This window comes from Sphingopyxis sp. EU05-FHT14B03, assembly GCF_058790875.1.
Genome location: NZ_JBYTDC010000002.1, coordinates 1437650 through 1493171, shown reverse-complemented (window position 1 = coordinate 1493171; position 55522 = coordinate 1437650). Strand labels below are relative to the sequence as shown.

Annotated in this window: 57 protein-coding genes and 1 tRNA gene (1 of these 58 only partly in view); 21 read left to right on the top strand and 37 right to left on the bottom strand. The window is 63.2% G+C overall.

The window, feature by feature from the left end:
• The first annotated feature begins 957 nt into the window (after positions 1-957).
• Complete coding sequence (locus AC3WS4_RS16430; protein WP_492739187.1) at positions 958-1329, top strand: hypothetical protein; 372 nt, start codon at positions 958-960, stop codon at positions 1327-1329.
• A 525-nt stretch (positions 1330-1854) separates the two neighbouring features.
• A complete protein-coding gene (locus AC3WS4_RS16425; protein WP_492739188.1) occupies positions 1855-2118 on the top strand; it encodes a hypothetical protein in 264 nt (87 codons plus the stop codon).
• A 43-nt stretch (positions 2119-2161) separates the two neighbouring features.
• On the opposite strand, the gene AC3WS4_RS16420 is transcribed toward AC3WS4_RS16425, so the two are convergent.
• Positions 2162-2374 carry a hypothetical protein gene (locus AC3WS4_RS16420; RefSeq protein WP_492739189.1) on the bottom strand — a complete coding sequence of 71 codons (213 nt, stop codon included), beginning with the start codon at positions 2372-2374 and terminating at the stop codon, positions 2162-2164.
• Between the two features lie 294 nt (positions 2375-2668).
• Here AC3WS4_RS16420 and AC3WS4_RS16415 point away from each other — a divergent pair, with 294 nt between their 5' ends.
• Positions 2669-2884 carry a hypothetical protein gene (locus AC3WS4_RS16415; protein ID WP_492739190.1) on the top strand — a complete coding sequence of 72 codons (216 nt, stop codon included), beginning with the start codon at positions 2669-2671 and terminating at the stop codon, positions 2882-2884.
• A 410-nt stretch (positions 2885-3294) separates the two neighbouring features.
• Positions 3295-3753 (top strand): host attachment family protein, encoded by a 459-nt coding sequence (locus AC3WS4_RS16410; RefSeq protein WP_492742886.1) that lies wholly within the window; start codon positions 3295-3297, stop codon positions 3751-3753.
• A gap of 574 nt (positions 3754-4327) precedes the next feature.
• Here the strand turns inward: AC3WS4_RS16410 and AC3WS4_RS16405 are convergent.
• Positions 4328-6916: a hypothetical protein gene (locus AC3WS4_RS16405; RefSeq protein ID WP_492739192.1), complete on the bottom strand. Its 2589-nt coding sequence runs from the start codon at positions 6914-6916 to the stop codon at positions 4328-4330.
• Positions 6917-7705: 789 nt separating this feature from the next.
• Here AC3WS4_RS16405 and AC3WS4_RS16400 point away from each other — a divergent pair.
• Positions 7706-7999 carry a hypothetical protein gene (locus AC3WS4_RS16400; RefSeq protein WP_492739193.1) on the top strand — a complete coding sequence of 98 codons (294 nt, stop codon included), beginning with the start codon at positions 7706-7708 and terminating at the stop codon, positions 7997-7999.
• A gap of 322 nt (positions 8000-8321) precedes the next feature.
• Here AC3WS4_RS16400 and AC3WS4_RS16395 read toward each other — a convergent pair whose 3' ends face one another.
• Complete coding sequence (locus tag AC3WS4_RS16395) at positions 8322-9224, bottom strand: hypothetical protein (protein ID WP_492739194.1); 903 nt, start codon at positions 9222-9224, stop codon at positions 8322-8324.
• Positions 9225-9668: 444 nt separating this feature from the next.
• Here AC3WS4_RS16395 and AC3WS4_RS16390 point away from each other — a divergent pair, with 444 nt between their 5' ends.
• Entirely contained in the window at positions 9669-10595 is a 927-nt protein-coding gene (locus tag AC3WS4_RS16390) for a winged helix-turn-helix domain-containing protein (RefSeq protein ID WP_492739195.1), read from the top strand.
• Here AC3WS4_RS16390 and AC3WS4_RS16385 read toward each other — a convergent pair.
• From AC3WS4_RS16385 to AC3WS4_RS16375, 3 genes are read right to left on the bottom strand one after another with little or no spacing between them, the layout of a single operon-like run.
• Complete coding sequence (locus tag AC3WS4_RS16385; protein ID WP_492739196.1) at positions 10592-12463, bottom strand: 5'-methylthioadenosine/S-adenosylhomocysteine nucleosidase family protein; 1872 nt, start codon at positions 12461-12463, stop codon at positions 10592-10594. The two genes, AC3WS4_RS16390 and AC3WS4_RS16385, sit on opposite strands and share 4 nt — an antisense overlap.
• Position 12464: 1 nt before the next feature.
• Positions 12465-13013, bottom strand: a complete 549-nt coding sequence (locus AC3WS4_RS16380; RefSeq protein WP_492739197.1) for an AAA family ATPase — start codon at positions 13011-13013, stop codon at positions 12465-12467.
• The gene (locus AC3WS4_RS16375) at positions 13010-13891 is read right to left on the bottom strand and encodes an HD domain-containing protein (protein WP_492739198.1); all 882 of its coding nucleotides are present in this window, start codon (positions 13889-13891) and stop codon (positions 13010-13012) included. The genes AC3WS4_RS16380 and AC3WS4_RS16375 overlap by 4 nt, the downstream gene beginning before the upstream one ends.
• 255 nt (positions 13892-14146) lie before the next feature.
• Between AC3WS4_RS16375 and AC3WS4_RS16370 the strand changes: the two genes are divergently transcribed.
• The gene (locus AC3WS4_RS16370; RefSeq protein ID WP_492739199.1) at positions 14147-15127 is read left to right on the top strand and encodes a hypothetical protein; all 981 of its coding nucleotides are present in this window, start codon (positions 14147-14149) and stop codon (positions 15125-15127) included.
• A gap of 30 nt (positions 15128-15157) precedes the next feature.
• Here AC3WS4_RS16370 and AC3WS4_RS16365 read toward each other — a convergent pair whose 3' ends face one another.
• The 8 genes from AC3WS4_RS16365 to AC3WS4_RS16330 all read right to left on the bottom strand — a co-directional run bounded on the left by AC3WS4_RS16365 (position 15158) and on the right by AC3WS4_RS16330 (position 20903).
• The gene (locus tag AC3WS4_RS16365; protein ID WP_492739200.1) at positions 15158-17440 is read right to left on the bottom strand and encodes a bifunctional DNA primase/polymerase; all 2283 of its coding nucleotides are present in this window, start codon (positions 17438-17440) and stop codon (positions 15158-15160) included.
• Between the two features lie 112 nt (positions 17441-17552).
• The gene (locus AC3WS4_RS16360; protein WP_492739201.1) at positions 17553-17858 is read right to left on the bottom strand and encodes a hypothetical protein; all 306 of its coding nucleotides are present in this window, start codon (positions 17856-17858) and stop codon (positions 17553-17555) included.
• Positions 17859-18045: 187 nt separating this feature from the next.
• Positions 18046-18270, bottom strand: coding sequence for a hypothetical protein (locus tag AC3WS4_RS16355; protein ID WP_492739202.1), 225 nt, complete (start codon positions 18268-18270; stop codon positions 18046-18048).
• Between the two features lie 14 nt (positions 18271-18284).
• A complete protein-coding gene (locus AC3WS4_RS16350) occupies positions 18285-18530 on the bottom strand; it encodes a hypothetical protein (RefSeq protein WP_492739203.1) in 246 nt (81 codons plus the stop codon).
• Positions 18531-18562: 32 nt separating this feature from the next.
• Entirely contained in the window at positions 18563-18883 is a 321-nt protein-coding gene (locus AC3WS4_RS16345; RefSeq protein ID WP_492739204.1) for a hypothetical protein, read from the bottom strand.
• Between the two features lie 2 nt (positions 18884-18885).
• Positions 18886-19131, bottom strand: coding sequence for a hypothetical protein (locus tag AC3WS4_RS16340; RefSeq protein WP_492739205.1), 246 nt, complete (start codon positions 19129-19131; stop codon positions 18886-18888).
• A 3-nt stretch (positions 19132-19134) separates the two neighbouring features.
• Positions 19135-19782, bottom strand: a complete 648-nt coding sequence (locus tag AC3WS4_RS16335; protein ID WP_492739206.1) for a hypothetical protein — start codon at positions 19780-19782, stop codon at positions 19135-19137.
• Between the two features lie 317 nt (positions 19783-20099).
• Entirely contained in the window at positions 20100-20903 is an 804-nt protein-coding gene (locus AC3WS4_RS16330) for a hypothetical protein (RefSeq protein ID WP_492742884.1), read from the bottom strand.
• A 405-nt stretch (positions 20904-21308) separates the two neighbouring features.
• On the opposite strand from AC3WS4_RS16330, the gene AC3WS4_RS16325 reads away from it, so the two are divergent.
• Positions 21309-21482 carry a DUF1328 domain-containing protein gene (locus AC3WS4_RS16325; protein WP_082545186.1) on the top strand — a complete coding sequence of 58 codons (174 nt, stop codon included), beginning with the start codon at positions 21309-21311 and terminating at the stop codon, positions 21480-21482.
• Between the two features lie 155 nt (positions 21483-21637).
• On the opposite strand, the gene AC3WS4_RS16320 is transcribed toward AC3WS4_RS16325, so the two are convergent.
• Complete coding sequence (locus tag AC3WS4_RS16320) at positions 21638-23461, bottom strand: DUF885 domain-containing protein (RefSeq protein ID WP_492739208.1); 1824 nt, start codon at positions 23459-23461, stop codon at positions 21638-21640.
• Positions 23462-23682: 221 nt separating this feature from the next.
• Here AC3WS4_RS16320 and AC3WS4_RS16315 point away from each other — a divergent pair, with 221 nt between their 5' ends.
• The 3 genes from AC3WS4_RS16315 to AC3WS4_RS16305 all read left to right on the top strand — a co-directional run bounded on the left by AC3WS4_RS16315 (position 23683) and on the right by AC3WS4_RS16305 (position 26512).
• Entirely contained in the window at positions 23683-24303 is a 621-nt protein-coding gene (locus AC3WS4_RS16315; RefSeq protein WP_056350546.1) for an EF-hand domain-containing protein, read from the top strand.
• A 128-nt stretch (positions 24304-24431) separates the two neighbouring features.
• Entirely contained in the window at positions 24432-25166 is a 735-nt protein-coding gene (locus AC3WS4_RS16310; RefSeq protein WP_056350548.1) for a response regulator, read from the top strand.
• Positions 25163-26512 (top strand): ATP-binding protein, encoded by a 1350-nt coding sequence (locus AC3WS4_RS16305; protein WP_492739209.1) that lies wholly within the window; start codon positions 25163-25165, stop codon positions 26510-26512. The genes AC3WS4_RS16310 and AC3WS4_RS16305 overlap by 4 nt, the downstream gene beginning before the upstream one ends.
• A gap of 97 nt (positions 26513-26609) precedes the next feature.
• Here the strand turns inward: AC3WS4_RS16305 and AC3WS4_RS16300 are convergent, their stop codons facing one another.
• From AC3WS4_RS16300 to AC3WS4_RS16260, 9 genes are all read right to left on the bottom strand, one after another.
• Positions 26610-27410 carry an acyl-CoA thioesterase gene (locus AC3WS4_RS16300; protein WP_492739210.1) on the bottom strand — a complete coding sequence of 267 codons (801 nt, stop codon included), beginning with the start codon at positions 27408-27410 and terminating at the stop codon, positions 26610-26612.
• Positions 27411-27417: 7 nt separating this feature from the next.
• Positions 27418-28590, bottom strand: a complete 1173-nt coding sequence (locus AC3WS4_RS16295) for a saccharopine dehydrogenase family protein (protein WP_492739211.1) — start codon at positions 28588-28590, stop codon at positions 27418-27420.
• A gap of 73 nt (positions 28591-28663) precedes the next feature.
• Positions 28664-29176: a DoxX family protein gene (locus tag AC3WS4_RS16290; RefSeq protein ID WP_492739212.1), complete on the bottom strand. Its 513-nt coding sequence runs from the start codon at positions 29174-29176 to the stop codon at positions 28664-28666.
• 85 nt (positions 29177-29261) lie between these two features.
• On the bottom strand, positions 29262-29420 hold the full coding sequence (locus AC3WS4_RS16285) for a hypothetical protein (protein ID WP_492739213.1): 159 nt from the start codon (positions 29418-29420) through the stop codon (positions 29262-29264).
• A 53-nt stretch (positions 29421-29473) separates the two neighbouring features.
• Entirely contained in the window at positions 29474-31210 is a 1737-nt protein-coding gene (locus AC3WS4_RS16280) for a cellulase family glycosylhydrolase (RefSeq protein ID WP_492739214.1), read from the bottom strand.
• Positions 31211-31379: 169 nt separating this feature from the next.
• The gene (dcd, locus tag AC3WS4_RS16275; protein ID WP_056350559.1) at positions 31380-31934 is read right to left on the bottom strand and encodes a dCTP deaminase; all 555 of its coding nucleotides are present in this window, start codon (positions 31932-31934) and stop codon (positions 31380-31382) included.
• A gap of 39 nt (positions 31935-31973) precedes the next feature.
• Positions 31974-32429, bottom strand: coding sequence for a cytidine deaminase (locus tag AC3WS4_RS16270; RefSeq protein WP_492739215.1), 456 nt, complete (start codon positions 32427-32429; stop codon positions 31974-31976).
• Complete coding sequence (locus AC3WS4_RS16265) at positions 32426-33187, bottom strand: glycoside hydrolase family 25 protein (protein WP_492739216.1); 762 nt, start codon at positions 33185-33187, stop codon at positions 32426-32428. The genes AC3WS4_RS16270 and AC3WS4_RS16265 overlap by 4 nt, the downstream gene beginning before the upstream one ends.
• A 2-nt stretch (positions 33188-33189) precedes the next feature.
• A complete protein-coding gene (locus AC3WS4_RS16260; RefSeq protein ID WP_056350565.1) occupies positions 33190-33687 on the bottom strand; it encodes a UPF0262 family protein in 498 nt (165 codons plus the stop codon).
• 245 nt (positions 33688-33932) lie between these two features.
• Here AC3WS4_RS16260 and AC3WS4_RS16255 point away from each other — a divergent pair, with 245 nt between their 5' ends.
• Entirely contained in the window at positions 33933-35444 is a 1512-nt protein-coding gene (locus tag AC3WS4_RS16255; RefSeq protein WP_492739217.1) for a replicative DNA helicase, read from the top strand.
• Positions 35445-35494: 50 nt separating this feature from the next.
• On the opposite strand, the gene AC3WS4_RS16250 is transcribed toward AC3WS4_RS16255, so the two are convergent.
• The 7 genes from AC3WS4_RS16250 to astD all read right to left on the bottom strand — a co-directional run bounded on the left by AC3WS4_RS16250 (position 35495) and on the right by astD (position 41366).
• Entirely contained in the window at positions 35495-35785 is a 291-nt protein-coding gene (locus tag AC3WS4_RS16250) for a GIY-YIG nuclease family protein (protein WP_187141483.1), read from the bottom strand.
• A 59-nt stretch (positions 35786-35844) separates the two neighbouring features.
• A complete protein-coding gene (locus AC3WS4_RS16245; RefSeq protein WP_492739218.1) occupies positions 35845-36636 on the bottom strand; it encodes a phosphoadenylyl-sulfate reductase in 792 nt (263 codons plus the stop codon).
• The gene (locus tag AC3WS4_RS16240; protein WP_056350571.1) at positions 36629-37042 is read right to left on the bottom strand and encodes a DUF934 domain-containing protein; all 414 of its coding nucleotides are present in this window, start codon (positions 37040-37042) and stop codon (positions 36629-36631) included. Before AC3WS4_RS16240 ends, AC3WS4_RS16245 begins: the two co-directional genes overlap by 8 nt.
• Positions 37035-38666, bottom strand: a complete 1632-nt coding sequence (locus tag AC3WS4_RS16235) for a nitrite/sulfite reductase (protein ID WP_492739219.1) — start codon at positions 38664-38666, stop codon at positions 37035-37037. The genes AC3WS4_RS16240 and AC3WS4_RS16235 overlap by 8 nt, the downstream gene beginning before the upstream one ends.
• A 1-nt stretch (position 38667) precedes the next feature.
• Complete coding sequence (locus AC3WS4_RS16230) at positions 38668-38964, bottom strand: DUF2849 domain-containing protein (RefSeq protein ID WP_056350575.1); 297 nt, start codon at positions 38962-38964, stop codon at positions 38668-38670.
• A complete protein-coding gene (cobA, locus tag AC3WS4_RS16225) occupies positions 38961-39749 on the bottom strand; it encodes a uroporphyrinogen-III C-methyltransferase (protein WP_492739220.1) in 789 nt (262 codons plus the stop codon). Before cobA ends, AC3WS4_RS16230 begins: the two co-directional genes overlap by 4 nt.
• 171 nt (positions 39750-39920) lie before the next feature.
• On the bottom strand, positions 39921-41366 hold the full coding sequence (gene astD, locus AC3WS4_RS16220) for a succinylglutamate-semialdehyde dehydrogenase (protein WP_492739221.1): 1446 nt from the start codon (positions 41364-41366) through the stop codon (positions 39921-39923).
• 221 nt (positions 41367-41587) lie between these two features.
• Between astD and AC3WS4_RS16215 the strand changes: the two genes are divergently transcribed.
• The 4 genes from AC3WS4_RS16215 to AC3WS4_RS16200 all read left to right on the top strand — a co-directional run bounded on the left by AC3WS4_RS16215 (position 41588) and on the right by AC3WS4_RS16200 (position 45550).
• Positions 41588-42478: an alpha/beta fold hydrolase gene (locus tag AC3WS4_RS16215; protein WP_492739765.1), complete on the top strand. Its 891-nt coding sequence runs from the start codon at positions 41588-41590 to the stop codon at positions 42476-42478.
• Positions 42475-43623, top strand: a complete 1149-nt coding sequence (locus AC3WS4_RS16210; RefSeq protein ID WP_492739222.1) for a glycosyltransferase family 4 protein — start codon at positions 42475-42477, stop codon at positions 43621-43623. The genes AC3WS4_RS16215 and AC3WS4_RS16210 overlap by 4 nt, the downstream gene beginning before the upstream one ends.
• 99 nt (positions 43624-43722) lie before the next feature.
• A complete protein-coding gene (locus AC3WS4_RS16205) occupies positions 43723-45126 on the top strand; it encodes an NAD(P)H-dependent flavin oxidoreductase (protein ID WP_492739223.1) in 1404 nt (467 codons plus the stop codon).
• A gap of 19 nt (positions 45127-45145) precedes the next feature.
• Positions 45146-45550, top strand: a complete 405-nt coding sequence (locus AC3WS4_RS16200; RefSeq protein WP_492739224.1) for a hypothetical protein — start codon at positions 45146-45148, stop codon at positions 45548-45550.
• Between the two features lie 10 nt (positions 45551-45560).
• Here AC3WS4_RS16200 and AC3WS4_RS16195 read toward each other — a convergent pair whose 3' ends face one another.
• A complete protein-coding gene (locus AC3WS4_RS16195) occupies positions 45561-46559 on the bottom strand; it encodes a 2-hydroxyacid dehydrogenase (protein WP_492739225.1) in 999 nt (332 codons plus the stop codon).
• Between the two features lie 125 nt (positions 46560-46684).
• Here AC3WS4_RS16195 and AC3WS4_RS16190 point away from each other — a divergent pair, with 125 nt between their 5' ends.
• Entirely contained in the window at positions 46685-47143 is a 459-nt protein-coding gene (locus AC3WS4_RS16190; RefSeq protein WP_056350584.1) for an SH3 domain-containing protein, read from the top strand.
• 102 nt (positions 47144-47245) lie between these two features.
• Here AC3WS4_RS16190 and AC3WS4_RS16185 read toward each other — a convergent pair whose 3' ends face one another.
• From AC3WS4_RS16185 to AC3WS4_RS16170, 4 genes are all read right to left on the bottom strand, one after another.
• A complete protein-coding gene (locus tag AC3WS4_RS16185) occupies positions 47246-47641 on the bottom strand; it encodes a hypothetical protein (protein ID WP_492739226.1) in 396 nt (131 codons plus the stop codon).
• Positions 47642-47777: 136 nt separating this feature from the next.
• Complete coding sequence (locus tag AC3WS4_RS16180) at positions 47778-48254, bottom strand: hypothetical protein (protein ID WP_492739227.1); 477 nt, start codon at positions 48252-48254, stop codon at positions 47778-47780.
• Positions 48255-48445: 191 nt separating this feature from the next.
• Positions 48446-49633 (bottom strand): acetyl-CoA C-acyltransferase, encoded by a 1188-nt coding sequence (locus tag AC3WS4_RS16175; protein ID WP_492739228.1) that lies wholly within the window; start codon positions 49631-49633, stop codon positions 48446-48448.
• Between the two features lie 95 nt (positions 49634-49728).
• Positions 49729-50283, bottom strand: a complete 555-nt coding sequence (locus AC3WS4_RS16170) for a DUF2939 domain-containing protein (protein ID WP_492739229.1) — start codon at positions 50281-50283, stop codon at positions 49729-49731.
• Between the two features lie 200 nt (positions 50284-50483).
• Between AC3WS4_RS16170 and AC3WS4_RS16165 the strand changes: the two genes are divergently transcribed.
• Entirely contained in the window at positions 50484-51938 is a 1455-nt protein-coding gene (locus tag AC3WS4_RS16165; RefSeq protein ID WP_492739230.1) for a coniferyl aldehyde dehydrogenase, read from the top strand.
• Between the two features lie 132 nt (positions 51939-52070).
• Here the strand turns inward: AC3WS4_RS16165 and AC3WS4_RS16160 are convergent, their stop codons facing one another.
• Positions 52071-53168: an AI-2E family transporter gene (locus tag AC3WS4_RS16160; RefSeq protein WP_492739231.1), complete on the bottom strand. Its 1098-nt coding sequence runs from the start codon at positions 53166-53168 to the stop codon at positions 52071-52073.
• Between the two features lie 102 nt (positions 53169-53270).
• On the opposite strand from AC3WS4_RS16160, the gene AC3WS4_RS16155 reads away from it, so the two are divergent.
• From AC3WS4_RS16155 to AC3WS4_RS16145, 3 genes are all read left to right on the top strand, one after another.
• Positions 53271-53355: transfer RNA gene (locus AC3WS4_RS16155), tRNA-Leu, on the top strand.
• 317 nt (positions 53356-53672) lie between these two features.
• Positions 53673-54293, top strand: coding sequence for a PilZ domain-containing protein (locus AC3WS4_RS16150; RefSeq protein ID WP_492739232.1), 621 nt, complete (start codon positions 53673-53675; stop codon positions 54291-54293).
• A gap of 213 nt (positions 54294-54506) precedes the next feature.
• Positions 54507-55522 carry the 5' portion of a DUF885 domain-containing protein gene (locus AC3WS4_RS16145; protein WP_492739233.1) on the top strand. It continues 808 nt past the right edge of the window, so 1016 of the gene's 1824 nt are visible here — the first part of the coding sequence; it begins with the start codon at positions 54507-54509; the stop codon falls past the right edge of the window.

Sequence of the window (55522 nt, the reverse complement as noted above, 5' to 3'; positions counted from 1 at the left end):
AAATCCCCGGGATGAAGGGGTCCTTTTTGCACGCCGATCACCCCACGAAGGGGGTGCCTATTGCACGCTGATCCTCACGCATGTTCTCGTGGCAGCACGTGGATTCGCGAAACCGGCAACGGCGCTTCCACCAGACGCTCCAAGACGGCGCTCCAGAACGCGACCTCGCGCTCTGCTGCGCGACCCTGTGACCAAGAAATTTGACGTCGCACCATTTCTTGGGCGCGGTCCGGATGCTGCTCCGACAGAGTGTGCGCACACGCAATTACGGAATTTTCGGTTTGAGGAAGCATGCCTACTCTACCTGAACGGTCCATCAGCGAGTCCACAAATACCAACATCCGCTGTCGCAGAAAAGTGTCATTGCCCAAAAATAGGCGGCTCCGGAAACCCGCCGAGTGAGTGACGCAATCGCGAACACGTTGACGGTGAAAGTTGGCGCAGCGCTCAGTTGATGGCGGGCGGGAGGGTGCCTGAACCAACGGCGAGAATTAGACGGCTCGCCGGACCGAAATCGGGTGGGGCCAATTTCGATCCGGCGAAGCACTATATGCGTCTGGACCGCCATGTGACAGGTGAAGGGACCAGCCAGCACCCATCGGCTTTCCAACCGCATTAAACTTGCGAGAGCAAGGCTCCCACATGGTGGGCCATTGGGGATGTCCACCACGGCTGCACTTTGGCACCAGCCCGGGGCATCTAAAAGTAACAGTGAGTTACGTAACGGGTGTCACGTTTTGTTAAGAATTTGTTCACCGAGATCTAGCCTTTTCCGCGCTAAAATTCGTAACGAAATGAAGGGATATAGTCGAAGCTACTCATCCGTTGGGGTAACATGCAGGCGGCACGTTCAGCGCCGAACTGGCTATACCTCGCAGCGGCGGACCTTGCCCCGCTGGCCCGGTTGCGACCCAAAACACGACCGGGCCGCGAACGGGTCGGGCTTTGTGCCCTCCAATGCAACGCCGTGTCCGTTTACTTTCAGCCTATCGCTTTGGCGACGTGCAGGACGCTGTCGTCCGCCATTGCGAATGGGCGTCACTTCTGCTCATTTTGACTCTGACCGTTCGGGATAAGGGCGGCACTGACTCTTCCGAGGTGATCATGTTTGATGCAGATAAAACGATAGCTGGGCTTACGTCGCCTCAGAAGGCGCGATTGATCGAACTGTTGGAATCTGGAAACTCGCTCCCGTGGACCGAGGCCGATGACGAACTGAAAGCGCTCAAGCTTGTGCAGCCCGGACATCGACGCGTGGAAAACGCCACGCTGAACAATTGGGGCTGGACCGTAGCAATGCTGTTGCAGAGCGTTCCCGACAATCAGTAGCCAGGTTGGCCGGGACGATGGGACCAACCAATCATCCCGGCCCGACCACCTCTTCGTGGGGAGGGGTGGCCGTCGAAGCGTTTCGATGCTCGGAACCAAGCGATCAAAAATCACGTTGGCCACGTCTCCTGAATCACTGTGAGACGAGCAGGTCAGGAGACGGGCTTGCTGGCACTACGCGAAGCCTCTCGCATCGTTGCTGCGCCGCAAAAAGATAATCTGTGGGTCGTCAGGCAAACAAAAATGGCGACCCCGAAGGATCGCCAAAAGTTGAGCGGAGATGATGCCGCTTGGGTCGTTCGAATGCCCCCAATGCGTCGTTGCCATCGATGCAGGCAAGGTGCCCACGTAAAGGTGGCTGGGGAGCCGGGTCACTCCCACAGGACCCAGCTCAACCCGACGTGACGCCCTAGAGGCGAAGGCGTCCTAGAGATACGCTCGGGCGGGCCAAATGTTGCACCGGCGGGAATTATCGACGGACCAGGCGAACTGGGATAAATCCAGCACGAGCTAAGGAGGTAGCCCATGTCCCCAATCGTCGAAGCCGCGGCACGCGCGCTCTGCCGCCACGCAGGCAATCCCGAGAACGCCACGATGGACGGCAAGCCGCTGTGGCAATCCTATGTGCCAGAGGCCCGCGAGGTGCTGATCGCGATACGGGAAGCGACCGACGCAATGGCGGAGGTTGGTCGTGCCACGGCCTATGATCGCGTTGTTGATGTTGGCGAGGAGGACGCCAAGGCCATATACGCCGCGATGCTTGATGCTGCGCTGTGGGATGGCGCCTGACTTGCAACCCAAAAGACCGGCGCTGGCCATCCCGGCATGCGCGTCAGTCGAATTGCGGGTTCGCAGGTTCGGGTGTCAGCACCAAGCTCGCCGAGGCAGTATCTACAGCGTGCCCCTTCTCATCGGAGGTGGTCGCTTGGCTCTGTCTTTCGGCACTTATCGCCTTCGCCAGCCGGTCGTGATTGCAGGAGAAGAGTCCCAGTGCCATCATCAGGGCAGTGAGCGTCAAAATTGCATTCGCTCTCTTGGAAATCATTCCGCCTCCCATGGCTGAACCCCTCCGCCCACTTAAACGGGCTATCACAGTTCAAGAGGAATGGGTACAGAATCGGACGGCGGGTCTCACCCCCCGCTAGTCCGACTGCGTCCCAAGCATGGTCGGGCTGCGAGCGGGTCGGACTCTTCCCCCAAGGAAACCCCGACCCGCTCGCATACCGTCCGGCATGCAGGACACGGATCGCGAGAAACTGTTGCCCGCCCTGCCGGGACTGGGCATATTTGCTCTGACCCTCGGACACATGGGGGCATCCACTTTCCCGAGGTGCAAACCATGTTTGACCCTAACGAAACGCTGGCAACCCTGACGGTGGCTCAGAAGCTGAGGCTTATCGATCTGCTGCAATCCGGTAACTCGTTGCCATGGACCGAGACCGACGATGAGTTGAAGGCGCTCAAACTCGTTCAGCCCGGACATCGACGCGTGGAAAACGCCACGCTGAACAATTGGGGCTGGTCGGTGGCCATGAAGGCCGCGGCTCCTGAATAACCGGAATCCGTTCCGGAACACGGCCCTAGTCGCGACGTGGCAATATCGATTGGTTGCGAAAGGGTTGAGCGATATGGTGCAGCTCGTCCAGACGCTCCCTGACTGCACGCCAGAAAATGGCATCTTCCTCGTCGCCCTTCGCGAGGGCTGCCGATAACTCGCGCGCAGCATAGTCAGGAGAGGCATTGCCGTATCTCGCCTCAAGCGCGCGCCAATAGGCCCAAACGTCTCTCGGAGGTCGGGCTGTCATACGATCTCCCAACGCGAACGGATCCGGTCCGCCCGCGACTCGACTATAGCGCCAATCCGGACAAATGCGTAGTTATCGTGGTGGTGAAGTCTTCGACATGGCTACTCTCAAGAAACTTCCACATCATCCAGTGCGTTGCTCTTCAAGAAGGAGCTTGATGATGACACTCCCCAACAACGCACTCGTGCTGGTCGCAGATGGCCGCAAGGCACTGTTCCTGCGCAATCAGGGCGACGCAAGCCAGATCGACTTGCGCACGGCCTCCCATCAGGAGCGTGACGACCGCAAGAATAGCGACATTAAGACCGATGCCTCAGGGCAATCGCCAGCGCCCGCCGGCATCGGCCTAGCCGGCGGCACGATGGGCGAACCAGATTTCCACCAACAGGATGAAGATCGCTTTGTCCGGGACCTCGCCGACAAGATCAACGCCATGGCCCTGGCGGGCAAGTTTGATGCGCTGGTCGTAATTGCACCCGCGCGCACGATGGGCGAACTGCGCCCCCTTTGGCACCAGCAAACCGCTGCTCGCTTGATCGGAGAGCATGTGAAGGAAATGACCGGTAGGCCTCTGGCTGACATCGAGGCGTTGCTGGACCAAGGCGTACCGCCCGGCTGACGTGCCCTGTCGCACGCGGCATCGCGCCTGATCACCAAACGTTACCCTCAACAACTGGGGGTGGTCGGTGGCGATGAAGGCCGCGTCTCCTGAATCACCGTGAGACGAGCGGGTCAGGAGACGGGGTTGCACGCAATACGCGGCACATCCAGCATCGTTGCTGCACGGCAAAAAGATAACCCGCATGCACCGGTACAAAAATGGCGACCCCGCCGGATCGCCATAAGTTCAGAGGCGAACGAATCCGCCCCTTTGGTTGCAGAACCGTCTTACGCGCACATCGCTGCGATAGCTATTGATCGAGATTATATCGGTGATGAAAGTAGGGCGACGCCCTCGACCTAAAGGGGCGACGCGACGGTCATACCGCGTCGCCCCCGCAATGCCGCAGACGCGAACATTGCCCCCCACCAGTGACGAGAACCCCAGGGTCGCTTGGGAGTCCCATCCGGCCAAGTTGTGGTGCTGTAATTCCGCTGCTAACCGCGGCGAACCCCAAATTTGTTTAGGAGGTTAGCGGCGGGAGATACGCCTGGGTAGTCGTCGGAGGCCTCCGCGATCTAATCTCACGCCATCACGGATAGTGATTCCACGCCGTCGGGTCGAACGCATAGGCCTGACACTCCGCCCAAGTCGTCGGATGAACCGGCCATTTCTTCGGCTGGCCGACGACGTACTGGCGTGCGTTCCAGTCGTAATATTCCTGGATGCCCGCGCGACCGACAAGCAACGCCCCGTCGGTGAATTGCAGGGTACAGGCTGGATTGAGCCGGAAGTCACCGTTCGCCAGCCCTGCAACTCCGTTCAGGAACAGATCGGCCGCCTGCGCCGCATTGAGCACGACGCTATGCGTGTCGAAGCCGAGCGCCTGCCAGTTGGCGAAGGTGTAGGACGTCGAACCCTGACGCCAGCGGAGGTTCGTGTTCGCCTGCAGGTCGATATAGACGTTGTAATCGCAGGCCCCGGTGAAACCGACGGGGAGTTGAATCCACTGCACGAAGCTGCCGATATTCGCCAGATTGCGGATCAGGATATTGTTCTTGATCCCCTCGGACCCAGCGGTCGCGTCCATGCTTGCATTGACGAAATTCTGCCGCCCTTTTTGATAAATCGTGTTGTTGCTGACGTTCAATTTCTGTCGGGCTGAGCTGGTGAGCGTGATCGCCGTCAACCCAAGAACCTCATCGTGATTGTTGTAGACGCCGTTGTGGCGCATGATGACTTCCGCCTCGTCATTCGCCCAGGTGACACCGGTCGAGTTGCCGCCGCCAGTGAGCAGCGCGCCGCCGGCTGACCCCATGGTCGCATCAGGAATGAACAGGCCGTGGGTATTTTCGAAATGGACCCCTGACATGCTGCCGCCGCGGCCCGGCTGCACCGCGGTCCCACGCAGGTCCTTCAGGAAAAGCGCCCGGTAAATCTGCCGTATCGACTGCGCCCCTTTGACTGCCCCGCCGTTGTTCGCGATGAAGCCTTCGAGCAGTGTTTCGTCATAACGCGCTGTCGGGCTGCTGCCGCTGCTGTGGCTGAAGAAGAAACCGACGCCGGTCTTTCCGGGCGGCTGGATCTGCATGCATCGGCGCAGCGTCGCAGTCAGGCCGGCGGGGTCGTCGCGATACGCCGTGAAGGGGATGCAATCGAGGGCGCCCAAGGCGGTCGGATAGGCCTGCTGCCGGTTCGCGATGACTTCGGTGTTGTACGAAATCACGTCTTCCAGCAGCCCGCTTTCGAACACGCAGTCGTGCTTGCCGCCGTTCGCCAGCACCGCGCGGCGGAACAGGAAGTTCGTGCCGGCGTTGACGCTGCCCTGTGCTGACAGCGGCCCGACGCAGCTGATGCCGTCGATGGTGAGGTTGGGCAGACGGTCACGGCCGAAAACGCCCTGCGTCCGGCGGTTGTAGCGAAAATTCTTCGTGTTGGGATTGACGCTTCCCGCAGCGTGAACATAGATGAGCGTCGTCGCGCTGGCTTCCGCAAAGAAGGTCGCTTCCGGAATGAAATAGCTGTCGGGCGTGCTGTCGCAGAGCGCCTTGCTCGGGACGCGCGTCATCCAGCGATAGCCCGAACCCGGATCGCTCGGCGCCGTGTCTTCGAACAGGCTGTAATTGTCCTCGCCGCCCACGGTCTGATAATCGGCGGCCCGCCCGATCGTCTGCACCCAGACGTTGCCGCTATCCAGCGTCCAGGCCCCAACGGGGTCGGTGCAGTCGAACAGGGGCAGGCGGGTCTTGCCGCCTTTCGCGAAGGAGCAGACCGTGACGCCGGGCGTCCGCACAACATATTGCTCGGCCCAGCGGGAACCGTGCTCAAACCCCAGCACCTCACCCGGCTTCGCCACGCGGCCGAGCGTCGCCGTCAGCGTCGCAGCGCCGAGGTTCGCCGCCGCAGGGATCGTCAGCGTCGGCACGGCAGATCCGTCGGCATAATCGCCGCCGTCGATGGCTCGCGTCCATCCGTTCTGCGTCGCCTGAATGACCCCGCCCGACGAGACCAGCATCTCGACCGTCGCAGCGCGATAGGGCGTGCCACCGGCAACGCCGATTCGATAGGTGCCGGGTGTGCCGCCCGCATTCGTGCCGCCGACGGTGAGCGAGGTGATGCCGTAATCGAGGCTGGCGACCAGGCCGGCGACAGTGGACTTCGCGCGCGCCATGGCCCGGCCTGAATTGGCGTCGGAACCAGCCGTCGAAACGAAGCGCCCGATCGAGGCGGTGAGATTGGCGAGGCGGTCTTTTTCGACTTGCTGGTTGGCCTTGCGGATCGCGGTCAGTTCGGTACCGGTGAGGCCGGCCACTATGGTCGAGATGTTGTCGACGTTTGCAATTACCAGCGCGAGGTCGAGCGCGGCCAACTCGGCAATATCGGCCTCGCGAGCGGCCAAGCTCGTCACCGCGGCATCGATAGCCGCCACCTTCGAAATCTTTGACGCGGCGCCCAGGGCGAGGTCGTCCGTGATCGGCTCAAGCGATTCTGCGAGCTCGGCGGCGTTGCCAAATTCACCAAGTGCGTCTTGCGTGTCCTTCGCCAGCTTGGCGATCGAGGGCACTTCCCCGTTGTCAGTCGCCACGGTCGCGGTGTCGTTACCGTTCAGGAATTGATCGAGGCGGTCCATGTTGACCACGGCCTTCGTCGTCTTCGCCTGAAATTCTGCTGCAGTGGTCAATGGCCGTCTCCGAAAAAGTTAGAACGGCAATTCATCTATACTCGAGTCGGTTAGAAAGAAACGCAGGGTCAGAGAGGGTAATTTCTAATTGCCGCGAGCAGTCCCGAGAATTCCCAGCCGTGATGAGGAAATCTAATTAGGGCCGAATTGGTACTAATTCCGCGCCGCAGGTTTCCGCGGGTCTGCTGACCGGTATCAGTTTCCACGTATGCCCCCTGGGTTGATATGGAATCTTGCCGACAGCACGGCTCCGCGCCGCCCCCGGATCAGCTTGGGGCGGGCATAGTACCTTGACCAGTCTTCGGGCCGGGAAAGCGGCGCGTCCAAAGCGCGTCCAAAGCGCGTCCAATGCGCGTCCAGACGTTCGACAGCGAAAAACGGCGGATTTCTGCGGCTTGTCCAGAGAGTCCACATCGTCCACATGGTTTTATTGCTATAGAATATTCTCTGTCGGTCGGAGCGGTTGCCGGCAGCCCATGGCGGATGCGCAACCGCTTCTCACCTAAGCAATCTTCATTGGACTCTCTGGACTCTCTGGACATGGGGTAAAAAGAGAAGGGATTCAGCGGAATCTCATGTCCAATGAAACTGCGGAATGTCCAAAGAAGGCCGCCAGAGACCCAGACATGAAAACACAACCTAGAGTTGCGAATGATCGAAGTAATCAAGTAATAGTTGATATTAATCACAAGTTACTGTTGACATATTGAATATATTAGAAAATAGTGTTGACGAATCACTCGCAAGACATCAGTGTAGTATCACTGAAATGCCAAAGAGGAGGTTCGCATGTCGACACTTGAGCAAGTTAAAATGTCCCCCGCCGCCTGTCTTCCGTTCGTCATTGTTGACCAGGAGACGGGAAAGGTAACAAATTTCTGGAATGTTACCCCGTCGGGTGATTGGGGTGACGACTGTGAGGCCGGACGCGCGTTCGCCTATGATCTGATCGACCTCATCGCCGACACCGGGCTCCCCGGCATTCTGTCATGGGTCGCCAGCGCCATGCCGACCGGAGACGCGCGGACGGGTATCGAAACCGGTTTCTGGCACGTCATCGCAACGGCCGCAGCGCGCCACTGACATAAACTGAAATTTTGACGTTGAATTCGCGGCGGCGGGGTTAGTCCCTGTCGCCGTTTTTATGAGAATCGGGACTGTTGTGCTATGCTTGGCATAGTTCAAAGGGGCTCGAATATGTGGACTCTGATAGGCGCCGTCTTAGTTATCGCGATCGTCTCCAGCACCCGAGAGGGCCGCGCTGAAGCCCGCGGTAAGCTGGCGCGATACGAACCTTACATATGGGCGGTGAACCTGACGCTCATCGGGATTCTGGTGTTCCCCTGGTGACGCGCGGCCGATCATAATGAGACCCAGAGAGGGCGGCCGCGGTGCCGCCCTTTTTTTATTTTAGCGGGCAGGCGGCGCGAATTTTATCAAGGGCCGGCCTAGATCCTGAAAGATCAAAGTTCGCGCCTTGAGAACGTCCGATTGGGTTCAGGGGTCGCAATTCCAAAAATCGGCCCGACGACAGTGAATTGAATAAATCTCTAAATTCTTGTTTGTCCGCTGTGGAGCTGTCTAATGTTGCAATGGACTTAGTAGTGTTGTCGAGAGTCCAGAATTCTGAGTCCTCACGAAAACTTCCATCCACTGACCAGTCCATTCCGATGTTTGTCTGATTTTCCAATTTCTCAGGCCAGAGGAGACCTATTACAATATCTCCACTTTCTGGAAAGCAATGCACGAACACTCCGGCCTGCTCTTCATCTTTTGTTCCAATTGCCAAATAATTGAATGATTTCGACCTGGTGGCAACGAATGTACGTCGATTGTCCGTAAATTCTTCATCTACAGACCAATTCCCGCCGGTCAACTTTCTCCCATTTTCATTGATAAGGCATGACAACCTGACAGAATCGACAGCTCGCGCCGATCCGCTTAGATCGAACACATATTTCTCTCCGTGATGAATAACCGTCAGTGTTCTACCTGCCTTGGCAGCGCCTAAGAAGTTTTCCCCGAGCACATAGTTTGTAGTTGTTCCAGCGACCGAAGGCACCGCGTCCCGGCTGTCGATCTCCCATGCAAGCAATTCGTCCTCAACACCTGGCAGCACGGCCACGGCGCTCACTGTCACGCCGTCGCATTTCACGATGATCTTGGCAGCATCGTTTCGGTTTGCGCCCCGCGCGTAGGAAACATGAAGCTCACCCACTGCATCTTTGAGTGAAACCTCGCGCCATTCTGAAGCATTCGCCGCCCCCGCGACCAGCAACCCCGCCGCAATAATCCCGATCGCCCGCACGCCGGTTCTCCCTTTTTCGCGGTCGCACCTTAGCGGGTCGTCGGAGAAATACGCAGTCGAAAACCGACCCCGGAGAAATACGCAGTCGAAAACCGACCCCGGAGAAATACGCAGTCGAAAACCGACCCCGGAGAAATACGCAGTCGGCTTTGCGCCTGAAGTCAGGCATTCCGACCCGATCAACCCGAGCCCGCAAGCAGCCGTTTGATGACTCGGAGGCTGGGTTGGCATCGCGCCTCATTTCGACTGATCGACCGCCGCAATAGATGACGCTGAGGAGCGCGCTGCCCTCGCGACTTGGCAAGCGAATTGCAGCGTCGGTGCCCTTAATATTCGGTGCTGAAGGATGTCGGGATTATTTCATACGCCGGCCGCGGGCTTGCAGCGAGGTCGGTGTCAGCGTAGGCCTTAAATCTTCCCTGCGCGGAAATAGGTAATGCTTTAGTGGACAGCTATCTCGAAATGGCGCGCAGTGTGCTTCAAAGCGCGCGGCAGCCGCTCAGTGCCCGTCAAATTCTACGCACCGCAATGCAGATGCAGCTTGTCCCGCGCGATCTTTATGGCCGCACACAGCATAAGACGCTGCAGGCCCGCCTGGCGACCGACATCCTGAAGCATCGCTCGAAAAGCGAATTCTACCGCACCGGTCCGGGAAGGTTTTTTCTGCGGGTGCTTCAGTCCGATGCACAGCTCCCCGAGCGCTATCGCCAAGAATATCACGCACCGCTTCGGGCGGCCCAACTCGGTCGCTTTGACGTCGTCGCCTTTCCGCGCCTCGACCTTGCGAAACTCGCAGCAACGCTCGTCTCGCCGTTCCCCGTCACTAAGTTGCACTCGCTGCCGTGGCGCTTTGCGCGGCTCTATAATCTCCGGCGTGAACCGAAGCTCGTGCCGTTTCGTTTCCTCCTGCTGCTCGTCGCTGAAGACCGCCTCTTTCTCGACAATCAGCGCCCGGCGGTCGAAGAGGGCGATATTCATTCGCATTCCGTCATGGGCATCGAAGGCGTGGTAAAGCGCGACGATCTTTCCCTTTTTTCGCCTGACGATTTCGGATTGATGGACGCGGCTACCCGTACCCTCCTTGAGCACTTCGAGCTGCCGCACCATGTCCGCGCTTTGCTGGAAGACGATGCTCGATGGTCCGATCCGCTCGCGGTTATCGAGGAAGAAAGGGAAGGTCGTCGCGCTGACCTCGCCGTCTATCTCCGATTTCGATGCAGCGGTATTACCGAGATTACCGATGCTGTCGAAGCGCGCGCTAGCACCGGGTGGCTTGAGCTTCCAATTTCGATCAACAACCTCGAGCGGTTCGACAAGTGGTCACTGCGCCTTATCTCAGACGGAAGTTTGCGCGCGGCGATGCTCGGTTAATCGAACGATTTGAGGACATCGGTAAGGGATGCGGCGGCGAGGAGGCTGGCCAGCGTCTTCATGCCAACTTTGCGCCACTGATCGTCGGCCTTGGACGGATCGGCTTTATCCGAAACGACTCGCAGCATACTTACAGGAACTCGATTTTTGCGCGCGGCTGCGCAAATGCCGCCAGCCTCCATCTCGACGCCCATAAGCTTTCCGTCACCCCCGGTGCCTTTAAGGATTTGTTCGCGCCATTCATTGCTTGCAACCACTTCGTCTGCGCTGGCAATCGGCCCGTAATGCAGGGAGGGGCGCCGATCATCGGGCCAGTCGAACGCGAGTGCAGCATCGCTCCACGCTCTTTTATCGAAGGCATCTGACAGCAATTGGCGCTGCAGTTGGTCATGCATTTCGTAATCCTCGCGGCGGAAATTTGGCTTCGCACCGTCATCTTCGTCTACTACCTTACGGAGCGCCAAATCGACGACCTTGGTGACGACGATAATGTGTCCCGGCTTACTTCCATTCTCTTCAAAGCCACCGGCTAGGCCCACAATCAGGATGAGCTTCGGCGGTCGATTCCTCTTCGCGAGATAATCACTCATCGCCACCGCCGCCGCAACACGACCCATGTTCCTGGGGCAAATCACCGCCACGTCAACGCCATTGATTTTGCCGTAAGCCTCAGGCGTTCCATTGTGTTTCGTGAGACCGAGAACACTTGCAAGGACCGCAAGCTCCTCTTCAAGCGCAACGAACAGGACGAGTTCAGCTTCTTTCACCATAATCGGTTTCGTTTCTTTCTTATGACTTTGATTCTCGGCTGCGGGCGTGCCGCGGGTCTGAAGGCCATGTTCCCTGCTCAGCCGGCTGGCAAATTCGCCGAGCGCGCTTGCAAGCTCGTTCACCTCGATAGGGCTGACATCATAGAGAGCGAACCGTCGACCTTTTAAAGAAGCCCAGCTGTAGTTGAGAGTGGTCATCGTGCGAACGGTGTGAAAGATCATATTGGTATCGCCCGGCATCCGCTGGGCGAGCATCGCATATGCGTCGCAAAACGCGATGAAACCGGGTTGTTTTTTGAGTGCGACAATGAGATCGGCCGGAGCTTCGAATAATAAATCGCGCAGCTCAAAGAGATCAAGAAATAGCCCAAGCCGTTTGAAATTGTGAGCATGTTCTTCTACGGGCACACGGAAATCATGGATCACATGCGGGACACCCGAAAGTGCGCATAGATTGAATTCGTGGCAATATTGCCGGAAATAGACATGCTGCAGAGTGCTACGAAGCGCGCTGGACGCCGACTTGACGTCGTCGGGCAGTTCTGGTGCGATTGCCGCCCAAGTCAAAGCGATACCGCGCTCGTCGAGTAATAATGGAATCCTGGCGACGAGATCGACCTGAGGCGGTGTCAATATCGCCTTGGCCGGCTTCCAGAAGGTTCGGCCCGCCTCTGGCCCGCTTGTCCAATCCTTCAATATCCCGGCGGTGATGTGCGTCTTGCGTTGGATGATCCCCTGCGCAGTGTCTCCAAGAAAGCCAATGCGCGTGTCATTGTAGAGGCCGGAATAACGATCGCGCATCGGTTCATACCCGATCCGCTTCTTTTCTGCGAAGTCAGCCAGATTTTCTTCGCGCATTGGAAGCTGAATGAGGCTTTCGCTTAGGTAAGCGCGCTGGTTTTCCGCAAGTCCAAACGCGATTTCGTCCTCGACGATAAACCCTGGTGGCGCGACACATCTATCCTCACAGACGATTGCAGCAGCATTGAGCGCGCGCCGCATGAGGCTTGCATGCTTCTCCGGCGTCAACGATCGGTAGAGGTCGAAGACTTCGCGCGTGTCGCGGTTCAGAAAATGAAGGAAGATGTCGCGCCGCAAGTCAGGCCGGCGCCTCTATTATCGACAAGGCGGCTCGCAAAGCTTCGAGATCTTGGTCGTTGATAATCTCGTAATCAGCTTGTGCCGCGTCGAGTTCGTGCTCAGAGCGGTGAAGACCATCTGTCGCAAGGTCGAACACCTGCTTGCGCTCTGCTAGCCGCGTGACGCGTACCTCTTCGGGCGCTGAGATTCTGATAATGCTGCAACCATGCTCTTTTGCGAGCATGAGGTCGCTTTCGAAGCGCAGGGCATCGATTATGAATCCCTTTCCGCTTCCGCCCAGTTCGTCAGTCGTTGACTCAATCTCCCGAAGCGCCGCGCGAAGAAAAATACTTGGGTCGATTTGTGTCAGGGCATCGTCGAGGCGCTGGGTCGAGCTCTTGTCTTCGTTGCCAAACAGCAAAAATGCAATCTCACGGCAAATTTTCCCGGTCCTGATGTGAGTGATATCGAACCGCTCGGCGAGTATTTCCCCGGCACTGGATTTGCCAGATCCGCTCTTCCCTACGAGAGCGAACCGGACTGCCGCCGAGCCAAGGGGCGGCGTCATTGCTCGTCGGCGACCGCGAGCGCGCGCAAGGCCGGAGGAACGGTCTCCAATATCTCGTCGAGATGCACATTTCGCGCTCGGGCGATGCCCTCTAAAAGCCGAGTACAGAGCACCGCATGATGAACACGAAGTCGCGGAAAGTAGTCTAACGCCTTAGCGCTGTAGCGCAGGCTGAACGCAAGATGCTCGTCGGTCATCTTCCCCGCCTTCTTGACGAGAACGAAGCTCAAAGCTTGGAGCTTGTCGACCGCTTTGACAAACAATGCTTCTGCGGAACGCGCATTGATCGTCTCGAGGATAAGTGCATGCTGACGTTCGCGAGCTCCCCCACGCAACTGCGAAACATAACGTTCTAGAGCTGCAAGCTCGAGAGAGGTTTTGTGGGCTTGAGCACGACTATTAAAAGCGTGCGAATAGGTGCCTTGGCCATCCGAGCCAACGGGATCAAAATCGCCCGTAAAGAGCTCGAGCTTATCGTGCACGATCGCGAGCTCGAGTGCTCGCTGCGGATCGATCTCGGGAAAAACGGGCGCTAACAGCATCGTCGCATCGGCAACGTGCCAGCTATGGGCCGCAACATTTTCGAGTTTGAGGCCAGGTTCTGCCCTGTCAGCTTCAAGCGCGCTTTGCGACTCTTTGTCCCAGTGATGCTGGCCAATATAGCGCCGGATTGACTGAAGCCCCAAGGAGGTCAACATCGCCTCGACATCGCGCGCGGCGTCGTCCCAGCTCGGCAAATCTCTAGGTTCATTGGGGGAAGCTGGTATCATTTCTAGGCTTTGATCTCGCAACGCAGAAGCAGCGTCACCAGACATCTCACAATTGCTACCCGATGTCAGCGCCGAACTCGCCGTGCGGCATGTTCCGAAATTATCCATGGGTCGCCCTCCCCTTGGTGCAACAAGCAGATTGCAGGCAAGGAAGCAAACCGAAAATAAGCTCGTCGCTGTCGCCAGTCAGCGAGTTCCTCGCGACGCCTTCATCTGCCTATTTTGAACTAAAAGTCGACGAACTTGCAACGGCCAGATTGGTACGAAGGCTAGGCCGCTTGAGCAGAGGAACCAATCTGCATTCATTCGACTGGACATCCTGCTTCGGCTTGGCAAGCTAGGCGCATGTATGTGACGCCAGAAATGATGCTCGACAACGGACGGGTGAGAAAAGGGACGCTCGTCCGGGCACTTTCGCCTGTTGGAATTTACTGGCGCGGACGATTCTCGACTTCTGAAGCCCTATACTCGCCTGGCGAGAGCGTGGTCTACATCGCGACCCACTTCGACGAATCCCTTCATGAGGGTGACTATTACACCGAGTTTGACGATCCTACCCTTGAAGAGGTTCGCCTCTTGGCGGCGCTATCTTTGCCCATTGGATGGGACGGAGGCATCGTAACGCTCTACCCGTACTACCCTGAACTGCGTCTTCCTGCCTTCCTCGATTTGGCAGACCCGAAGGTAGACGAAGAGCTTCGTGCGAGACTGACAGAGGTCGAACCGGAACGCTCCGGGCTTTGGCACGCAGATCCTCCCCCTCCGCCGATATACGGCGGCCAAGCTTATGATTTTCGCAACGCCGAAACTCCAGTCGAACTGCAGACCCAAATCTTCTCGGAGATCAATTTGGATGACCATCTGCTGTTACGTGGCCTAAGCGCTTGGCTGAAAGCCGGTATGCTAAGGTACCATCGGCTGTTTACCGTTGAAGCTCTGTTCTCTATGTACGTTTCTCTGGATGCTTCATTCTCGCTGGTGTGTCGGGAACTTCGGAAGCGGGGAATTGCCAATCCAAGCGCCGTGGACGCTGGCCGTTTTCTCGATGAAGCAGAGGGCCGTGAGCCAGAAGGCATGCCCTATTTTGGTGATTTTTACTCCGATCGCATCCGTTTAATGCATCCGGAAAATCGGTTTGGAATTACCCCTTATCCGCCTGCAATGAATGGTGACTTGGTACATCTCAACAAAGCTCTTCGGGAGGTCTATCGCCTACTGCTGCTCGGAGAGATAATTGATCCCCATAACGACGTCCAACTCGCAAGTCCGGGGCATAGGGAAAAATCTCCAACGACGTATTTGGCCCAGATGTCGGCTTTTGCCGCTTCTCGACAGAAAAGCTGACTGGCCGCAATCGGCCACTTTAACCCCGCGTCATTCCCACTCCACCGACCCACGGACCCACCGTTCAAACTGCGACCGACACTCCGCGAGCGGCGGCAGCACATAAGCCCGGCTCCGATCGAACCGACCACCCAACCGACGATCCTCCACACTCGGCAGCATCTCGCGCAGCCGCCGGCCGAACAGCCGCTCATCAGCGATCTCGCCATCGTACCGGCGGCCCTTCATCCAATCGCTATATTGGTTCCGAAGCGCATCGCGACCGATGGTGCGCGGAGAGGTCGACCAGTCGTCCGAGGTGTCGAAATCTCCCGGCATGATTCCACGGTTAAGTTGGGAAAACCACCAAAGGTTGATATTTTTCAGACTCGAAATCTTCTGGTTGACCAGGCCTTCGGTGTCCGGAGCTTGGCGAACATTGAAGCCCGACAGATCATAAGATCGGAGGAAGTGGAGCAGTGCAGCCGGGCCTCTGCCATTCATTTCAGCACGGAGGTCGGAGAAATACCGATCGTCACCCTTCCGCTCGGACGACACCTCGAACACCGCCCAGCGGCGCTCGTCCGGGCTGGCCGGCACAACCCATTCGGCATTCGCGGAAATGAACAGCCGCAGCACGCTGGGCAGATTGATGCTGTCGATGCCCTTGTGTTCTATCTCGACGAAATCCGACGTAACGAGATATTTAAGCACGTCTTCAGCGTTATGGTCGCCAGCCCAGCTTCCTTCCTGAACATGAAGCATGAGCGCGTTTTCCAGGCGTTTGTTGAACTTCCCGACGATGTGATCGGACTGGGCTACCGTCGGCGCGTGCCGTCGGCCGATCATCCGCGCAACATAATCTGCGATCGTATCTTTGCCGGCGCCCTTGGGACCGCGGAGCACTAAGGCGACGCCGGGCTTCTGATCAGGATGCTGAACCATCTGCGCCAGCCAGCCTAAGATGTATGCCGCGTGTTCTTCATTCCCACGACAAATGACGCGACGGACATGGGACAGAAATAGCTCGCAGGATGCAGCAGCGTCCGGTGCGACAGCCCAGCCACGCCACAGATTGAGCTTACCCGCAGGACAACCGCCCGGGGCAAAGGTCACCCCATGTGGGTACGAACGGCGATCTGTATCTCTGAGCCATCGCATCGAGGCGGCTTCGAACTTCTGCTTACCCTTCGCGTCTTTGCCCGCTGAAACGAGGTCGTTCGCGTAAAAATAGTGGAGGTCGCGGACCTGCCCAAAATCAATGGAGCCGTCTGCGCCCTCGGTAGTGACCAATGTTTTGCCACGCACGATGACAATTGCATGGCGCCGGTTTAGGCGCTTGGTGACACCATTGACGAAAACGTCATCGACCGCGGCAGGCGCAAGCAGCGCCGAGAAATCGTCACCATCAATAGGATCGAGATCCTCCAGCGCATCGAGATCGGGCGCCCGGGGAAATCCGGCGATCGGCTTCTTCAGACCGGCCCTCCACCCGCTTTTGAACGTCCCGCGAAATTCCCGACGGCGGAGGCCGGCGGACTCCGCGGCCGCCCACAGTACGGTTTCAGCATCGCTCTCTGCAACGAAGCCACGCGCGGCCGCACCGCCGGCCCACATAGCGGCATCATTCAGCGCTGCGTTCCGCCCACCCTCCGACATCTCAGCGAGGTCGGAGGCCAAGCGTTCCAAATGGGCAGTTGCCCATTCTCGCTGCTCATCGGTCGCCGCGCCGATCACCGGCGGAATTTCAACCTCGGGTTCACGCGGAGGAATCAGGGCCTCGGGGAAATCGGGGAGGGGAGTCGTCCCCAACTCGGCGCCGTCGATCAGATAAACACCGCCGCCCTTGCGGGAGCCCGGCGCCATGATGAACCCGCCGGTGGTTTTCACGTCGATCCCGACGCCGATCCGCGAGGCAGAGTTCTTCAGCCGCGGGTCGTGCTTGAAATAGAGATGCCATCCGCCAGAAGGCGTTCGAACCCGAACAGGGGTGAGAGCCGCGAGGTCTGGGAAACCGAGCGCCGCCATTGAAGCGACGCCGTCCTTCCCGTTCTTGGTGTCGATGTCCAAGACCGTGAAGCCGCTGCGTTCGCCGGCGACTATACCCAGCCACGCATCCGAGTATCGAGCGAACCAGTCCTCGATAGTGGAGATGTCAGTTGTCGCCTTGCCGATGAAGTCGCGAATGGGCTTGGGTCCATCACCGTCACCCCAGTCGCGTATCGGGAAGCCGGGAACGCCACGATAGGCAAGACTTACCGCAACAGATTTGTTGTTGGCTGGCTCCAGAAGTGCGGAAAAATCGTCTTCGAAATTCAAAGATTGGAAGGTCATGGGGAGGCCTTTATTTGATTTTCGGCCTTCAAAGTGATAATAGAATATCGCTTGCTATTCTTTGAAGGCGAAACGGCGTCCGGAAGTCATGCTCCGGGCGCCGTTACGTTATTTAGGGTTGCGGCGACGTTCCGAATGGGAACAGCAGGTTTGGGATGACCTGCAGCTGCTGCCACAGGCTCCACGGCGTTCCGGCGGGCAGCACGAACACCGGGTCGTAGACATCTTTCTGCAGGCAGACTCTAAGTTCGATCTCTTTCGCCGCGGGTCGCCCGATGACCTCCGCAATCCTGTTACGGCATCGGATTTCCTGGAGCGCGACGTGCCCCGCAGGAGCAAGGTTCAGGCCACCACGCGCGCGCAGCTGGTCGCGCCGTTTCCGCCAGAACCGTATCCAGCCTTTCGTTTCATATTTCATCGGCAAAGCCTTTGGAGCAGTCGCGCGTCGAGCGGGGGTGCATATTCTGCGAGTTCGTTGCGATCCGGACGGGAGCGCATAGCGGCGGCAGCGAGACGTTCGGGGAACGACGGTTGTCGGCGGCTGGCGCTGCGGGCTTGTTGAAGCCGTTGGTGCAAAGCCTGCAGGTCAGTTAGGCGACGCCTCATCATTCACCTGCTACCGGCTCATCGGTGAAGCCCTTCAGACCCATCTCTTTGGCCAGTTCCAGAATGTCTTCGACTGAGTCCGCCAGAGTGACATCGTGAAACTGGCCAGTGGCCGGCGGCGCGTTGCCAGCATCTTCGAAGCCCTTCAGCCCAGCGCTGTGTGCCAGCGCCAGAAGTTCATCAGCGCTGTCTTCGTCACGTTTGGCCGGCGGTTGAGCGGTCATTCGGTTTGCCATGATCAATTCTCCTGGGCTGCGCGGTCGCGCTCTGCCAGCTCTGCGGCCGTCGGAAGCCGGGCGGCGCCCATGCCGATCAGTTCGGCGAGGCTGTGGGCGTCTGCTTCTTCGAAGAACTGACCGGAGAGAATGACGCGGCTGGATTTTTTGATGATCGCGTTGCCCGCTTTGTCATACAAGCCTGTGTGAACCTGCTCGGCGAGAGGATCGGCGAGGCGGATTTTGCAGATTGCGATTGCGGTGGTCATAATTCGAGTTCCTTTTATTGAATGGAGTCCGATCACTCGGCGGCGAGGACGCCGAGCCGGTCCAGCGTTGCGAGAACGTCGTCCTGTCCGCCGCCGCCCTCGGCAGCGGAGCCATCATGTTCCCCAGAAAGTGCGCCGAGCGACGCCAGCGAGGTCAGGATCTCATCCTGTTCGTCGGCGGGCGCCTTCGTCGGTGCGGCGGCAGGTGTGGCGCCGGGGCTGATTGCCCAGTTCGCTAAATTGCGCTGACGCACGAACCCGACGATTTCCGCCGTAACCGAGGCGTCGAAGCCGAGCTTGCGCATGCCTTCGAGGAGGCCGGCCGTTTGCGGTGCTGTGAGTTGCTTGCCCATGATCAGTTCTTCCCGCCCGTGGCATTATAGAGGGCCAGCTCGGCATCGGTCGGATGACGCACGGCGCCGCCGCTCAGCAGCTTGTCCAGTTCCGGGCCGTCATTGAATTCGAAGATCTGCCCAGGTTGGATCATCAGGCTCGACTTGTTCATGATCGCATTGCCGTCCTTGTTGAAGCGGCCCGAATGCACCCACTGGGCGGCGGGATCGCTGACGGCGATCATGTGGACTGCGGTAACAGTTGCCATGGTTCAGTTTCCTTTGATCTGATTGATGATGTCGGACGAAATCTCGCGCGCGGCCTCGAACAGCCGCTCCTCGGAAAGCTCGGACGGCAGAAGGCGCTCGGGGATGGCTTTGACCGTGTTGCGGAGAACCGTAATCCCGCTGAACGGAGGAGCCGCGCCCGGAGGGATCGCGTGCCGATCGCCGAGCAGAGCACCGCGCAGCTGGTCGCCGGCAATCAGCCGTGCGAACGTGGGCGCCAGTCCGGCAAGGGCCGAACGGACGGCTTCAACGCCGTCGCCTTGCACTTCGGCAGCGATGTTCAGGACCGCGGCGATGAACGGCATTTGGGGAAGTCTGGCCGCGTTGTCTGCTTCCGCCGCCCTGAGCTCCTGGATGCGGATGGCAGCATTTTTGGCTGCGGCTTCTTCGTCCAGTTTCGCGAGACGGTTATCACGTCGCGATCTCTTCGGGACGGCGTCTTCCCCGTCGATCAGTCGCAGGGCGTCGTCCTGCTCCTTCTCGCTGCGCAGCCGCTCGCGTTCAACTTGATCACGCTCGTTTGCGCTCCGCAGCGCCCGAAGCTTGACGCGTTCGTCGGTGGCGCGAGCCTGAGCAGCGGCGACTTCCTGTTGGGCGGCACGCGCTGCTTCGATGAGTGCCGGCGCGATCATGCTGCTGCCCTCGCGGCGATGACTGCATCGAGCCAGGGACGTGGCACTGCGGAGGCTGCCGTTTTGCCACGCCCCATTCGAATAGGAGAGGGCAGGTCGCCCTTCGCCGCCAATGCATAGTACCAGCGCGTCGAATAGCCGAGGTACGCAGCGGCATCTTTGGGGCGAAGGAGAGGCCCGGAGGGCGGAATATTCGCCCAAGGTTGTGTGGAGTTCATAAGGACGACTCTTTTTGGGCTGCTGGCCAATTCCAGCGGCTGATTCGGAGAATCGCTCAAAATGAATTGGTTTTCTAAGCTTGGTCTCCGCGCACGAATCTAATCGCTTTCCCATGCGGCCAGTGGTCGATGTTGAAGGTCGGCGCGTGTTCGGCCTTCAAGTTCTTCGTCGATCGCGTCGGGGCTGAAAAATACGTCAGGGACACCCCAGTCACTCATATGTAGTCCCACCGACAGCAGGGCGCGAAAGTGCCCGTGCGCCGACAAGGGACCCAGGAGACTTGGGGGAAGTTCATACGGCTGAGTACGCTTTCCGGTTTTCCGTTTCGAGAACTGCTCCTCCAAATATTTGGGGCTCCTGCTCGTGATGACGGGCTCGTCGCTGTCGGGGCGGTTGAACCATCCTTCAGCGATCAATCGATCGGTTCGCGTCGCGGCATCTCTCAGCAACGACTTGGCGGTCCGCCCCGTTTCCCGCTGATCTCGCTCTGCCGCGGCCAGCAGTCCATCGAGATGGTGACGTCGTTCGGCCCGAATGGAATCTTTGGGTGGAGTGAATGCAAAACCTTCGCGGCCGCTTAGCGCCGACATCATCATCACGAGCTTAATCCAGTCCTCATGCCTCGGTCGCCAGTCCCGATAGTGCTTATGACTAACTAGCACTCGGCTGAGCCAATGCTCATATCGCTTCATGAGTTGTGGTAGGCGGCGCGAGAGCTGTCGACGAGTTTGGGCAACCATCGGGTTTCGGCTAGCTTCTGGAAGACCTGCAAGGCGGTTTTGCACCTCGCTGATTTCCCTCCGCGCCCGATTTCGAAGTTTTGTCGCCGCCACAGGTTCTGGCGGGACACGGTGCTCGATAAAAAGATCTAAATAGGGCTGTTTTGGTGCAGGGTCTGTCATGCTGTCGTTTTCTCATGCGGCGAATATTGCTGCACAATAACACACGATAAGTCAGCGGACCAAATTTCGCATTTCGTAGTCAAGCTAAACTTGATTTTTGCTTTTGGTGACGATTCCCGAGGCAATGTTGGGCGGCTAATTCCTCAATTCGATTCCCATCTAAACCTTGGCCTTCACCAAAGTATCTTCCGGTTCGATTCCCGCTACCCGCTCCAGGTCTCCCGATATCGCCGCCGCATCCGATCCCGGAACTTTTCCGGATGGTCGCCGTTTAGCTAAGGCACTCATTATTCAGATTGTCGAGGCGCGGCCGCGGATCGTTTTTCTCCGACGGGGCGCAATCGCGCCGCGTCGGGGGCGGGTGCCGCGCGCTCATCGCTGTGCAGATCGTTGAGGAGACTTGATATGTTCAAATGGGCTTTGATCTTCGCCGTGATCGCGCTGCTTGCCGCGGTCCTCGGTTTTGGCGGCATCGCCGGCGCGTCGGCCGGTATCGCCAAGATTCTGTTCTTCGTCGGCCTGGCGTTTGTCGCGCTGTTCGTGATCATGGGCGCCTTCGCCGCAAAGAAGGTGGTGTAAAAAATTCGGCGCCGCCGGGAACCCATCGCGACCCGCGGCGTTTCATGGGTCTGCTTGACCGAAAGTGAGAGTGGAAATTGGTTCTTGTCTTCGGACTGAACCTAGGGAGCCCCGCCGCAGAGATGCGACGGGGCTTACCTGTTTCAGGCGGTGCGTCAGGCCGGAAAGGCAGCGCGGACGCGGCGTTCGAGCACCGCGAGCGGCACCCGTCCGGCCCCCAGCACCACATCGTGAAAGCGCTTGATATCGTAACCCGGCCGGCCGGCGACCTCGTCGCGGACGCGGCTGATCGCGATCTGGCCGACCTTGTAGGCGCAGGCCTGCCCCGGATAGACGATATAGCGGTCGATCTCGGTCCGCGAGGCGGTCGGCGAGGTCGAGGAATTTTCGACCATATAGTCGATCGCCTGCTCGCGGCTCCACCCCATCGCGTGCAGCCCGGTGTCGACCACCAGCCGCGAGGCGCGAAAGGCGTAGGACGCAAGATAGCCGATCTTGCCGAGCGGGTCGTCGTCGTACATGCCGAGCTCGTCGGCGACCTGTTCGGCATAGAGGCCCCAGCCTTCGCCATAGGCGGTCACCGACGAGGCCTGGCGGTAGAGCGGCAACTCGGCATCCTCATATTTCAGCGCGCCCTCGAACAAATGCCCCGGCGCGCCTTCGTGATAGGCGAGGGTCGGCAGCGTGTAGCGCGGCCATTCGGCGGTATCGCGCAGGTTGATGAAAAAGATGCCCGGACGCGACCCGTCGGGGGTTCCCGCCTGCGCCGACCCGCCGGGCGCGCCGATCTCGATCTCGGGCGGGACGCGGCGGATTTCATAGGGCGCCTTGGGCATGCGGCTGAACACCTGCGGCAGCCTGCCGCGCACCGTGACGAGCAAGCCGTTCAGATAGGCGAGCATTTCGGCGCGGCCGGCGTCATCGTTGGCGAACAATTGCCCCTCGGCCTTGCCGAGCGCGCCCAGCCGGTCGCGAATGCTGCCGTCCTTATAGCCCTGCGCTTTCAGCAGCGCGTCCATGCGCGATGTCAGGTCGGCCACCTGCTCGCGCCCGATGCGGTGGATTTCGGCAGCGGTCAGGCTGGTGGTCGTATGCTGGGCGAGGGTCGCGGCATAATAGGCCTCGCCATCGGGCAGGCGCGCGACCCCCGCCGCGACGCCGGCGCGCGGAAGCAGCGCGGTGAGCGCCGCGATCTGCCGGATCAGCGCGGCGCGGATCGGCCCTTCGAATGTTGCGGCGGCGCGATCGCCATAGCCGCCAAGCCCGATTTCGACGCTGCGCCGGGCGATCGACGCGACGAGGGTCTTGCCCGCGACATCGCCGTCGCGCAGCCGCGCGAGTTGCTGGAGCGCCTGGTCGAGGATGAAGCGCGGGGCGACGACGTCCATCGCGGCATTCGCCTTGACGATGGCGGTATCGGCGTCGAGCAGGGCAGGGATCGCCGCGAGCCGCGCCATATAGGCGTCGGCGTCGGCCTTGTCCTTCACCGGGTGCTGGCTGTCCATGAAGGTGCTGACCCCGGTGTAGAAGCCGCCGAGCTGGGTGACGCCATAGGGGCCGGGGCGATGCCCGAAACCGCCGCTGTGATAGGTGAAGCGCGCGAGCCGCTGGCGCGCGGCGAGGTCGAATTCGGCGCTGTCGTGGGCGACGCGGGCGGTATCGCCGAGCGTATCGGCGGCGATCGCGCGAACCGCGGCAAGGTCGGTGTCGATGCGCCGTGCCTGCGCCGCGCGTCCGGCCGCCGACCAGTCGGGAAATTGCGCCCGCAGCGCGGCGCGGGCACCGGTGTCGAGGCCGAGCGACGTCGCGCGGGTCGGGTCGTCGCGCAGGCCTTGCTCGAATTGGGCGGAGAGCAGCGCATCGAGCCGGGCATCGGCGCCGACACCCTCCTTCGCGGCGACCGGCCCGGCGACGCCGGCCACGGCAAGGCCGCCGAGACCGGCCAACAGGGTACGACGATCGGGCGCGTAGTCGGTCATGCGATTCTCCTCTTGGATTTCGGCAAGCCTAGGGTCGGGGTCCGATCGCCGCAACCGTGGCGGCGCTCCGCGCGCTTGCGGCAGCATGAACCGCGCCGTCATTCTGCGACACTTTGCGACAATTTTTCGTCAAACCGGCACGGTGCTGGGACAAGTGGCGCCTAGAAGGGTGTCATCGAGAGCCGGCCTCCTTCGGCTCCGCGACCCGAGGAGTTCGTTACGTGAGAAAGAAATTCACCCTTTTGACGCTGGGCGCCGCGCTGATCGCCGTGCCCGTTCTTGCCGCTCCGGGCATCGGCGCCAAGGCCGACGGCAATGCCACCGTGACCCGCGCCGAAGCGCAGGCCCGCGCAACCGAGATGTTCGCCAAGATGGATGCGAACAAGGACGGTAAGCTCGACGCCGCTGACCGCGCCGCAAAGCGCGCCGAAATGCAGGCGGCCGCCTTCGCCCGCTTCGACGCCAACAAGGATGGCAATATCAGCAAGGCCGAATGGGATCAGGCATCGGCCGACCGCGCCGCCAAGCGTGCCGAACGTGGCGAGAAGCGCGCCGAGGCCGGCGAACCCGGCAAGCGCGATGGTCACCGCATGGGCGGGCATCACGGCAAGCGTGGCGGCCATCATGGCGGTCCCGGTGGTCGCGGCGGCATGATGATGAAGGCCGACACCAATGGCGACAAGGCGATCAGCCAGGCCGAATTCCAGACCGCCGCGCTCGCCCGCTTCGACGCCGCCGACGCGAACAAGGACGGTCAGGTGACCGCCGAGGAACGCCAGGCACAGCGCGCCGCATGGAAGGCCAAGCGCGCCGCTCCGCCGGCGGCTCCCGCCGCCCAATAATCGGCAGCGGACCGGCGGCAACGGCAGGCTCTTCCCCCTCCCTGGCATTGCCTTTGCCGCTGGTCCCTGCCAGCTATCGCCCACCGGTCCCCCGACCGGTGGGCGAACCATTTGCAGGATCGATTTCGATGAGTGACAGCGACGCGCCGCGCATCCTGCTGATCGACGACGAACCGTCGATCCGCGAGCCGCTGACCGAATATCTGACCGCGCAGGGTTTTGCCGTTACCGACGCCGCCAATGCCGCCGAGGCGCGATCGGTGCTGCGCGCGAAGAGCATCGACCTCGTCGTCAGCGACATCATGATGCCGGGCGAGGACGGGCTGTCGCTGACCCGCCATCTGCGCGAGACGAGCAGCATTCCCGTCATCCTGCTGACCGCGCGCGCCGAGGATACCGAACGGATCATCGGCCTCGAGATCGGCGCCGACGATTATGTCGTCAAACCCTTCAACCCGCGCGAACTGGTCGCGCGCATCCGCACCGTGCTGCGCCGGACGCAGGCGGGCGGACGCACGCTCGACCCCGGCGGCACCGCCTTCGCTTTTGGTCCGTGGGTGCTGCGCGAAGTCGAACGCGTGCTGGTCGACGAGGCGGGCGAAGAGGTCGCGCTGTCGTCGGGCGAATATCACCTGCTCCACGCGCTGGTGCGGCATCCGCGGCAGGTAATGAGCCGCGACCGGCTGCTCGACCTCGTGCGCGGTCGCGAGGCCGATATCTTCGACCGCGCGATCGACAATCTGATCAGCCGGTTGCGCAAGAAGATCGAGGCGGACCCCGCCCATCCGCAGCTGGTCAAGACCGTGTGGGGCGGCGGCTATACGCTCGCCTGCGAGGTCAAGCGACTGGGCGGCGCGGCGTGACATTGCGGCTGTGGCCCCGCAGCCTCGTCGGCCAGATGGTGTTCGCGGTCGCGGTGGCGCTGTTTGTCGCGCAGGCGATCAATTTCACGCTTCTCGCGCGCGGGCAGCGACAACAGGTCTATGCCAATGGCGGCGGCATGGCGGTGGCGCGCATCATCGACGCGCTCGAACGCGACCGCCGCGGCGCGATGGCCGATCCCGACGAAGGCCCGCCCGGCCGGTCCCCTGAAAAGCGCCATCCGCGGCTGCAGGTCCGCGATACGCCATTCGCGCCGCCGCCGCGCGCGCGCGTCGACGCTGACCTCGCGGCGCATGTCGCGGCTCAACTGGATGAGGCGGGTCTCGACGCCGAACAGGTTCACGCCTGGGTGCTGCCGGAACGGCACAAGACCGAAAAGATGCGCGGTCCCGCGCGCACCGCGATCGTCTCGGCCAAGATCGGCGGGCGTTATGTCGTGGTGCGCAGCTGGCTTCCCGCCGAGGGCAAAAGGCTGCAGGGCTTCCTGATCTGGCAGACGCTGTTGCTCTATGTGCTGATCCTCGTTCCCATATTGCTGATCGCGTGGCGTGCGGCGTGGCCGCTGCGCACACTGACGCAGGCGGTGCGGCGCGACCCGATGGGCGATGGTCCGCCGCTGATCGAGCAGGGGCCGTCGGACGTGCGCGACGTGATCGGCGCCTTCAACGCCTCGCGGGCGCGGATCGGGACGATGCTCGCCGACAAGGACCGGATGCTCGGCGCGGTCGGGCACGACCTGCGCACCCCGCTCGCCAGCCTGCGCGTGCGGGTGGAGGCGGTCGCGGACGAAAAACTGCGCGACAAGATGATCGCGACGATCGACGAAATGACCGCGATGCTCGCCGATATCCTCGCGGTCGCGCGCAGCGGCGCGGGCAAGGAGGCGGCGGAGCTCTACGATGTCGCGACCCTGCTCGCGCAGATGGGTGAGGAATATCGCGTGATGGGCAAGCCGGTGACGGGCCCCGATGCGCTGCCGCCACTGCCGCCACTGAGCGGCCGGCCGCTGCTGGTGCGGCGCGCGCTGCGCAACCTGATCGACAATGCGCTCGCTTATGCGGGCAGCGCGACCCTGCTGGTCGAGCAAAGCGGCGGCGAACTGCGGCTGGTCGTGCGCGACGAGGGTCCGGGCATCGCCCCGGCGCTGATCGCCGACCTCGTCGAACCCTTTGCGCGCGGCGAGGCGTCGCGTAATCGCGCGACGGGAGGCGCGGGGCTGGGCCTCGCGATCGCCAACGCGCTGGCCGAAGGCGAGGGCGGGCGGCTGGTGATCGCCAACCGCGACGATACGTCGGGGCTGGACGCGGCGATCGTGCTGCCGGTTTAACCGTCGCCCCCGCGCAGGCGGGGGCCGCAGTCCGCCTGGAGCAGCGACCGAGGGCATAAAACGACGGCGGCCCCCGCCTGCGCGGGGGCGACGTTCGTTATGCGTAGATCGCGATCCCCTGGCTGCCGCTCATCACCGGTTCGCCGGCGCGGTTCCAGATCATCATGTCCTGCACCGAAAAGCCACCGCGCGCGAAGCCGGTCTTTGCCGACAGCAGCCACCAGCCGTCGTCGGTTTCGGGCTTGCCGGTCAGCATGTTGACCGTCCAGTTCATCGAACTGATCGGTCCGAACTCGGTGAACAAGGCCATCGCGGCGGGGGGCAGGGCGTCGCCCATCGCGAGCAGCGCGACCGCGGGATGGCACTCCGGTTCTTCGACGAAGCGCACCCAGGTCAGATAATCGCCGACGTCGCTTTTCCAGTCGAAGCGCGGGCCGGTCGTCGGGCGCATGTCGAAATGGCGCACGAAGCTGGGGCGCGCCTTGTGGTCGGGGACCGGCTGCAGGCTCTCGGGGGCTGGCGCGTCGGGCATCGTCAGGCTGTTATGGTCGAGATGGCTTGGCCGGTCGCCTGAGAAAGCGAAGGTCGCGGCGGTGCCGAAGCCCATGTCGCTCGACACCCCGGCGTCGACGAACAGCGAGGATTTCGACTGGCGCAGCAATCGGGTATCGACGGTGCAATCGCCGCCGACCGGGCCGACGAAACTGATCTGCGCATAACGCAGCGGGGTTTCGGTCGGGTACAGCGCCATCGCGCCCGCAAGCGCAACCGCCGAGCTGATCCCGCCATAGGCGGTGCGGCCCTGCATCCAGCCATCGTCGATATGCGCTCTGGCCACGCCCTCTTCGGTGCGCAGCGTCGAAAGCAGCGCGTCGAGCGCGCTGGGAGAGGTCGTCATCCTGGTCTTATTCCTCGATCTGGAAGGTCAGTCCGGCGTTGGCGGTAAGCCGGTCGATCAGCGCCTCGCCGAGCAAGGCCCCGGGGGTCCACACCCCGCCGTCGCCCTTGTTGGCGAGCAACGCCATGCCGGTTTCGGCAAGCATCTTCGACGTCGAGCCGTAACCGGGATCGCGGTCGCCCTGCACGCTGGCCCGGATGCTGGTGCCGTCGGGATATTCGCCAACGAACAATATGTCGTAGAAACCATTCTCGCGCTCGTCCTTGCTTGGCCCTTCGCCGGGCTTGAGCTTGGATTCGCCAAACGGGTTCGCCTTGGCGATCGCCTCGGCCATCGCTTTTCCGGCATCGCCGATCGTCGTCATCATCATCTCGTCATAGACGAGGTCGGCGCCCCATTTATGGCCGAGCAGGAAATTGGTGCGGTGGACATTCTTGGTGTTGATCGTCGCCATCACGAAGGGCGCGGTCCAGGTGCCGGTCGCGCCGTCATACTCCGGAATCAATCCACTCGGCTGCGACGGCCCCTCGAAACCGGGTGTGAGCGCGAAGGAGGATTTGAGCAGCAGGGCGAGCGACGGCCTTTTCGCGATCGCCTTCAGCGTTTCGGTCAGGCTGGCGATCGTGCCGCCCGACGCGCCGCCCGCCATCTTGCGGACGCGGCCCTTGACTCGCGGGGCGGGTTGGCCGTGGCGCTTCACCGCTTCGGCCTGCAGGAACAGCACGCCGAGGTCGAAAGGAATGCTATCGAAACCGCAGCTGAAGGTGATGCGCGCGCCCGACGCCTTGGCGGCGTCCTGATGCGCGTCGATCATCTCGCGCATCCAGCCGGGTTCGCCGCACAAATCGGCATAGGCGGTGCCCGCCTTGACGCACGCCGCGACGACGTCGCTCCCGTAAAGCTGGTACGGGCCAACCGTGGTCAGCACGACCGACGCTCGCGCCGCCATCGCGTCGAGGCTGGCGAGGTCGTCCGCGTCGGCAACGACCAGCGGTGTGTCCTTGGGCGCGCCGATCAGGTCGCGGACCTCGGCCAGCTTGTCGGCGCTGCGCCCCGCCATCGCCCATTTGGGGGCATCGGCGCGGCCGCCATAATGCTGCACCAGATATTCGGCGACGAGGCGGCCGGTAAAGCCGGTCGCGCCATAGACGATGATGTCGAACTCGCGTCCGCTGGCCATGGCAAACCTCCCTTTACGTAAACGTTAAGTGGAAGCTAGCGCAGGCCGACCGCCTTGCCAAGCGCGAAGCGGGTCAGCGCCGCCAGAACGGGCGCTTCTCCACGACCACCGGGGCGCCGACGGCTTCGGCGCGGCCCTCGGCGCGCGCGGCGCGCAATTCGGCTTCGGTCAGGCGCGCTTCGGCATTGTGGCGCGCGAGTTCGTCGCGGCGGCGCTGGCGCAGCGCGTCATAGCTCCAACGCGTATGGCCATAACCGAACAGGCAGAGCAGCCCGCCCGCGATCGCCAGATTCTTCATTGCCGCCATCGCCTGCATCGGATCGGTGAATTCGCGGTGGAAAAAGAGGATGGTGAGCAGCACGAAACCCGCGAGCAGGATCGAAACCAGCCGCGTCGCGATGCCGAGCGCGATGCAAACGCCCGCGACCAGTTCGAACAGGCCGGTCGGGATCGCGAGGCCGCCGGGCAGGCCTGCGGCCGAAATCATGGCGTTGGTATCGGCGACGTGGATCAGCTTGTTGATCCCCGACACAACGAAAATCACGGCGATGAACAGGCGGCCGATAAAGACGGCGATCATGGACATGGGTCATCCTCCACTCAGCGCCCCGTCCGCTTGTGCAGACAGGACGCGCGGGAGGCGGGGAGGTTCCGCCGCGAGGGCGGGAGGCTCAGCTCAGGTCGTAGATGATGTCGTCGACATCGCCGTTCCGCTCTCCGCTTCCCCCTCGGGTGCGGCGCGCGGGCACAATGCCGCGCAGGCGCGGCACCGACCAGTCCTTGCGGGCGTCGCCCGCTTCATCGGCATCGTGAACAACCTGATCGATCATGTCGTGACCCCCCTCCAGGACAAGACCGAATATGCGAGAAAGCCCGGATAGGGTCAAGAAGCGCCCGATTGCTGGCGATTGACCGTCAAGTCCCTGATTTCGCAATCATCGCAGGCGACAGCGCGCAGCGTGAGGGCGCTGGCGCCGCGCGGAAGCGCGATATCGGACAGCGTGACCGCCTGCCAGTCGGTGCTTGGGGTGAGGGTGGCTTCGCGGTCGCCGAGCGCGATGCGCCCGCCCTTCGCCGAGCGCGCGCGGATCGTCACGCTGCCGCGTCCGGCGGCGGCCGCGTCGAGGCTGTAGCGCATCCATTCGCCGGTGACGAAGTCGCCGACATAGGGGCTGCCGTCGGCGTCGCGCGCGATGTCCACGCCATCGTTGCGATAGGTTGTGCCATTGTTCCAGGGGGTGCGTTCGCCGCCGGTCGCGACATGATAATTGGCATCGACGCTGTCGCGATAGGCGACGCTCGCCGGACCCAGGTCATAATCGACCGCACGGATGGTGAGCGGCGTGTCGTCCAGCCGACGCGCGGTGAAGGGCCGGGCGCCGGCATCGTGCGGCTGGCGGATCATCGCGTCGATGACATCGGGATGCAGGATATTGTTTTCGAAGCGCGTGTTTGCGGCAAGCCGCATCATCGCGGCAAACGCCTCGTCGGCGTCGGGCTTCGGGCCCTTGCCGGTCGCCCATGCAGTGATCTTCATCCAGCCGTCGCCGGCGACGATCTCGAGCGGCTGGTTGAAGCCGATCTTCTTGAGCGGCCAGAAATTCCAGCCAATGCCTTCGCCCTCGACGAGGCGGATCGCGTCGCGAAACCAGACATTGCTGTTCTCGCCCGACTCGCCGAGCCACACCGGCCTGCCATAGCTCTCACGCAGCTTGACGATGTCGGCTATGCTCGCGGCGTCGTTGCGGTTCCAATATTTGTGAAAGCTCAGCACCATATTGGCGTCCCATGCCGCGGGCACACCCTTGTAGTTGTTCCCCCAGCAATTGCCCTCGACGATCACGATGTGCTTCCGGTCGACGCCGCGGATCGCGGCGGTGATCCGCTGCTGCAGGTCCCACACCGCCTTGTTTTCGGTCTCGTCGCAGCCATTGCCTTTACCCGGCGTCGCGAAGCTCCAGTTCGGCTCGTTGATCAGGTCGTAGCCGCCGATCCATGGCTCGTCCTTGTAGCGCTCCGCGAGCCGGGTCCACAGCGCCACCGTCTTGCGCTGGTTCTCTTCGCCCTCCCAAAGCGAAGGCTTCGCCGGATCGCGGTCGGAAATGGCGAGGTCATTGCCTTGCCCGCCGGGTGCGGCGTGAAGATCGAGGATCAGGTAGATCCGGTTCGCCTTGCTCCAAGCGAGCAGGCGGTCGATGCGCTCGAAGCCCTCTTCGTGCCAGCTGTCATGGCCGGCGCGCGGTTCCTGGTCGGCGGGCAGGGTGAGCTGATCGAAATGGATCGGCAGCCGCACCGAGTTGAAGCCCCATTTGGCCATCTGCGCGATGTCGGCTTCGGTCGTGTGGTTGTCGAGCCAGGCGCGGTAGAATTCCGCCGTCCGCTCCTCGCCGACCAGTTCGGCCAGCTTGGCGCGAATCCTGTGCTGCTGCCCGACTTCGCCGAGCTTCAGCATATAGCCTTCCCGCAGCATCCAGCCGCCGAGTCCCATGCCGCGCAGGATGACGGGCTGGCGGCTGTCATCGACGATCTGCGTGCCCTCGACCCTCAGATAGCCTTCGGCCTTCGCCGCAGAGGGTGGAAACAGCGCCGCAATCGCCAGCGCGGCCGACCAGAATTTCATGATGGCATCCCCATTTATGATTTATGAGAACGTTATCAATTTTGACGCACAGGGCAAGCATTCAACGTCGTCATTGCGAGGAGCCGAAGGCGACGCGGCAATCCAGGGTGGCGTACGCCACTCTGGATTGCTTCGCTTCGCTCGCAATGACGACGGTTTGGGACCCGGCCTACAGCTTGGGCAGCGTGACGCCCTTTTGCCCCATATATTTGCCCGCGCGGTCGGCGTAGCTGATCTCGCACGGTTCATTGCCCTGCAGGAACAGGAACTGGCACGCGCCCTCATTGGCATAGATTTTCGCGGGCAGGGGGGTGGTGTTCGAAAACTCGAGCGTCACATGGCCTTCCCAGCCGGGCTCGAGCGGGGTGACGTTGACGATGATGCCGCAGCGCGCATAGGTCGACTTGCCGAGGCAGATCACCAGCACGTCGCGCGGAATGCGGAAATATTCGACCGTGCGCGCGAGCGCGAAGCTGTTCGGCGGGATGATGCAGACGTCGGTTTCGCGGTCGACGAAATTCTTGGGGTCGAAATCCTTGGGGTCGACGATCGTGCTGTCGACATTGGTGAAGATCTTGAACTCGGGCGCGACGCGCGCGTCATAGCCGTAGGACGAGAGGCCGTAACTGATGCACCCGTCGCGGCGCTGCGCCTCGACGAACGGTTCGATCATGCCCTGCGTTTGGGCGGCTTCGCGAATCCAGCGGTCGGAAAGAATGGCCATGCCGCCGTCATGTCGGCGCGGGCGGATTCGCGCAAGCGGTCAGTCGCGAACGAAGCCGAGATCCTTGGGGCCGAAACTGTGCGGCAGCAATTCGCTGAGCCTGTAGCTCGCGACGGTCGAACCGTCGCCCGACGCGCAATGGACGGCGATGTCGGTTTGCGACTGTTCGGCGGCCTCGTTTAGGATTTGGCGGCAGCGTCCGCACGGATGCACCGGATCGCTGCCGAGCAGCGCGTCGCCATCGGGTCGCCCGCCGATGATCGCGACCGCGACCAGCTCGCCGATCCAGCCCTCGTTGGCGATCTTGGCGATCGCCGACGTCTCGGCGCAGAGCGTCAGGCCATAGCTCGCGTTCTCGATATTGGCGCCGGTCACCACGCTGCCGTCCTTGAGCAGCAGCGCGGCGCCGACATGAAAGCCGGAGTAAGGAGCATAGGCCCGGCTCGCGGCATCGCGCGCGGCGTCGATCAGCGCCTCGATCGTCTCGTCGCTCATTGGATATCTCCGTCGGGGCGCACGACGTTCCAGCCGACGGTGCCGTCGGCGCCCGCAATGCGCATATAGTCGTTCGCCTGCCACATCGCCCAGGGATGCGCGCCATAATCGGGCGCGAAGAAGTCGCGGCGCAGCCAGGCGGTGCGCGCGATGCCGCTGGTGACGCGGTAATCGGCCTCGAAGGCGGGGCTGGGCGCGACGAGGCTCGGCTTGCCCATATGCGCCTCGATCTGCGCGAGGAAGGTCGCGAGTTCGCTCAGCAGCAGCGCGCGGGTCGGCCGGTCGGGGCAGCGGTCGTCATAGTCGAGCCATACCGCCGCCGGCAGCGCGTCGGCGCGGCGCGGGACATGGCGGATGAAATTCGCCGCCTGATCGGTCGCGAGGCGACAGAGGTCGTAGCGATGGATCGGGCCGAACTGTACCCCCGCCGCCGCCGCGCCCTTGATGTTGCGCGCGAACATCGGGTCGGCGCGGTCGGCGCCGCCCGTCGCGGCGATATAGGCGAAATCGGCGCCGGCGGCCTTGATCGACCCCCACTGGACCGAACCGTTCGATGCGTCGATCGTCACCCCCTGCCAGGGATATTGGTCGCGCGCCGGCGCCCAGCGCGCAGCCCACCACAAGGCGAGACCGACGCCGAGCAGGATCAGCAGCAGCGCCGCGCCGGTGCGCTTCAGCAGGCGCAGCAGCGCGCCGCGCCAGTCGGGCTTCGGCCTGGCTGGACCTTTCCCGCCGCTCTTGATCGCCCTCGTCGCCATCGTCAGCCCTTGATATGCAGCACGCAGATCAGCGTGAACAGCCGCCGTGCGGTGTCGAAATCGACCGCGATCTTGCCGTCGAGCCGGTCCATCAGCATTTCGGCGGCCTCATTATGCAGCCCGCGCCGCGCCATGTCGACGGTCTCGATCTGCTGCGCGGTCGAGGTCTTGATCGCCTGATAGTAGGAATCGCAAATCGCGAAATAGTCGCGGATCGGGCGGCGAAAACGCCCGAGGCCGAGGATGATCGCCTCGAGCGGCGAATGGTCCTCGCGCGCGATTTCGAAGATCAGCCGGCCTTCCTCGACGCGCAGGGTCAGCCGGTACGGGCCGGCATAGCCGTCGGCGTGGCCGCGCTGGGGCACGAACTTATTGTCCTCGATCAGGTCGAAGATCGCGACGCGCCGCTCCTGCTCGACGTCGGCGTTGCGCCAGACGATCGAACCTTCGTCGAGCTCGATCGAGATGATGCGCTGTTGGGAAGGGTCGGCGTCGGTCATGCTGTCGGTGCTTCTACTTGGCCGGGCATGAAGGGCAAGAGGACATCCGCGATGCGCTCCACATCCCCGTTCGTGTCGAGCGAAGTCGAGACACCCATAAGGAGCGCGTGCCTTCACGTGTCTCGACTTCGCTCGACACAAACGGGAGGGGGTTTCCAGACTTATCCCCAAGGCGCCCCACAGCTCTGTCGAAGGGCAAAGCAAGACCGGTTGCGCCCGCCGCGTGTCGGTAGCATGGTGACCTCATGCCAGAGTTAGCCCTGTTTCCCACCCCGTCCCCGACCGGGGACGACCGCCAATTGCCGCGCAATATTGAAGCGGAAGCCGCCTTTCTGGGTGCGATCCTGATCGACAACCGAGTCGTCGAGGACCTGCCCGTCGCGCTGACCCCCGACCATTTCTTCGAACCGCTGCACGGGCGCATCTTCCAGCACACGATGGCGCTGATCGAGCGCAACAGCATCGCGACCCCGGTGACGCTGAAGCCCTTTTTCGAGGCTGATGAGGCGATGAAGGCGGTCGGTGGTCCCGGCTATCTGGCGCAGCTTACCGGCAGCGGCGCCGGGCTGATCGGCGCGCGCGACTTCGCCCGGCAGATTTTCGACCTCGCGCTGCTCCGCGAACTCGTCGGCGTCGGCCGCGTGCTCGTAGATAACGCGCTCGACACCAGCGAGCGTGTCGATCCGCAGTCGCAGATCGAGGAGGCCGAAACCGCGCTTTACCGCGTCGCGGGCGGCGAGGCCGAGATGGGAACGGTCAAGAGCTTCAGCCAGGCGAGTCTCGTCGCGCTGCAGGCGGCCGAACGCGCGCTCAATTCGGGTGGTCACCTGTCGGGGATCACCACCGGCATCGGTAGCATGAACGCCAAGATCGGCGGCATGCACAACAGCGATCTGATGATCCTCGCCGGACGTCCGGGCATGGGCAAGACCTCGCTCGCGACCAACATCGCCTATAACGCCGCCGAACGCTTTCGCCGCGACGAGGAGGACGGCATTCCGCCCGAGAAGAATATGGGCGCGAAAGTGGCCTTCTTCAGCCTCGAAATGTCCGCCGACCAGCTCGCGACGCGCGTGCTTGCCGAACAGTCGGGGGTGTCGGGCGAGGCGCTGCGCATGGGCAAGATCAGTAAGGATCAGTTTCAGCAGCTCAGCCGCGCGGCGCAGACGCTGCAGACGCTGCCTTTGTTCATCGACGACACGCCCGGCCTGACCATCGCCGGCCTGCGCACCCGCGCGCGCCGCCTGCAGCGCCGCCACGGCATCGGTTTCATCATCGTCGACTATCTGCAGCTGTTGCAGGGATCGTCGAAAAGCGGCGACAATCGCGTCCAGGAAATTTCGGAAATTTCTCGCGGTCTCAAGACCTTGGCAAAGGAGCTTCATGTTCCCGTGATGGCGTTGTCGCAGCTCAGCCGTCAGGTCGAAAGCCGCGAGGACAAGCGCCCGCAGCTGTCCGACCTTCGCGAATCGGGCTCGATCGAACAGGACGCCGACATGGTGCTCTTCGTGTTCCGCGAGGATTATTATGTCGCCGCGAAAGAACCCAAGCGCCCGGTCGAGGGCGACGACGTCAAAATCCATGCTCAGCATGAGGAATGGGCGGCGGAAATGGAGCGCGTCTTCGGCCTCGCCGAAGTCATCGTCGCCAAATCGCGTCACGGCTCGACCGGCAAGATCCGCATGCACTTCGAGGCGAAGACGACCAAGTTCAGCGACCTGGCCGACGACGGGCAGGCGTATGACGATTATGAGTGAGGGCCACTAAACCACCGTCATCCCAGCGAAAGCTGGGATCGCTGGCGTTCTCAAATCATCGCGACCGACAAATCGGACCAGTCGGCATTACTCGCTTCAATCAGCTCGATTTTCCACTGGCGTTGCCATGCTTTCATCGCTTTTTCGCGCGCGATCGCTTCGCCAATGGTCGAAAACTCCTCGACCAGCACCAATCGCGTCAGTCCATATTTGCGGCAAAAGGCCGAGCCCTGCCCCGTTTTATGCTGGTAGATGCGAGCCGGCAGGTCGGCGGTTACGCCGATGTATAGAACGCCGGCTGGCTTGTTGGTCATGATATATACCCAGCCGCGCTTGCTCATGCCGGCAGGCTAGCATCAGGACGCCAGCGATCCCAGCTTTCGCCGGGGTGACGGATACCTCAAAACGCCGGGTCGTTCGCCGGATCGTCGTCGATCGGCGACACCACCTCGTGGATGCCGCATTCGGTCTTGTCCCAGCCGCGCCAGCGGCCCGAGCGCGGGTCTTCGCCCGGCAGGACCTTCGACGTGCACGGCGAGCAGCCGATCGACGGATAGCCCTCGGCTTCGAGCGGGTGGCGTGGCAGGTCGTGCGCTTCGAAATAGGCGTCGAGGTCGGCGCGCGTCCAGTTGGCGAGCGGGTTGAACTTCAGGCGGCCGGTCGACCCATCGAGTTCGAATCGCGGCAGGCCGGTGCGCGTCGAGGACTGGAACCCCTTGCGCCCGGTGATCGAGGCGTCGAAATTGGTCATCGCCTTTTCGAGCGGTTTGACCTTGCGGATTTCGCAGCAACCGTCGGGGTCGTAGGACCAGCGCAATTCGGTCGCGTCCTTCGCCGTCAGGTCCGCGGCATCCGGGGTCAGGTTGACGATATTGAGGCCCAGCCGCGCCGCGAGTTCGTCGCGGTACGCCCGCGTTTCGGGGAAATGCTTGCCGGTGTCGAGGAACAGCACCGGCATGTCGGGCGCGGCGCGGCTCACGAGGTGGAGCAGCACCGCGCTTTCGGCGCCGAAGCTCGACACGATCGCGGTTTCGCCGAGCAGTCCGGCACCGATCACGCTGGTCACCACCTCGGCGGCGTCCTGGCCGCGGAAGAGGTTGTTCAGGCGGATGACGTCGGCCTGCGTGAAACGCGGCGCCACGTCGATCCGGTCGCGGGAGCGGTCGTCCGGAGAATTCCTCACCTCAGCCATGCCTCAGCTTCCAGATCGGCACCGCGCCGTCGGCGGCGCCCTGATAATGTTCGGGCCAGCGCGCCAGCGCCGCTTCGACATCGGCGGGGTTGAGGTCTTTTTCGGCGGCGAAGCTGTCGAAACCGCAGCGCTTCATATAGGCGATCTGGTCGACCAGCACGTCGCCCTGCGCGCGCAGTTCGCCGACATAGCCCGCCTCGCGCAGGATGCGCGCCGACGAATAGCCGCGGCCGTCGCGGAATTTCGGGAAGGCGACCTCGATCAGCGCCAGCCGGTCGAGATGCGGGATCAGCGCGCGCGCATCCTCGTCGGGTTCGAGCCGCACCGCGGTCGCGTTCGACTGCGACAGAAAGGCGTCGAGAGTGACGGCGGGTTCTTCGCCGTCGGCGTGCACATGCTCAACCATAGATCGCCTCCTTGAACGGGGCCATGCCGATACGGCGATAGGTGTCGACGAAGCGCTCGCCTTCGGCCCGTTCGGCCAGATATTTGTCGGTGACGCGTTCGACCGCGTCGACGATGCCGTCCTCATCGAAACCGGGGCCGGTGATCGTGCCGAGGCTGACGTCCTCCGCGCCCGATCCGCCGAGCGACAACTGGTAATTTTCGGTGCCCTTGCGGTCGACCCCCAGGATGCCGATGTGGCCGGCGTGGTGGTGGCCACAGGCGTTGATGCAGCCCGAAATCTTAAGCTTGAGCTCGCCGAGTTCCTTCTGACGGCCAAGGTCCGAAAAGCGCGTCGCGATCTTCTGCGCGACCGGAATCGAGCGCGCGTTGGCGAGGCTGCAATAGTCGAGACCGGGGCAGGCGATGATGTCGCTGATCAGGTCGAGGTTCGGCGTCGCCAGCCCTGCGGCGTCGAGCGCCTGCCAGATCGCGTGGAGGTCGGCCTTGCGGACGTGCGGCAGCACGATGTTCTGCGCATGGGTGACGCGCAGTTCGTCGTGGCTGTACTTTTCGGCCAGGTCGGCCATCAGGTCGATCTGCGCCGAAGACGCGTCGCCCGGGATGCCGCCGACGGGCTTCAGGCTGATGTTGACGATCGCATGACCCGGCACCTTGTGTGCGGCGACATTCTGGTCGACCCACACGGCGAAATCGGGATCGCTGCGGTCGATCGCGTCGGGCGCCGCAGCATCGAGCGGCGGCGGGGCGAATTGCGCGGCGATGCGGTCGAACTCGGCCTTGGGCGGGTCGATGCCCAGCGCCTTCACATGGACGAATTCTGCCTCGACCTGACGGCGATATTCATCGGCGCCCAACTCGTGGATCAGGATTTTGATCCGCGCCTTGTAGATATTGTCGCGGCGACCATAGCGGTTGTACACGCGCAGGCACGCCTCGGCATAGCTCAGCATGTCGTCGAGCGGCACGAAATCCTTGATCAGCGGCGCGATCATCGGGGTGCGGCCCATGCCGCCGCCCACGTAAAACGCCGCGCCGTGAACCCCGTCCTTCTCGACGATCTGGATGCCGATGTCGTGGAGGCGCATCGCGGCGCGATCCTCGTCGGCGGCGATCACTGCGATCTTGAACTTGCGCGGCAAATAGCTGAATTCGGGGTGGAAGCTCGACCATTGGCGGAGCAGCTCGGCCCAGGGCCGCGGATCGGTGATCTCGTCGGCGGCGGCGCCCGCCCATTGGTCCGAGCTGATATTGCGGATGCAATTGCCGCTCGTCTGGATTGCATGCATCTCGACCGACGCGAGATCTTCGAGAATCGCGGGCGCGTCCTCCAGCTTGATCCAGTTATACTGGATATTCTGGCGCGTGGTGAAATGGCCGTAATCGCGGTCATATTTGCGCGCGATATGCGCGAGCATGCGCATCTGGCGGCTGTCAAGCGTGCCATAGGGCACTGCGACGCGCAGCATATAGGCGTGGAGCTGGAGATAGAGCCCGTTCATCAGCCGCAGCGGCTTGAACTGGTCTTCGGTGATTTCGCCGGCGAGGCGGCGGCGCACCTGATCCGAAAACTCGGCGACGCGGGCGGCGACCATCGCATGGTCATATTCGTCATATTTATACATGTCAGATCACCCAGTCGCCGGCCGCGGGATCGGCGGGTTTCAGTGTCAGGTCGGGGCGCACGGTGGGGCCGAGCGCGCGGATGCGGTCCTTGATATGCGCAGGGCGCGGGCCTTCGGCGGTCGCTTCGCCGTTGATGATATAGGGCGCGTTGACGCGGCGGGCGCCTTCCTCGGCGGCGAGGGTCGCTTCGCCATGTTCGCCGACATCGGCGGCGTCCTCGATGTGCAGCGACCAGTCGCTGCCGGTCCACCAGGTCACGAACCCGGTCTTCAAATCATTGCCCGTGAGCAGTTTCATGCGAAATTTCCTGTTAAAGCGGCGACGCCGGGCGCGCCGAGGCAGTCGAGCGCGTCGGCGCGCGCCGCGACCTTGCCGACGATGATGAGCGCGGGGCTGGCGACCTCCTCGCGCGCGACGAGGTCGCCGAGGTCGGTGAGCAGGGTACGCAGCACGCGCGCGTCGGCGGTGGTGCCGCGCTCGATCACCGCGACGGGCAGGCCCGGCGAAACACCATCGGCGATCAGCTTGTCGGCGATCGCGCTGGCGGTCGCGAGGCCCATGTAGATGACGAGGGTGCGGCCATGCCCGGCAAGTCCCGACCAGTCCTGATCACTGAGGTCCTTGCACTGGCCCGCGACGAAGCTGACCGCGCTCGCATCGTCGCGATGGGTGAGCGGAAGGCCGGCCTGCGCGGCGCAGCCAGCCGCGGCGGTGATGCCTGGCACGACTTCGCAGGCGACCCCGGCTTCGCGTGCCGCGTCGAGTTCCTCGCCGCCGCGCCCGAAGATGAACGGATCGCCGCCTTTCAGCCGCACGACCTGTTTGCCGGCCAGCGTCTCGCGAACGAGCAGGTCGTTGATCAGTTCCTGCTTCATCGTGTGGCGGCTGCGCTGCTTGGCGACGCTGATCCGCTCGACATGCGGCGGGATAAGCGCGAGCACTCCGTCGCCGACCAGCCCGTCATGGACGACCAGGTCGGCGCTTTCGAGCAACCGCGCGGCGCGCAGCGTCAGCAGGTCGGGATCGCCGGGACCGGCGCCGACGAGCCAAAGCTTGCCAACAGGAGGGGGAGTCTTTTCCATAAAGCGTAGATGGGCCGCGACCGCCCGCTTGGCAAAGCAGCCTTTATTGACGGCGATGAAGGTAAAATTGACCCCGCTTCCCAGCCCTTCGTCATTGCGAGCGTAGCGAAGCAATCCAGAGCGGTTTACGCCTGCTCTGGATTGCTTCGCTACGCTCGCAATGACGCGCTTTCAGAGATATTTCTTGGTCACCAGCTGCGATTCCTCGGGATCGCGCAGCCCGACGCCGATCGAGGCGCGCACCGCGTCGCTTTCGCTGCTCGCGACCGGATAGGCGCAATAGTCCGCGGCATAAAAAGCGCTCGGCCGATGGTTGCCCGACAGGCCGATGCCGCCGAAGGGCGCCGCCGACGACGCGCCATTGGTCGGGCGGTTCCAGTTGATCACCCCGGCCCGCGCGTTCGCCCAGAACTGGTCGTACAGCTGCGGCGAGCCGCCGATCAGCGCTGCCGACAGGCCGAAGGCGGTGTTGTTCGCCTCGGCGATCGCGGCTTCGAAACTGTCGACGCGGACGACTTGCAGCAGGGGGCCAAACAATTCGATGTCGGGTCGCTCGGGCATGTCGGTGACGTCGATGATACCCGGGGTCAGGAAGGGACGGCCCTGCACCGGGCGGGTCATGTGGCGGATCACCTTGCCGCCGTTCGACATCAGGATCAGGAAGCTCTCGGTCAGGCCGTCGGCGGCCTCATTGTCGATCACCGGCCCCATATAGGGCGGCGGGGTGGCGAAGGGTTCGTTGACGATCAGCCGCCCGGTCAGCTTGCGCACCTCCTCGACCAACCGCTCGGCCATGCTGTCCTTGACGATCAGGCGGCGCGCGTTGGTGCAACGCTGCCCGGCGCTGAAGAACGCCGATTGCACCACGAGGATCGCGGCGGTGTGCAGGTCGGGGGTGTCCCAGACCACGACCGGATTGTTGCCGCCCATTTCGAGCGCGAGGATCTTGTCAGGGCGGTTGGCGAACTGGCGGTTGAGCGCGAGCCCGGTGCGAGCCGACCCGGTGAACAACAGCCCGTCGATGCCCGCATGGCCGGCGAGCGCCTTGCCCTCGTCGGGGCCGCCGATGACGAGGCGCAGCACCTCTTTCGGGACGCCGGCGCTGTGGAACAGGTCGACGAGCATCGCGCCGGTCGCGGGCGTTTTCTCGGACGGCTTGAAGACGATCGAATTGCCCGCGATCAGCGCCGGGACGATATGGCCGTTGGGCAGGTGCGCGGGGAAATTATAGGGGCCGAGCACCGCGAGCAGCCCGTGCGGTTTGTGGCGTACCGCGTTGCGCAGCCCCATCGCACCCTCGATGCGGCGGTTCGGGGTGCGCTCGGCATAGGCGTTGATCGAAATATTGACCTTGTTCGCGACCGATTCCACCTCGGTGCGCGCTTCCCAGAGCGGCTTGCCGGTTTCGCGCGAGATCAAAGTCGCCAGCGTCTCGGCCTCGGCCTTCACCCGGTCGGCGAAGCGGCGCAGCGTTTCGGTGCGGAAGGTGAGGGGCTTTGCCGCCCATTCGGGCCAGGCGCGGCGGCCGATTTCGACCTCATGATCGACGTCGCTGATTGCGCGGCGCCAGATTTCGTCGCCGGTCGCCGGTTCGTGGCTGACGAGCTCCGCCGTCATGACGTCATGCACCGCGCCCGGCGGTCTTTGCGGGGATGGACGAGGGTGATGTCGGGAAGCGGTCGCTGCATTGCCCCAACCTCTTATCGGTGAAAACTTGGGGCGGCAAGCCGAGGACCAAGCATCGCTTGCGCGGCCGCGCCGGGTTGGCGATAGATGGCGCGAATCCGCGGGCGCGCGGCAGGCGAAGAAGGGAAGCCGGTATTTCGGTCAAGCAGGATATTCGCGGTGACGGGCGCCGCGACTGGTCGGACCATTATTGGTGGTCGCTCGACGGGGTGCGGCTGCACGCGCGTGTCTATGCCGGCCCCGCCGACGCGGCGGACGCGCCGCCGATCCTGTGCCTGCCCGGCCTGGCCCGCAACGCCCGCGATTTCGAACAGCTCGCACCGCATCTGGCGCAATATCGCCGCGTCGTTGCCGTCGAGTTTCGCGGCCGGGGCGAGAGCGCCTATGCCAAGGATCCGATGACCTATGTCCCGCTGACCTATGTCCAGGACGTCATCGCGCTGCTCGATGACATGAAGGTCGATCGTTTTGCGACCGTCGGGACCTCACTCGGTGGGCTCGTCTCGATGCTGCTCGCGGCGACCCAGCCGGGACGGCTGGTCGGCGCCGTCCTCAATGACGTCGGCCCCGAACTCGAACTCGCGGGGCTCGAACGCATTCGCGACTATATCGGGTCCGGCGGCAGCCAGCCGACGTGGATCCACGCGGCGCGGGCGGTGAGCGAACTCAACGGCGCGGTTTACCCCGGTTACGAAATCCACGACTGGTTGCGGCTGACCAAGCGCACCCACCGGCTGACCGCCGAGGGCCGGATCGTCACCGATTACGACAAGCAGATCGCGGCGCCGCTGCGCGTGCCGAACGGCGGCGATGCCGGGATCGACCTGTGGCCCGCCTATCGCGCGCTCGACGGGATTCCGCTGCTCGTGCTGCGCGGCGAACTGTCCGATATCCTCGCGCGCGGCGCGGCCGAGAAGATGGCGGCCGAACTGCCGCGGGCGCGGCTGGCCGAGGTGCCGGGGGTCGGCCATGCGCCGACAATGGACGAGGCCGAGGCGGTCGCCGCGATCGACGGCTGGCTGGCGGAATTGTCCGCGACGTGATCGACGACGGGCGTCCGGTTCGCATCCTCCATTTGCATTCGAGCTTTTCGCTCGGCGGCAAAGAGGCGCGCGCGACGCGGTTGATGAATGTGATGGGCGGCCGGGCGCGGCACAGCATATTGTCGGCGGTGCCCGACGCGCTCGGCGCGCGCGCGGCGATCGATCAGGGCATCGATGTCGAATTTCCGGGCGACGCCGCACCGGCGCTGCACGGCAAACCCGGTCTGGCGCGCTATCGGGCGCTGGCACGATATATGGCGGGGTTCGACCTGCTGCTCAGTTACAATTGGGGCGCGATGGACGGGGTGATGGCGCACCGATTGTTCGCATCGCGTCGCCGATTGCCGCCGTTGATCCATCACGAGGATGGCTTCAACGAGGACGAGACCGTCCGGCGCAACTGGAAGCGCAACGGCTTCCGCCGCCTCGCGCTGCCGACGGCGGAGGCGCTCGTCGTGCCGTCGCGGCTGCTCGAACGGATCGCTGCCGCCGAATGGGGCGCCGCGCGGCGCACGCAGCTGATCCGCAACGGCATCGACGTCGCCGCCTATGCCGGCGGGCCGGACGTTCCGATCCCTGGCTTCGAACGCCGCCCCGGCGAGGTGGTGATCGGCACCGTCGCGGGATTGCGCAAGGTCAAGGACCTGCCGCGCCTCGTCCGCGCGGTCGCGCCGCTGCCCGCGAACGTCCGCCTCGTCATCGTCGGCGAGGGGCCCGAGCGCAATGCGATCCGCGCCGAAGCCGCGGCGTGCGGCATGGCCGACCGACTGGTCATGCCGGGGTTCATGGCGCAGCCGGCGCGCTGGATCGGTCATTTCGACTTGCTCGCGCTGTCGTCGCTCAGCGAACAGGCGCCGATCGCGGTGATCGAGGCGATAGCGGCGGGTCTGCCGGTCGCCAGTCTGGCCGTCGGCGACGTGGTCGAAATGGTTTCCGCCGAAAACCGTGGCTTCATCGCCGATGACGAAACGGGATTCCGCGCGGCGCTTGCCGATTTGGCTGACGACCCGGCGCTGCGCGCGATGGTTGGGGCCGCAAACCGCCGTGTCGCGGTCGAACGCTTCGATGAAACTATCATGGTCGCCGCCTATGAAAACCTCTATGGTCGTGCGCTGGAAGGCCGCCGCCTCTTCTCCGGGGATTAGGGGCAGCGTCCATTGACTTTCATCGCCGCCTTCCGCTTACGGAAGCGGCAAAGGAGGCCTGGTCGCGACGCGCAGCCGGGCGGAGAGAAAGAGGTTTTTGTGTTCAAAGGTTTGAAGCCCATCCTTTATGGCGGTCGCGAAGTCTGGCCGTTGGTCGAGGGCGGCAAGGGCGTGTCGGCGACCAACCATATGTCGAGCGGCGCCTGGGCTGCGGCGGGCGGCATCGGCACCGTGTCGGCGGTCAACGCCGACAGCTATGACGCCGAGGGCAAGATCGTCCCGCAAGTCTATAACGCCCTGACCCGCAGGGAACGCCACGAAGAGCTGATCCAGTACGGCATCGAAGGCGCCGTCGCACAGGTCGAACGCGCTTATGAAGTGTCGGGCGGCAAGGGCGCGATCAACATCAACGTGCTCTGGGAAATGGGCGGCGCGCAGCAGATCCTCGAAGGCGTGCTGGCACGCACCAAGGGTATGATCGCCGGTGTCACCTGCGGCGCGGGCATGCCGTACAAGCTCAGCGAAATCGCCGAGCGCCACAATGTCATGTACCTCCCGATCATCAGTTCGGCGCGCGCCTTTCGCGCGCTGTGGAAGCGCGCCTATCACAAGGTCCCGCACCTGCTCGGCGCGGTGGTCTATGAAGATCCCTGGCTCGCCGGCGGCCACAACGGCCTGTCGAACGCCGAAGACCCGCTGGTGCCGCAGGATCCCTATCCGCGCGTCGCCGCGGTGCGCGAAACGATGCGCGCCGAGGGGATCGCCGACAGCGTGCCGATTGTGATGGCCGGCGGCGTCTGGTATCTGCGCGACTGGGAAAACTGGATCGACAACCCGGAATTGGGCCAGATCGTCTTCCAGTACGGCACCCGCCCGCTGCTGACCGAGGAAAGCCCGATCCCGCAGGCGTGGAAGGATCGCCTCCGCACCCTCGACGACGGCGACGTGCTGCTCCACCGCTTCTCGCCGACCGGTTTCTATTCGAGCGCGGTGCGCACGCCGTTCCTGCGCGACCTCGAGGCGCGCTCGGAACGCCAGATTCCTTACTCGAAGCAGGAAGCGGGCGACCATATCGTCCAGCTCGACGTCGGGGTGAAGGGCAAGAATTTCTGGGTCACCCCCCACGACCGCGCCCGCGCCCGCGACTGGGCGGCCGAGGGCTATACCGATGCGTTGAAAACCCCCGACAACACCGTGGTGTTCGTGACGCCCGAGGACAAGGCGATCATCCGCAAGGACCAGACCGACTGCATGGGATGCCTGTCGCATTGCGGTTTTTCGTCGTGGAAGGACCATGACGACTATACCACCGGCTACCTCGCCGACCCGCGCAGCTTCTGCATCCAGAAAACGCTGCAGGACATCGCGCACGGCGGCGACCCCGAACAGAATCTGATGTTCGCGGGCCACGCCGCGTTCAACTTCAAGACCGACCCCTTTTATTCGAACAACTTTACCCCGACGGTGAAGCAGCTCGTCGATCGGATTTTGACGGGGGACTAAGACGGCGTTGGGGGGCGGGGTGGACACAATCGACTGGGCGCGCCGGATGGCGCGCATGCCCAATGAGGATTTGATCGCGATCGCCTCGTCGGGGGAGGCCGATGGCTATCATCGGTCGGCAATCGAAGCGGCAACCGCGGAACTGGAAAAGCGTGCGCCCGAGCAAAGCGTGATTGCGCAGATCGAGCAGCAGGTAGTGGAAGATCGCGAATATGAGGCGGCCAAAGCCACCGCGCCCCTCAGCAACGCTGGCTGGGTTGCATGCGTCATTTTTGGGATCGCGATTTTCTGGACGGTCATCGCCGCGTGGATGTTCCATCATCGCGGTTATCATCTCAAGGCGAAACAGATGCTGTGGGCGATCCCCATGTCATACGCCCTGTGGTGGGCGTCATTCGCTCTATTGACCTATTTTTTCACGTAACGGGGCGCCGTCAGGCCCACCCCTCCAGCACCTGATCGGGCGGGCGATGCCCGTCGCTCCACGCGCGGATATTTGCGATGACCTTTTCGCCCGAGGCCTCGCGTCCCTCGATCGTCGCCGAGCCGAGGTGCGGCAGCAGCACGACATTGTCGAGCGTGAGCAGCGCCGGGTCGACCGCGGGTTCGTGCGTATAGACGTCGAGTCCCGCACCTGCGATGCGCCCGGTCTTCAGCGCCGCGACCAGCGCGCTCTCGTCGACGATCTCGCCGCGCGCGGTGTTGATCAGGTAAGCGGTCGGCTTCATCGACGCGATGCGCGCGGCGTTGACCAGTTCGTGCGTCTCGTTCGTGTGCGGGCAATGGACCGTCACCACGTCGCTGATCCGCAGCAGCGTGTCGACGCTGGCATGGTAGCTCGCGCCCAATTCCTCCTCGATCGCTTCGGGCAGGCGGCGGCGGTTGTGATAATGGATCGACAGGCCGAAGGCGCGGGCGCGGCGCGCGACCGCGAGGCCGATCCGCCCCATGCCGATGATTCCGAGCAACTTGCCGCCGACGCGGTGGCCGAGCATGCCGCTCGGCGCCCAGCCCTGCCACAGTCCCGATCGCATCAGCTTTTCGCCCTCGGCCAGCCGGCGCGGGACGCTGAGGATCAGCGCCATCGTCATGTCGGCGGTGTCCTCGGTAAACACCCCCGGCGTGTTCGACACCATGATGCCCTTGGCGCGCGCCGCCGACAGGTCGATATGGTCGACCCCGGCGCCGAAATTGGCGATCAGTTTCAGCCGTTCGCCCGCGGCCGTGATCACCTCGGCATCGATTTCGTCGGTCACCGTCGGCACCAGCACGTCGCAATCGGCGACCGCAGCCTTCAGTTCGTCCTTGGTAAAGGCCTGATCCCGCGCCGACAGCGCAACGTCGAACAGTTCGGCCATGCGCGCCTCGACATGCGGCATCAACTGGCGGGTGACGATGACGCGCGGGCGCCGGGGACGGGAAGAATCGGGCATGGCGCCGATAGAGCGCGCGGTGCGGGAACGGTCAAGGGGGCCGCGCGTGTTAGCGCTGTGGGAAAGGCGCGGCCGGGCGGCTGCCGACGGTTGAAAAAGCGCGCCGATTGCAACAAGGGTTAGCCATGACCAGCCAAAAAGTCCTGATGCTTGCACTCTGTTTTGCCGTGATCGCCCCGGCCGCGGCACAATCGGACCCCGAACTTCCCTATTGGGCCTCGATCAGCGTCGATGAAGCGCGGATGCGCAAGGGGCCTTCGCCCGACGTCCCCGTCATCTGGGAATATCGGCGCAAGGATTTGCCGGTCCGGGTCGTCGCCCGGTTCGAAACCTGGCGCAAGATCGAGGATCCCGACGGGACGCAGGGTTGGATGGCGGCGCGGCTGCTCAGCCGCACGCGTACCGCAATCGTCACCGGCGAGGTCCGCCCGATGCGCGAAGCGGCGAGCGTGTCGGCGGCGATTGTCTATCGCGCCGAACCGGGCGTCGTCGGCCGGATCACCGACTGTGCCAATGGCTGGTGCCAGTTCGACGTCAAGGGCCGCCGCGGCTGGATCGAAACCGATCATATCTGGGGCGATTGACGGCGGGTTGAGGGGGTATCCGGAAAATTCGCTCGACACGAACGGAGATGGGATGGTCTCATCGCCATCCCAAAGTCCGCACCGCATCCGATACGCCGCCCCTCAGCTCTTCTTCGGCGTCACCGTCACGACCGTGCCATCGTCGGCGGTCGCGGTGAAGCTGCCGTCGGCGCCCGGCTTGGTCACCGCCCAGCACATGCCCGGCGCGTCGCCTTCGGGGTCGAAGCAATCCTTGCCGTCGTGCGTGGCATACAGGCCCTTGACCTGCTTGCCCTTGGCATCGGTGTCGACATAGCTGCCGTCGGCGTTTATCGTGGTCGTCGCCACCGTGCCGTCGGCCATTTTGACGTCATAGGTTCCGGGCGCGGTTCCCGAGTCGGTCGCGGGCGCGGGCGCCGCGGTTTCGGTCGGCGCGGCGGGGGTTTCCTTTTTCTCTTCAGTCTTTTGCGAACAGGCCGACAGCGCGGCGAGCGCGGCGAGCAGGACAAGCTTCTTCATGACATATTCTCCCCGTGTTGCGGGGCGCAGGCTATGCCTTTCCGCCCGGCGCAACAACGGGAATCGCGAGCGGCGTCGCGCCCGTGAAAAGGGCCGGACGGTTTCCCGTCCGGCCCTCTTCAGCGATCGAGGTCGCTTAGCGCCACTTGAAGTGGTTGCGATAGACCTTCACGACCCGGCCATTGCGCTCGTTGACGAGCAACAGGTCGTTGTAATGGCGGACATAGGTCAGGTTGCGACCGGCGCGCGGCACGCCCCAGCGGCTGTCCCAGGTCGGACGATAGCTGGGCGCATAATAGTTCGAGCGCAGCGTCGAACCGACGCGGAACTGCTGATATTTGAACGGCGCGCGATAGTTGGAATAGCGGTTGTCCTGACGCCAGTCGCGCTTGCTGTTGCGCAGGTCCTGCTTGGCGCCGCGATAGTCCCGGCGTTCCTCGCGGACGTCGTGGCGATTGCCATGACGCTGGGCGTCGCGCAGTTCCTGGCGTTCTTCGCGAACGTCGCGGCGGTCGTTGCGGATTTCGCGGGTCTGCGCCTGTGCGGCGACCGGCATGGTGGCGGGAACCATCATCGCGGCGATCAGGCCGGCGGTGAGAAATTTGCTCTTCATTGTGCCATTCCTTTTTCCGTCAGGGGGAGGGGATCTGCCCGATGACTGATGATGGAATAGGCGAGTCGATTTGAATGGACGCGGAATGCGGCGTTTATTTTCAGGACATTAGTGTCGCAGTTTGTCGCATCGGAACGACGAAAGGGCGCCGTCTTGCGACGACGCCCCGGAACTTTCGTCGAAAAGCCGGTTCAGACCAGTTCGATCGCCACCGCGGTCGCTTCGCCGCCGCCGATGCACAGGCTCGCGATGCCGCGCGTCTTGCCGTGGCGCTGCAGCGCCGCGATCAGCGTGGTGATGATGCGCGTGCCGCTGGCGCCGATCGGGTGGCCCAATGCGGTCGCGCCGCCGTGGATGTTGATCTTCTCGCGCGGGATGCCGAGGTCGTGCATCGCGAACATCGCGACGCAGGCAAAGGCTTCATTGACCTCGAACAGGTCGACGTCGGCGATCGACCAGCCGGTCTTGGCGAGCAGTTTGTTGATCGCACCGACCGGGGCGACGGTGAAGTCCTTCGGTTCCTGCGCGTGCGCGGTATGCGCGACGAGACGCGCGACGGGCTTGGCGCCCTTGGCGTCGGCGACCGACTGGCGCGTCAGCACCACCGCGGCGGCGCCGTCCGAAATCGAGCTGCTGGTCGCGGCGGTGATCGTGCCGTCCTTGGCGAATGCCGGCTTCAGCGTCGGGATCTTGTCGGGCATCGCCTTGCCCGGCGCTTCGTCGGTATCGACGACGACATCGCCCTTGCGGGTGGCGATCGTCACCGGCGCGATTTCGCTGGCGAAGGCGCCGTCGGCGATCGCGGCCTTGGCGCGGCTCAACGATTCCAGCGTATACTCATCCTGCGCCTGGCGGCTGAGCTGATAGGCGTCGGCGGTGTCCTGCGCAAAGGTGCCCATCGCGCGGCCGGCCTCATAGGCGTCTTCCAGCCCGTCGAGGAACATATGGTCATAGGCGGTGTCATGGCCGATGCGCGCGCCCGAGCGATGCTTCTTGAGCAGGTATGGCGCGTTGGTCATCGATTCCATGCCGCCCGCGACGACGAGGTCGATGCTGCCCGCGGCGAGCGCTTCGGCACCCATGATGACGGTCTGCATGCCCGAGCCGCACACCTTGTTGACCGTGGTTGCCTGCACCGACTTGGGCAGGCCGGCCTTGATCGCGGCCTGGCGCGCCGGCGCCTGGCCGAGCCCGGCGGGCAGCACGCAGCCCATATAGATACGCTCGATATCGTCGCCCGACACGCCCGCACGCTCGACCGCCGCCTTGACCGCGGTGGCGCCGAGGTCGGTCGCGCTCGCGTCCGACAATGCGCCCTGCATGCCGCCCATCGGGGTGCGCGCATAGGAGAGGAAGACGACGGGATCGGTGGCGGTCATGGCGAGAGACTCCGTAAGGGAAACTGGATCGGCGCCTATCTAGTGACAATGCTGCATTTGCGAAAGGGGCGAGTCCATTTGGCGCGCGGCAGGCATCATTTCTCTGTAAACGCCTCATCGGGAATCTCGATGCGGATCATCTTCCAACCGAACAGCCCGCGCCGCTCGAACAGAAGGCCGACATCGCGCTTGTCGTCGGCCTTGTCCTTGGGTCTCATTGTGACCCGGAACCGGTCAAGTCCTGAATAAGAGTAGCTTATGTCGGGTTGCGATGCCCCGTCGACCGACTCGTTTTCGTCTGCTTGCTTCTGGACATGTCCACTTTTCGCCAGCCGGGCGATTCCCTCGGGTGTGACGAAGGCGTCCACCATCCCGTTGACCATTGCCGGCATCATCATCATGCCAAGGCCGGCAAACGGATTCTTTGCCATCTCGGGGTCATTCTGCAGCTTGTCGACCAGTGCGCTGGTAAGTTGTGATTTCAGATTTTCGCGCACGACGGGGAAGTCCACGGTTGCTTCCAGAGCATCGACATCACCCGATTTCGCTGCCGCCTGGAAGTTTCGCACGGCCCAATAAGGTGATCCAAAATAGAGTCCGGCAAATAATGTGACGACTATCGCCACGATGATAGCCCATTTCTTACTCATCGTCCGCCCCCTTTTTATGTTCGCTCCATGTCGCCTATCGCCATGGCAACGCTCATTACCTACATATCCTATAGCGCGGCAACGGCCGTCTTCGCCCGCCCTCGTGCGAGCGCCGTCGCTGCCTTCAATAACGTTTCATCTTGCAACCCGCCGCGCGCCATGGTCAAACATCGCCCGCAAAGCATAAGGGGAGACGGGTCATGGCCACCGCCATCAAGCAGGATATCGCGGGCGAAACGCAGCGCATGGGCGAGGTGCTCGCCGCGCAAAAGGCGAGCTTCACCGCCGCCATGCCCGAAAGCCTCGCGGTGCGGACCGATCGCATCGACCGCGCGATCGCGCTGCTGGTCGACAATGCCGAGGAGTTCGCCAAGGCGGTAAGCGAGGATTTCGGTCACCGCAGCCGCGAGCAGACGCTGATGACCGACATCATGCCCTCGGTCAGCGCGCTTAAGCACGCGAAAAAGCATATGGCCGCCTGGTCGAAGGGCGAGAAGCGCAAGCCCACCTTTCCGCTCGGGCTGCTCGGCGCGAAGGCCGAGGTCGTCTATCAACCCAAGGGCGTCGTCGGCATCGTCGCACCGTGGAATTTTCCGGTCGGCATGGTGTTCGTGCCGATGGCGGGCGTGCTCGCGGCGGGCAATCGCGCGATGATCAAGCCGTCCGAATATACCGAAAATGTCTCGGCGCTGATCGCGCGGCTGGTCCCCGATTATTTCGACGAGAGCGAGATGGCGGTGTTCACCGGCGACGCCGACGTCGGGGTCGCTTTCTCGAAGCTTGCCTTCGACCATATGATCTTCACCGGCGCGACCAGCGTCGGCAAGCATATCATGCGCGCCGCCGCCGATAACCTCGTCCCCGTGACGCTCGAACTCGGCGGCAAGTCGCCGACCTTCATCGGGCGCAGCGCCAACAAGGAGCAAGCGGGCCAGCGCGTCGCGCTCGGCAAGCTGATGAACGCGGGGCAGATTTGCCTCGCCCCCGACTATCTGCTCGTCGCCGAAGATCAGGAGGGCGAGGTGATCGACAGCATCACGAAGGGCGCCGCGGCGCTCTATCCGACGATGCTCGCCAACGACGATTACACCTCGGTGGTCAACGTCCGCAATTACGACCGGCTGCAGGGTTACCTCGCCGACGCGCGCGAAAAGGGCGCCGAGGTGATCGAGGTCAATCCGGGCGGTGAGGATTTCGCCAGCGCCAACGGCCACAAGATGCCGCTCCACATCGTCCGCAACCCGACCGACGACATGAAGGTGATGCAGGAGGAAATCTTCGGCCCAATCCTGCCGGTGAAGACCTACAAGAGCATCGACGAGGCGATCGATTATGTGAACGCCAACGACCGCCCGCTCGGCCTCTATTATTTCGGGCAGGACAAGAGCGAGGAGGACCGCGTCCTCACCCGCACCATCTCGGGCGGCGTCACCGTCAACGACGTCTTGTTCCACAATGCGATGGAGGATCTGCCGTTCGGCGGCGTCGGTCCGTCGGGCATGGGCAATTATCACGGCCTCGACGGCTTCCGGACCTTCAGCCACGCCCGCGCGGTATATCGCCAGCCGAAACTCGACGTCGCGGGTCTCGCGGGCTTCAAGCCGCCCTATGGCAAGGCCACCGCGAAGACGCTGGCGAAGGAATTGAAGAAATAGGGATCAATCCCAAAACTCGTCATTGCGAGGAACGAAGCGACGCGGCAATCCCCAGCCATCGAGGCTTATCTAGGCCGATGGCTGGAGATTGCTTCGCTACGCTCGCAATGACGAGCTATATTTGATCCCCGCTCAATCCTGCCCGGCGATCTTGATATCCTTGCCCAGCAACGTCTTCACATACACCCGCTGCACCATCACATAGACCACCACGGTCAGCGGCGCCGCGAGCAGCACGCCGAGGAAGCCGAACAATATCCCCGCCGCGACCACCGCGAACAGCAGCACCGCGGGCGGCACATCGACCGCCTGTTTCTGGATCATCGGCTGCAGGAAATTGCCCTGCAGCTGCTGGATCACGAGGAACAGGACGAGCGTCCACAGCGCGGTCATCGGCGAGACGGTGAACGCCAGCAGCACCGCGGGGATGCCCGCGATGATCGGCCCGACCATCGGGATGACGTCGAGCAGGCCGGCGATCAGCCCGAGCCCGCCCGCTGCCGGCACGCCGAGCAGCGCCAGCCCCGCCCATGTCAGCGCGGCGACGACCAGCGACGACACCGCCTGGCCGACCATCCAGCCTTTCAGTCCGCGCGCGGCGTCGCCGAGGGCGAGCGATGCGGTGTCCTCGGCCCGGGCGGGCATCAGCAGCAACAGCCCGCGGCGATAGGTCGCGGGATCGCCGGCGAGGAAGATCGCCGCGACGAGCACCAGCACGAAGTCGGCGATGCCGCTCCCCGCCGCCAGCGCATAGCCCCCGGCCTGCGAGGCGAGGCGCGAGATGTCCTCGCTGCCGACCGCGGCCAGCTCGCGCACCCGCTGACCCAGGCCATAGCGGTCGAGAAACGCCTCTACGCCGCGCAGGGCCTGCGGAATCTGTTCGCGGATCGTGTCGACCTCGCGGGCGAGCTGCGATCCGAACAGCATGAAGGCCCCGGCAAAGATCGCGACAATCCCCGCGACCGACAGCGCGAGCGCGAAGCCGCGCTTCATCCCGGTGCGGCGGACGATCCAACTGGCGATCGCATCGAAGATCGCGCCGAGCACGACCGCCGCAAAGACGAGCATGAAGAATCGCGTCAGGCTGATCAGCAGCCACGCGACCGCGATCAGCGCGAGGACGATCAGCGCCGCGCCGGCGATCCGGCCGGGACCGAAAGGCGCCGCCGCTTCGCTTCTGGCGCGGGGTTTGGCGGAGGACGCGCGGGCGGGCGGGGGCTTGTCGGTCATCGCTGCACCTTATCGGCCGCATTCGAGCGCGCAACCGTCCGCTTGTCATCTTTCGCGCTGGACGCGGACGGTCCTTTTGTGGCAACGGCTCCGCGTCCACGGGCCCCTGTGGTGAAATTGGTAGACGCGCTCGACTCAAAATCGAGTTCCGCAAGGAGTGCTGGTTCGAGTCCGGCCAGGGGCACCATAATCGTTTCGTGCGAACCGTATCTTTGGTTCTGACGGTTCGGACTTCGCCCGATTGGGCCCCGATCCGCCGTTTCGGCGCCGATGCTTCAATATTGGCGATAATTAACGCGCGATCGTTGGAAATTATTCATAATCTAAGGGCATTCTATGGCCAGGCCCCGATGGGCGCGTTTCGTTGTCCTTAACGATGACCGGTGGACCAGCCGGGTTGAGGAGCGGCCGCGTCGGCGGGGAAGGGTGGGGTAATAAGCTAAGTGAATGAATTTTAGCAGCTTGAATGTCTCTTCTGGGCGCTGTTGGAATCAGGAGGAAGGCATGAACGAACCCCGCTTCTCTGCCCCCGGAGAAGAGCAAGATGGCGACACCGACGCCGATCGCCGTGGCGGCGACCGGTTCCGGACCGTGTGGCGCATCGCGAAGGTCACCCGCGACGGCGACGCCGGGCTGTGGCGCGTGCGCAACATGTCCGACGGCGGCATGATGCTCGCGGTCGAGGTGCCGGTGTCGGTCGGTGAACGGCTCGAAATCGCGCTGTCCGAAACCATCGTCATCCAGGGCCGGGTGGCCTGGTGCGAAGAGGGGCGCTGCGGCGTCGCCTTCGACGCGGCGGTCGATGGTAACGAAGTGCTCCGGCAACTCGCCGCCGAACAGCAGTCGGGCGACTATCGCGCCCCGCGCCTGCCGGTGCACACCCGCGCGCAACTGATAACCGACGGCGCGGTCAGCGACATCGAACTCGCCGACCTGTCGCAAAGCGGCGCCGGTTTCCTGCACGATGTCCCGATGGAGGTCGGCAAGGCGCTCGAACTCGTGCTACCCGGCGATATCCGCCGTCAGGCGATCGTCCGCTGGTCGCGCGGCGGCCGCGGCGGGCTGTGGCTCACCGAACCGCTGGGGCGGGCGGATTTGGAGAGTATCCGGCATTTCAAGGCGTAAGGGGGCCGGTTTCGGGTATTAGCGGACAAGCCGCTCTATAAATCCCGCTCGTGTCGAGCGAACTCAAGACACCCATCGGGAGCGCGTGCCTTCGGGGTGTCTCGACTTCGCTCGACACGAACGGAAAGAGGGGCCGGTCTGGACACCACCCGCCAACCATCCTTTGCCTCTCCCGCCATCCTCCCTATAACCCTTTCAAACGAAAGGGGTCCCATGCAGCTTTCCCGACGCGAATTCTCGCTGGCCATCGGCGCCAGCATCCTCGCCGCCCCGACGGTGCGCGCGGCGACGCCGGCCGGCGGCGCGGACGCGGCGCTCACTGCCTTCCTCGATGCGGCGTTCGAGGCCGAAATCGCGCTCGATCCCGAGCAGCTGACCCAACTCGGCCGCAAGGAACAGCAGGACCGCTTCACCGACCCCAGCGACGCGGCGGCGGCGGCGCGGCTCGCATGGCGACGCGGCAGCGTGGCTGCGATGAAGAAGCAGTTCGACCGCGCCACACTCGGCGAGGATGCGCGCGTGTCCTATGACATGTGGGCGCTCGAACTCGAACGCGCCGAGGCGTCGACCAAATGGCGCGACCATGGCTATATCTTCGACCGCAACGGTCCGCACACCGGCTTGCCCAATTTCCTGATCAACCAGCACCGGGTCGACACACCTGCGGACATGGAAGCCTATGTGGCGCGCGTCACCGTGCTCGGCCCGACGCTCGACATCTATCTGGGCCGCGCGCAGGCGGCGGCGGCCAGGGGCATTCGCATGCCCGGCTTCGCCTATGACCAGTCGATCGAACTGATCGGGCGGCTCACCACCGGCGCGCCATTCGGAAAGGGCGAAGACGCTGCGCTGTTTGCCGATGCCAAAGAAAAGGCGGCGAGCCTTGTCACCGCCGGGAAGATCGACGCGGCCGCTGCCGACGCCTTCACCGCGCGCATCGCCCAGGCGATGACCGGCTCGCTCAAGCCCGCCTATGACCGGATCGCCGGCTGGCTTGCCGAAGACCGCGTCAAGGCGGGCACCGAACCGCGCGGCGCCGGCGCGCTGCCCGACGGCGCGGCCTTTTATAACGCGATGCTGCGGCTCCAGACCACGACCGGCATGACCGCCGACGAAATTCACGACCTTGGCCTGTCCGAAGTCGCGCGCATCCGCGCCGAGATGGAGGCGCTGAAGGCGAAGATCGGCTATGAGGGCAAGCTCGAGGATTTCTTCGTCTTCCTGCGCAG

Coding starts and splice junctions, on each gene's coding strand:
- AC3WS4_RS16190 (WP_056350584.1), top strand. CDS start 46,685: ATGACCAGCCAAAAAGTCCTGATGCTTGCACTCTGTTTTGCCGTGATC.
- AC3WS4_RS16375 (WP_492739198.1), bottom strand. CDS start 13,891: ATGGATAATTTCGGAACATGCCGCACGGCGAGTTCGGCGCTGACATCG.
- AC3WS4_RS16310 (WP_056350548.1), top strand. CDS start 24,432: ATGAGTGACAGCGACGCGCCGCGCATCCTGCTGATCGACGACGAACCG.
- AC3WS4_RS16345 (WP_492739204.1), bottom strand. CDS start 18,883: ATGGGCAAGCAACTCACAGCACCGCAAACGGCCGGCCTCCTCGAAGGC.
- astD (WP_492739221.1), bottom strand. CDS start 41,366: ATGACGGCGGAGCTCGTCAGCCACGAACCGGCGACCGGCGACGAAATC.
- AC3WS4_RS16340 (WP_492739205.1), bottom strand. CDS start 19,131: ATGGCAACTGTTACCGCAGTCCACATGATCGCCGTCAGCGATCCCGCC.
- AC3WS4_RS16330 (WP_492742884.1), bottom strand. CDS start 20,903: ATGACAGACCCTGCACCAAAACAGCCCTATTTAGATCTTTTTATCGAG.
- AC3WS4_RS16160 (WP_492739231.1), bottom strand. CDS start 53,168: ATGACCGACAAGCCCCCGCCCGCCCGCGCGTCCTCCGCCAAACCCCGC.
- AC3WS4_RS16250 (WP_187141483.1), bottom strand. CDS start 35,785: ATGAGCAAGCGCGGCTGGGTATATATCATGACCAACAAGCCAGCCGGC.
- AC3WS4_RS16325 (WP_082545186.1), top strand. CDS start 21,309: ATGTTCAAATGGGCTTTGATCTTCGCCGTGATCGCGCTGCTTGCCGCG.
- AC3WS4_RS16260 (WP_056350565.1), bottom strand. CDS start 33,687: ATGACCGACGCCGACCCTTCCCAACAGCGCATCATCTCGATCGAGCTC.
- AC3WS4_RS16185 (WP_492739226.1), bottom strand. CDS start 47,641: ATGAAGAAGCTTGTCCTGCTCGCCGCGCTCGCCGCGCTGTCGGCCTGT.
- AC3WS4_RS16195 (WP_492739225.1), bottom strand. CDS start 46,559: ATGCCCGATTCTTCCCGTCCCCGGCGCCCGCGCGTCATCGTCACCCGC.
- AC3WS4_RS16280 (WP_492739214.1), bottom strand. CDS start 31,210: ATGAAATTCTGGTCGGCCGCGCTGGCGATTGCGGCGCTGTTTCCACCC.
- AC3WS4_RS16350 (WP_492739203.1), bottom strand. CDS start 18,530: ATGACCACCGCAATCGCAATCTGCAAAATCCGCCTCGCCGATCCTCTC.
- AC3WS4_RS16245 (WP_492739218.1), bottom strand. CDS start 36,636: ATGGCTGAGGTGAGGAATTCTCCGGACGACCGCTCCCGCGACCGGATC.
- AC3WS4_RS16180 (WP_492739227.1), bottom strand. CDS start 48,254: ATGAAGAGCAAATTTCTCACCGCCGGCCTGATCGCCGCGATGATGGTT.
- AC3WS4_RS16420 (WP_492739189.1), bottom strand. CDS start 2,374: ATGATTTCCAAGAGAGCGAATGCAATTTTGACGCTCACTGCCCTGATG.
- AC3WS4_RS16235 (WP_492739219.1), bottom strand. CDS start 38,666: ATGTATAAATATGACGAATATGACCATGCGATGGTCGCCGCCCGCGTC.
- AC3WS4_RS16365 (WP_492739200.1), bottom strand. CDS start 17,440: ATGACCTTCCAATCTTTGAATTTCGAAGACGATTTTTCCGCACTTCTG.
- AC3WS4_RS16360 (WP_492739201.1), bottom strand. CDS start 17,858: ATGAAATATGAAACGAAAGGCTGGATACGGTTCTGGCGGAAACGGCGC.
- AC3WS4_RS16285 (WP_492739213.1), bottom strand. CDS start 29,420: ATGATCGATCAGGTTGTTCACGATGCCGATGAAGCGGGCGACGCCCGC.
- AC3WS4_RS16370 (WP_492739199.1), top strand. CDS start 14,147: ATGATGCTCGACAACGGACGGGTGAGAAAAGGGACGCTCGTCCGGGCA.
- AC3WS4_RS16265 (WP_492739216.1), bottom strand. CDS start 33,187: ATGGCGACGAGGGCGATCAAGAGCGGCGGGAAAGGTCCAGCCAGGCCG.
- AC3WS4_RS16320 (WP_492739208.1), bottom strand. CDS start 23,461: ATGACCGACTACGCGCCCGATCGTCGTACCCTGTTGGCCGGTCTCGGC.
- AC3WS4_RS16230 (WP_056350575.1), bottom strand. CDS start 38,964: ATGAAACTGCTCACGGGCAATGATTTGAAGACCGGGTTCGTGACCTGG.
- AC3WS4_RS16170 (WP_492739229.1), bottom strand. CDS start 50,283: ATGAGTAAGAAATGGGCTATCATCGTGGCGATAGTCGTCACATTATTT.
- AC3WS4_RS16255 (WP_492739217.1), top strand. CDS start 33,933: ATGCCAGAGTTAGCCCTGTTTCCCACCCCGTCCCCGACCGGGGACGAC.
- AC3WS4_RS16410 (WP_492742886.1), top strand. CDS start 3,295: ATGACACTCCCCAACAACGCACTCGTGCTGGTCGCAGATGGCCGCAAG.
- AC3WS4_RS16165 (WP_492739230.1), top strand. CDS start 50,484: ATGGCCACCGCCATCAAGCAGGATATCGCGGGCGAAACGCAGCGCATG.
- dcd (WP_056350559.1), bottom strand. CDS start 31,934: ATGGCCATTCTTTCCGACCGCTGGATTCGCGAAGCCGCCCAAACGCAG.
- AC3WS4_RS16380 (WP_492739197.1), bottom strand. CDS start 13,013: ATGACGCCGCCCCTTGGCTCGGCGGCAGTCCGGTTCGCTCTCGTAGGG.
- AC3WS4_RS16240 (WP_056350571.1), bottom strand. CDS start 37,042: ATGGTTGAGCATGTGCACGCCGACGGCGAAGAACCCGCCGTCACTCTC.
- AC3WS4_RS16400 (WP_492739193.1), top strand. CDS start 7,706: ATGTCGACACTTGAGCAAGTTAAAATGTCCCCCGCCGCCTGTCTTCCG.
- AC3WS4_RS16355 (WP_492739202.1), bottom strand. CDS start 18,270: ATGACCGCTCAACCGCCGGCCAAACGTGACGAAGACAGCGCTGATGAA.
- cobA (WP_492739220.1), bottom strand. CDS start 39,749: ATGGAAAAGACTCCCCCTCCTGTTGGCAAGCTTTGGCTCGTCGGCGCC.
- AC3WS4_RS16430 (WP_492739187.1), top strand. CDS start 958: ATGCAACGCCGTGTCCGTTTACTTTCAGCCTATCGCTTTGGCGACGTG.
- AC3WS4_RS16295 (WP_492739211.1), bottom strand. CDS start 28,590: ATGGCCAGCGGACGCGAGTTCGACATCATCGTCTATGGCGCGACCGGC.
- AC3WS4_RS16290 (WP_492739212.1), bottom strand. CDS start 29,176: ATGTCCATGATCGCCGTCTTTATCGGCCGCCTGTTCATCGCCGTGATT.
- AC3WS4_RS16300 (WP_492739210.1), bottom strand. CDS start 27,410: ATGACGACCTCTCCCAGCGCGCTCGACGCGCTGCTTTCGACGCTGCGC.
- AC3WS4_RS16335 (WP_492739206.1), bottom strand. CDS start 19,782: ATGATCGCGCCGGCACTCATCGAAGCAGCGCGTGCCGCCCAACAGGAA.
- AC3WS4_RS16150 (WP_492739232.1), top strand. CDS start 53,673: ATGAACGAACCCCGCTTCTCTGCCCCCGGAGAAGAGCAAGATGGCGAC.
- AC3WS4_RS16415 (WP_492739190.1), top strand. CDS start 2,669: ATGTTTGACCCTAACGAAACGCTGGCAACCCTGACGGTGGCTCAGAAG.
- AC3WS4_RS16270 (WP_492739215.1), bottom strand. CDS start 32,429: ATGAGCGACGAGACGATCGAGGCGCTGATCGACGCCGCGCGCGATGCC.
- AC3WS4_RS16175 (WP_492739228.1), bottom strand. CDS start 49,633: ATGACCGCCACCGATCCCGTCGTCTTCCTCTCCTATGCGCGCACCCCG.
- AC3WS4_RS16425 (WP_492739188.1), top strand. CDS start 1,855: ATGTCCCCAATCGTCGAAGCCGCGGCACGCGCGCTCTGCCGCCACGCA.